This window comes from Paenibacillus sp. 01T424, assembly GCF_056398745.1.
On the sequence record NZ_JBFTPZ010000046.1, the window covers coordinates 1 to 57,671 of the forward strand.

Below are 57,671 nucleotides of genomic sequence, written 5' to 3' on the forward strand. Positions count from 1 at the left end.
GGTGGAAGCACAGCAATGTGTGTAGCTGACGAATACTAATCGGTCGAGGGCTTATCCTAAACACGTTTACTGTGACCCATACATCCAGTAGACAGCAGCATAAAGGCTTCAGCAAGCCTAATCTTTCGTATCCAGTTTTCAGGGCGTAATGTTCTGACTTTGCAAGCGTCCCCGAACGCTGCAATCGACAACTATTCGGGGGACAAGCGTGGCGGTGTAGCTCAGCTGGCTAGAGCGTACGGTTCATACCCGTGAGGTCGGGGGTTCGATCCCCTTCGCCGCTACCATTACCTTTTTTATCGTAACATCTGGAGGATTAGCTCAGCTGGGAGAGCATCTGCCTTACAAGCAGAGGGTCGGCGGTTCGATCCCGTCATCCTCCACCATATGTACTTATTCGGTTTTATGACCGGATCCACTTGGAGCTGTGGTGTAGTGGCCCAACATGCCTGCCTGTCACGCAGGAGACCGCGGGTTCGAATCCCGTCAGCTCCGCCATTTTTCTTTAAAGTAAGGCTCGGTAGCTCAGTCGGTAGAGCAGAGGACTGAAAATCCTCGTGTCGGCGGTTCGATTCCGTCCCGAGCCACCACTTTATTTTTCGTTACGACGAGAAATAAGTAATAGTATGGAGGATTAGTGAAGTGGCTAAACACGGCAGACTGTAAATCTGCTCTCTCTGAGTTCGGTGGTTCGAATCCATCATCCTCCACCATTTCTTTTACAGCAAGAGCCATTAGCTCAGTTGGTAGAGCACCTGACTTTTAATCAGGGTGTCGTAGGTTCGAATCCTACATGGCTCACCATTTTTTTTCTAAACAAACCTATACAACCGTAGATCTTAGGATCTGCGGTTTTTTTGTTTGATTATAATCGAAATAAAAAAGAGTTTGCCCATCAGTAAAGTGGACAAACTCTTTTTTTGCATAGTTAAAACCAGATAATGAATGAATCTTAGTTTTTACTCCGTAGATTCAATTCATAAGCAAGCTCGTTTACCGTTTCGTTTAGACGAAGTTTAAGTTCATCATTTAATTCAAATACTGGAGCTTCATTTGGCTCTTGTGAACGCTCGATTTGGGAATCAACGGCATACACTCCGCTAACATATAATTTCGCGCCCATGGATGCGAGTACCGGCTTGAGGGAATAGTCAATAGAGAGTAGATGAGCGATGGTGCCGCCGATAAACAGAGGAGCAATGATTTTACCATCAAGTCCTTTCTGCGGCAGTAGATCTAGAAACGTTTTTAGAACGCCTGTATAAGATGCTTTGTAAACTGGGCTTGCAATAATAACAGCATCTGCATTCTCGACAAGCTGATTGGCTTCTATAATAGCAGGGCTGCCAAAACGAGCGTGAATTAGATCTTCGGCTGGCAAAGAAACCACGGTTATGGTATCAACCGAAAGATGTTTTGTTATCAATTGTTGCTCTACGTACTGTGTTATGCCATTTAAACGAGATAAAGCATTTGGACTGCCTGAAATAATTACAATCTTGGACATGGGTGCACTCCTCTTTTTCAAATAAATAGTAGAAAATAAAATTACATTAATCCGATAAGTAAACTTTGAATAGATAGTACCATGGCAGATGTTATTTGGTCAAACAGGTTTGATTTGTTTCTTGTATTTTATCGATATAAGGGAACAATGTATACATATAGGAATGAAATAGAAAAAGGGGTAGTTGCAATGGTATACGGATTAGCGGTTTTAATTAGCTTCGCGATCGTATTTGCAAGCGTACCACCGCTTCGTGTATTTGCGCTGCGACTTGGTTTTGTCGATCGTCCTAATCAGAGAAAAATACATAACAAGCCGATCCCTCTCATGGGTGGCGCGGCTATTTTTGTTGGCTGCATCGTTACGATGTTTATTTTTATCGGGTTCACTCCGCTCACTTGGACCATAGTTACGGGTGGAACCGTGCTCGTAATTATTGGACTTCTTGATGATGCGTCAAAGGCAAAAGGGAAAGACTTTCCGATATGGCCGCGTGTCATCCTCTATATGGGTGCTGCGTCAATCCCAAGCTTATTTCATATCAAAATTGCGGGTATTACCAATCCGTTTACACATTTGTTTATTTCATTTCCCGATTGGGTATCGTGGCTGACAACGATGCTATGGGTTTTCGCGTTAATCAATATGATCAACTTTATTGATGGCGTAGATGGGCTGGCTTCAGGGGTATGTACGCTGTCAGCACTAACGCTATTGACGGTGGCGCTCGTCAAAGGTCAGCCAAGCACCGCTATTCTTGCCATTATTGTAGCCGGAGCATGCTTTGGTTTTTTGGTTCATAATTTTTATCCAGCCAGAATTTTTATGGGTGACGCAGGAGCAACCTTCCTAGGCTTTACGCTTGCTGTAATTGCTGTTGATGGAGCGTTTAAGAAAGCAACATTCATTACCTTGCTAGTTCCATTACTGGCGCTTGGATTGCCTATATTTGACACGGCTTATGTCATGCTGCGCAGGCTTATAAGCGGTAAAGGCTTGCATCATGCGGACAAGCTGCATACGCATCATCTTTTGATGAAATGGGGACTGAGCCAGGTTCAAACGGTTTCGTTTCTATATTTAATTGCTGCGTTATTCGCACTCTTGTCAATCATTCTTTTACTGGTAATAGGCTGAATTAAGCAAGCTCTTGTGGTACAATGACGGGAAAAAGCGTTATTCCACAAAAAGGTGCGAATAAACTTTTTTTACTTATTAATCCGCTTATATGGAGCTGCTAATCGCAATAGGTGTCCTCCCATAGGAGGAAGCACGCAGCCGCAAATGCTTGTGGAGATTGGAGATAGAGAAATGAGCACGACAGACTGGTTGAAGCCGCTGAAGCACATTTTGAACTGTCCGGTACATGCTGTTTCGAAATCTATAGCGGAGTGGAACGATTTAATTAGCAATGCTGATGTGGTGTGGTTAGGCGATCATATAGGATCTTCTCCTATAGAGGGCCAACGCGTAGAAAAAAACGAAAAAACGTGGATTGTCATTTCATCTGCGGAATATGAAGTGGATTTATTAGAAATCGATTGTCCATCGCTTCAGGCAACAGAGAAGGAACTGATAAGCTGGACATTGCAGCTTAACCGCGGACATTTAATGGAGAAAAAAAATGCGGCGCTCTCTGAATCAGAGAGACAAGCGCTTAAGCTTGGAGATTGGATTCAGAAGCAGTTGGAATCGGATGAGCCCGCATATTCCTTACCTGATCATTTAACCGTTGGCAGTCGCTTATTTAATGAAATGATACCTTTCTTACTCGTTACAGAGCAGTCTGGCACGAAGCATGCAACCTATTCTGAATTAGAAAAACTTCTGCGTTCATTTATGTCCGACGATGTCTTGCTTATTCCGCTCAAGAGCCAGGAATGGCTGATATGGGGTTCGATGTCCTTGCTGAGAGATGAGGATTCCGATGCTTTCGATGAGCAGGAGGAAGAGACGATTGAGGATAGTCTAGCTTCGATTGGGCTTGGATTGCATGAGATGCTTGCCAGTGAGTGGATTGGTGAATGCCACATCGCAGTTGCTCATCCATCATCACCAGCAAAAGGTATGATTGAGACGACAATGCTGCTGCGGGAGACGATTAATCTTGGCCGAAAATTCCATGTAGGAACGAATATTTATTTGCCGTGGATGCTTCAGTTGGAACGTTTGTTGAATGCAATTCCTGAAGTCCATCGTGCGAGATATTTGGAGCAGTCGTTAAAAAGAGCGGATCTATTCGTTGAATCAGAAATGCTGAGTACATTGGAAACATTTTTTACGCTTGATTGCAACGTTAGTGAGACAGCGAAGAAATTATACATTCATAGAAATACATTATTATATCGTTTAGACAAGCTTAAACAAGAGACTGGTTTAGATGTTCGTCAGTTTAGGGATGCCGTACTAGTCAAAATTATATTACTATTGTACAAAGTTACGAAAAGAAATTAGTTTTTTTGTAAAGTATGTGCATAGTCACAAGCTCCCCAGTGGGATAAGATATAGGCATAACGAAATTTCTTTCTAGGGGGAAAATTATCATGGCAGGCGTACGTTTAGAAGGCATTTACAAAAAATACCCGGGTACTGACAAAGCATCGGTTACTGACGTTAACTTAGATATTAAAGACAAAGAGTTTCTCGTATTGGTCGGACCATCTGGTTGCGGTAAATCGACAACTCTTCGTATGATTGCAGGCCTTGAAGAAATTTCCGAAGGCAAATTGTTCATCGGCGACCGCCTTGTGAACGATGTAGCTCCTAAAGACCGCGACATCGCGATGGTATTCCAATCCTACGCGTTGTACCCGCACATGAACGTTTACCAAAACATGGCTTTCGGCCTTAAACTTCGTAAATTCAAAAAAGCAGACATCGACAAACGTGTTCGTGAAGCTGCTAAAATTCTAGATATCGAGCATTTGCTTGACCGTAAACCAAAAGCACTTTCCGGTGGTCAACGTCAACGTGTCGCTCTAGGACGCGCAATCGTTCGTGAGCCACAAGTATTCTTGATGGATGAGCCGCTTTCCAACTTGGACGCGAAACTTCGTGGACAAATGCGCGCTGAAATCAGCAAGCTTACAAAACGTCTTGAAACAACAACTATCTATGTAACGCATGACCAAATCGAGGCAATGACAATGGGTGACCGTATCGTTGTTATGAAAGACGGTTTCATTCAACAAACAGCTTCACCAGAAGAACTGTATAACCACCCGGTTAACATCTTCGTAGCTGGCTTTATCGGCGCTCCATCGATGAACTTTATCAGTGGTTCGCTTACAGAGCAAGGCGGAGCGCTTCGCTTCAAAGCAAGCGGCGTTGATGTAGTTGTTCCAGAAGGCAAAGCAGCATCGCTTCGCTCGAAAGGTTACATCGGCAAAGAAGTGATTCTTGGCATTCGTCCAGAGGATCTTCACGAAGAGCCAGTATTCTTGGAAGCATCCCCACAAACAATCGTGAACGCAAATGTTGAGGTTGCTGAGAACCTTGGTCACGAGATGTACTTGTACCTGAACGGTATCGGCACTGACACAGTTATCGCTCGTGTTGACGGCCGCTCTGGTCTACGTGATGGCACAACTGTTAAGCTTGCGCTTGACATGAACAAAGTACACTTGTTCGACAAAACGACAGAACTTAACATTTTCGAAGCTTAATAAATAGTATGGAAGAAGAACGGTCGGATTATCCGATCGTTCTTTTTTTATTTTAACTAGAGGTCGTTTTTGTCGAAATGGCTGTTGCGATTAAATAAATAGGAGTCAAACAAAACCGTTTCCATGCTTCGGCTGTCTAATACAAAACAGGAATAATAATGTAGAAGAAATGAGAGGGAGCCTGGGCAGGAGGGAAGAGGCATGAATAAGGATGAGTGGGCTGAAGCGGCTATACGGGGCGATGAAACGGCGCTGCTGCAGCGTATTGATCTAGATAAGCTTCAAATGTATGGGATTGCTTATTCATATATGCGAAATGAGTCGGATGCATTGGAGGCTATACAAGAAACGGTTTGCCGGATATGGACGAAAAAGCATACATTAAGGGAGCCGAAATTTTTTACAACGTGGGCCATTCGTATTTTGATCCGTGTGTGTATGGATGCTAAGAAGAAGCAAACAAGGGAGCGTCCTACCGATTCGATAGCCGAGCAATATGATTTGAGGGAAAAGACAGTTGAGTACGATGAGACAGCAGCACGCCTTGATATGGCTGCGCAGATTCAACTGCTTCCGGTTAACTATCGTATGGTGATAACACTCAAATATTATCGTGATATGACGATTACGGAAATTGCTGAGCTATTGGAGAAGCCTGATGGGACCATTCGAACGTGGCTGAACAAAGCATTAAAAGGACTAAGAGCAGATATGGCTCATATGAAGGAGGAGATACGAAATGAGCGAGGCCAAGGAGACGCCGTTCAGGCAAGCCAATCAGGCGCTGCGAAGTGACATTGACCATGTGAATCAGGAGCTTGTTGTGATGCCGGAGCTGGCGCTGGAGGCAGCAATACGAAGTGGAATTGAGCAGGGGCGGAAGCGATCCATACGTAGAAACAGAAAAAGATGGAGTGTGAGCATGATTGCTGCAGGGCTAAGTGTAATCCTGCTTCTAACCGCGTTCGTTCGCGTATCTCCTGTGTTTGCTTCTATTGTGAAGGAAATTCCGGGTTTCAGCGGGTTTGTTGAGTTGATTCAGGGAGATAAGTCCTTGATTACAGCAATGGAAAATGATTTCATACAGCCTATAAAGCTCTCGGACGAGAAAAACGGTTACATTTTTATGGTTGATGGTATTATAGCCGATGATCAGCGTATGGCTATTCTGTATACGGTAGAGGGACCAGGAATTAACGGCAATACAGGATTTCTGGAGTATAAATTAAAAACGAGTGATGGTAAGGATTTGGTCGCTTCCATTGGTTCATCGCATTATCCGAATGATGATGCCGAGGGTTCAAGCGTTCCTGTCCATCAATATTTAGATATACTAATGGGCGAAGGTTCTAAAATGCCGGAGAGCTTGCAATTCAGCCTATTGCTTGGCGGTCAGTGGCTAAAGGTTGATTTTCCAATTGAGCATAAAAGATTCGAGGGGATGCGTGAAGAAATCTCGATCGAGCATAAGGTTGAGGTCGGAGGACAACGTTTTACGGTGAAAAATGCTGTTATCACACCGCTTCAAATAGCAGTGACAATCGAAGCAGATGCAACTAATGACAAACACGCAAATGGTTTTATAAATATAGCGCTTGTCGATGAGAAAGGCAGGCGATATGAGTCGAATTCTGCATTTGGCGATTCTAATACATCAATTACCCTTCACTTTAAGAGCAGCTATTTCGTTAAGCCCAAAAAGTTAACTTTAATTGCGGACGGTTTGTATTTGTCGGAAAACAATTTAAGCATCACGGTGGATACGGATAAAATAGAAACTTTATCATCACCGAATAATAGGCTTCTATTAGCCAGCAAAGAGCTGCTAAATGGTGAGTATGAAGTGAAGTTTGATTTGCTAAGCCAGGATGAGATCGACAAGAAGCCAGGCTATACATTATTTCCGCACGGCGGCACCTTCAAGGACGGTGCTGGTTTATCCTACCCTATTTCAGATAATCGGGGGGTGCAGTGGAATTCAAATGAAGATAAAGTGACCTATGTTTATCGAATTCCAGCAGCAGATTACAAGCAGCCGTTAACATTCAGTATTGAGCAGTACCCTGGTTATGTATTAAAACCGATAAGTATACCGATAAAATAAGTCGAAGGCGCTGAGCAGCGGAGGAAACGTTGCGTTCAGCGCCTTTTTCCTTTACGATGAAGACATTGGAAAATATCATACATATACACAATAGCAGTTGTCATATGAGGGAGGCCCTACGATGCCGAAAAAAGTGAAAGTATCTGAGCTCGTTAAACAATTTCAGCTTGAGATTATTGCGGGCGAGGATGGAATGAAGCGTGCCATTACAGTAGATGATTTGTATCGGCCTGGACTCGAAATGGCTGGATATTTCCACTACCATCCAAGTGAGCGCGTACAGCTGCTTGGAAGAACGGAAATCTCGTTCCTAAATATGCTGGACGGTGAAGAGCGCAAGGATCGTATGGTTCGTTTATGCAACGAGGATACACCTTGCATTATTTTGACAAGAGGGCTGGAAGCGCCTCAAGAGCTTGTAGATCAATGTAATGAGAAACAAATTCCGCTGCTCAGAAGCAATGTGGCTACAACCATTTTGTCCAGCAGAATTACGGACTTTTTGGAGAGAAAGCTAGCTCCGACAGCAACGATTCATGGCGTTCTTGTTGACGTATACGGCGTTGGAATGCTTATTACTGGAGGTAGCGGCATCGGTAAAAGCGAGACGGCGCTAGAGCTTGTCAAACGCGGACACCGGCTTGTCGCTGATGATGCAGTAGAAATTATGCAAACCTCCGATGCGCAGCTGCACGGCAGTGCGCCAGAGCTTATTCGTCACCTGCTCGAGATTAGAGGGCTGGGTATTATTAATGTAATGACACTTTTTGGCGCAGGGGCAGTTCGGACGCAGAAGCGTATCGGCCTTGTCATTAAGCTGGAAAACTGGCAGCAGGACAAGCAGTATGATCGCCTTGGCTTGGATGAAGAAACGACCCGTATTATCGAGACGGACATTCCGCTCGTAACTGTGCCAGTAAGACCCGGTCGTAACTTAGCGGTCATCATCGAGGTGGCAGCAATGAATTTCCGCTTGAAACGAATGGGTTACAATGCGGCGCTGCAGTTTACGAATAAGCTTACGGAAACGATCGCTGATGATATGGACGAATACGATTGAACCTAAAGGGGATATAACTAAATGAAGACATTGATATTAAACCCAATTGCCTTCACATTAGGCTCTATTGAAGTGCATTGGTATGGCATTATTTTGGGAACAGCGGCATTAGTGGGGCTGCTTCTCGCGGTGCAAGAAGGTAAACGATTCGGAATTAAGCCGGATTTTTTCATGGATTTGTTGCTGCTCGGCGTCCCTTCCGCCATTATTGGAGCGCGAATTTATTATGTAGCGTTCAAATGGGAAGATTATAAAGGCAACTTTGTAGATGTGTTCAAAATATGGAATGGCGGTATCGCGATATATGGTGCGATAATCGGAGCTTTTATTTGCGGGTTCTTCTATTTCCGCTATAAAGGCTATAACTTCTGGCGTTTGGTAGACATTTGTGTACCTGGACTGCTTGCAGGTCAAATGATTGGTCGTTGGGGAAATTTCATGAACCAAGAGGCGTATGGCGGCGTGGTTAGCGAGTCTTTCCTTCGCAATACACTTCATTTACCATCGTTTATCGTGGATCAAATGCTTATTCAAGGTGAATACCGTCACCCGGCTTTCTTGTATGAATCCGTATGGAGCTTGGTCGGTATTGCTATATTGTTCATCCTTCGCCGCCAAAAGTTTTTGCGCGCAGGCGAGCTGATGGCCAGCTACTTTATCTGGTATTCAATCGGCCGTTTCTTTATAGAAGCGCTTCGTACGGACAGTCTTGCATTTAGAGGACCATCGTGGCTGGCATCGTTTATTAATGGCCTCTGGACTCCAATGGAGGTATTGTTCAAACAAGGTTACTTGGATCCTGCGTACGGCAACATAAGGATTTCACAAGTACTGGCGCTGCTTTTAATCGTTGGTGCGGTTGTACTTATTATCGTGCGACGTAAGACGGGACTTGCATCCGCTCATTACCTTGATCCAATTACGACTAGCAAGCCAGAGCGTAACGTGGGATCGGATTCTGAGAAAAAGGGCAAAGACCAACCTGTTGGCACTAAAAAAGATGATGAGGCTGGCAAGCGTTAAATGTAATTTAGGGAGGTTTATCGATGACGGGCAATATCAAAACGATGCTGTTCGATTTGGACGGCACGATTATCGACACCAATGAGCTTATCATCCGCTCGTTCATAGAGTCTTTACAAGGCGTAGCACCAGAAGGATTCGGAAGAGAGCATATTATTCCAAGCATGGGACAGCCGCTTACGGATCAAATGAAGCTATTCTCGGGATTGGATGAAGTAACACATCTTGTGGCAGCGTATCGCGAAGTTAATCTGCGTTTGCATGATGAATATGTAAAACCATTTGATTACGTCATAGAAGTTATTGAGCGGATGCATAAGCAAGGTATCCAAATTGGCGTCGTTACGACAAAAATGCGTCTGACAACGGAACGCGGCTTGAAATACGTTGGGCTGTTCGACTTCGTGGATACCATTGTAACGATTGATGATGTTGTTCATGCTAAGCCGCATCCAGAACCAGTGAGCAAAGCAATCGGTCTGCTCGGCGCAGATCCGGCAACGACCATTATGGTTGGAGACAGCACAGTGGATATCGAGTCGGCGATTGCAGCAGGTGCGATAGCAGTTGGTGTCGCTTGGTCGCTAAAAGGCGAGCAAATCCTTAAGGATGCCGGAGCCCATCATGTCATTCACGACATGCGCGATCTCTATTCCTTTGTCGGAATGGAGCGGGAAACATTTGCGTAAAGTTGAACGATATCCGGTGGAAGGGCCAAACGCGCTGTGGCAAGTATATTCAACGGTCAGCCGATTCAAATCGGTTCGTAATTTCATTTGCATCCAGCTAGCGCGCTATTGTCCGATTCTTCCGTTAAAAAATTGGATTTACCGCCGTTTGCTCGGCATGAAGGTCGGAGAACATACCGCTTTTGCACTTATGGTCATGGTCGATGTCTTTTTTCCCGAGCGTATAACGGTAGGCAATAATACAATTATCGGATATAATACAACCATTCTAACTCATGAATATTTGATCAAGGAGTATCGTCTCGGCGACGTCGTGATAGGCTCTCATGTCATGATAGGAGCAAATACGACGATATTGCCAGGTGTAACAATCGGCGATCATGCCATTGTAGCTGCTGGATCAGTTGTCCATAAGGATGTGCCTGCTTATGCATTTGTAGGAGGCAATCCGATGCGGGAAATTAGACGAAGCGAAATGGTCGTGCCAAGCGAATTTGATGAGAATGTGCGCAACATTTTAAACTAATGGGCTATGGAAAGCTTCGTCCGTGCGAGTTCGTCTCGCAGCCGGTCGAGGCTTTCTTTTTTGACGTAAAACGGATCGATTTCAACTTGACGAAAATAAGCTTTTCATGCTAATATTACGACTAAACTCTTTAATTTGTTAGCATGGTAACATGGTATCGCTTTAAACCACTAAAGTAAACGAAGGTGATATTGGATGTCTAAACCAAAAGTATTTGAGAAGCCGATAGGCGTTAAAGATTATTTGCCAAGTGCAGTGGCTAAGCTGCGTCATATTGAACGTCAGGTTCTTGCCTGCATGCAGGGCTGGGGCTACGAACAAATTATAACTCCAACAATGGAATATTACGATACAGTGGGTGTAGCCAGCTCTACATCCGATCAGAAGTTATTCAAGCTGCTTAACAATCGTGGAACAACGCTGGTGCTGCGCTCTGATATGACGTCGCCAATCGCTCGTGTAGTGTCGTCCTTATTGAAGCAAGCGGACTTTCCGCAGCGTCTGTCGTATCACTCTAATGTGTTTCGGGCGATAGAGGAAGAGGCGGGCCGCGAGGCAGAATTTTTCCAAACGGGCGTAGAGCTAGTTGGTGATTCTTCAGCAGAAGCGGATGCAGAGGTTGTTGCTCTTGCAATCGCGTCGCTTAAAGCTGCCGGTGTTGAACGCTTCAAGATCGCGATTGGGCATGTTGGGTTCCTAAACGGCTTGCTGGAGCAATCCTTGCCAGGCCGTGCAGAAGCGCAGGAGCAGTTGAAGAGCTGCTTGTTAGGCCGTGATTTTGTAGGTTACCGCGAGCAGCTTCGTGGATTATCCGTGGATGAATCCGTTCAGCAAGAGCTGGAAGGTGTTTTGCGTCTACGCGGCGGGCAAGAGATTTGTGATCAAGCGCTGCAGCTGAATGTGGATGATAAAGCGCGGGCGTCCATTCAACATTTGTGCCAAATATGGGATGTGCTGAAGGCGTATGGGGTTTGTGAGCATGTGCTTATCGATCTGACGATGATTGGTGACTTCTCCTATTACACAGGGATGACTTTCGAGGGTTATGCAGCTGATCTAGGCTTCCCGGTTGTAAGTGGAGGCCGTTATGACAACCTGCTGGCCCAGTTCGGCAGACCGGCTCCTGCAACGGGATTTGCGCTCAAGACGACGCGTATTCTGGAGCTGCTTGGCGATGGCGCTGAGAGTGAAACGGAACGCACACTGGTTATCTATGATACAGCTGGACGCAATGAGGCGCTTGTTAAAGCACAGGAACTGCGCGGGCAGGGTGCGAGCGTTGTAACAGAGCGGGTAGATGCGAATAACGCACTTCTTGATGAGCTTAAAAATAAGGCACAGCAGCAATCGTTTACTTATAAAGGCGTAGCCTACACAGCATTGCTGACATTTGACGGAAGCGGAATTAAAGGAGGCAGCGCCACATGAGCGGAGCGACAAAAGATATATTGAAAGTGGCGATGCCGAAGGGCCGCATTTATAAGGTAGCTTCCAAGCTGTTCCGTGAAGCGGGGCTTCCGATTCCTAGCGACTTTGATGATACGCGCAAGTTGATCATTGAGCTTCCAGAGGTAGGGATGGAGTTTATTATGGCAAAGCCTGTTGACGTACCGACTTATGTGGAATACGGCGTAGCGGACATTGGAATCGTGGGCAAAGACGTGCTCATGGAGGAAAATAAAGATGTTTATGAGCTGCTTGATCTTGGCATTGCCAAATGCCGGATGTCTGTTATTGGCATGCCGGATTGGAAGCCGACTATGAATCCGCGTGTAGCGACCAAATACCCGAATGTGGCTTCGGCGTATTTCCGTGAGCTCGGGCAGCAGGTGGAGGTCATTAAGCTAAATGGCTCCATCGAGCTTGCGCCAATGATCGGGTTAGCTGACCGTATCGTCGATATGGTGGAAACCGGCCAAACTCTTCGTGAGAATGGGCTTGTGGAGATGGAATCGATCTTCGGTATTACGAGCCGCTTAATCGCGAATCGAGTAAGTTACCGGATGAAGAATGAAGCTATTCAAGGACTGTGTGATCGCTTGCAGGAAGCGCTGGCTAAGCGGGGTTAGGAAGAGAGCGGAAAGTAAGAAGAAAGCATGATTGGATAAAGCGAGCCTAGCAAGAGCGGGAGATGCTTGGCGAGTGTCACTGAAGCACGAGCAAACGCAGAGCAGGGCTTGCAGCATTTCATGTATAGACGAGGCATGACAAGTGAAGCGCATGCTGGACTGGACGGATAATTAGCCTTGTGAGTATTGGAAGGAGTGGATGATATGCGTATTATGCGAGCGGAGCAATTTGGTTTGAAGCGTGAGGTGGAGTATGGGACACCTGAGCAAAATGAGTCTGCTTTGAAGATCGTCGCAGATGTAAAGTCTGAGGGGGATGCAGCTCTGCTGAGGTATACGGAGCAGCATGACCGCGTTAAGCTGGACGCTGCGTCGCTGCGTGTGACGCAGGAGGAAATACAGGCGGCGTATGAGCATGTTGACGCCGACTTTCTCACGGCTATTCGCGAAGCAGCCGTGAACATTCGGGTATTCCACGAGAAGCAAATGCGTACCTCGTGGATGGATTTGCAGCAGGACGGAACGCTGCTCGGGCAAATTATGCGACCGCTCAAGCGGGTCGGCGTATACGTGCCCGGAGGCAAGGCGGCTTATCCGTCGTCTGTGCTGATGAATGTTATACCGGCGCAGGTAGCTGGCGTGCCGGAAATTGTTATGGTGACGCCGCCGGCAACTGGCGGCACGGAAGGCATCGACCCGTATATTCTCGTTGCCGCCGCGGAATCGGGCGTCAAGGAGATGTACCGGGTCGGCGGCGCACAGGCCATAGCCGCGCTTGCGTACGGCACGGCCACGATTGCTCCGGTCGATAAAATATGCGGACCGGGCAATATTTATGTGGCGCTAGCAAAGCGCGCCGTATTCGGTGCCGTCGATATCGACAGTATCGCCGGGCCAAGTGAAATCGTCGTGCTTGCTGACGATTCAGCTGATCCCGCGTATGTAGCCGCGGATCTGCTGTCGCAGGCGGAGCACGATGAGATGTCATCGGCGATCCTTGTAACGCCATCGCAGCAGCTTGCGGAAGCTGTAGCAGCGGAGGTGGAGCGTCAGCTGTCCACCCTGCCGCGCCAAGACATTGCACGCAGCTCCATCGACAACTATGGCGCTGTACTGCTGGTCGACTCGCTCGAAGCGGGTATCGACGTTATTAATCAGATCGCGCCTGAGCACTTAGAGGTGCTGACGGTTGATCCGATGCGTTTGCTCGGCTACATTCAGAACGCAGGCGCTATTTTCCTTGGGCCATACAGCTCGGAGCCGGTCGGGGATTATTTTGCTGGACCTAACCACATCATTCCAACAAACGGCACAGCACGGTTCTCATCGCCGGTTAACGTTGATGATTTCTTGAAGAAATCGAGCTTGATTTACTACAGTAAAGAAGCGTTGATGGCTAATGGCGATAAAATCATGACGCTGGCTCGTCATGAAGGACTTGAAGGGCACGCTCGTGCAATTGAGGTTCGTCTTGAGAAGGAACGCGGGTAAACATTTTAACGTAAAAAGATAAATTTGTTAGGCAAACAATTAAGTATAGGAGAGTTATTACCTAGGTAATAACTCTTATGCTCTTTAGCGGCATGTGCTGGAATTCCCTTATGCGGCAGGGCATTTGAGATGATGAAAACAAACATAATCATATAGGAAGAAGGAATGAAAGTGTCGGAAAATCGCGTACGTGAAGCATCGGTGGCACGCAAGACGAATGAAACGGATATTAAACTTACTTTTGCAGTAGATGGAACAGGTGAAGCAAAGATTGATACAGATGTCCCTTTCTTTAACCATATGCTGGATCTATTTATTAAGCACGGCCAGTTTAATCTGGAATTAGAAGCACGCGGCGACATCGACATCGATGATCACCATACGGTAGAGGATATCGGAATTTGCATCGGTCAAACGCTTCGTGAAGCGCTAGGTGATAAACGCGGCATCAAGCGTTACGCTAGCGTATTTGTACCAATGGATGAGGCGCTGGCTCAGGTTATTATTGATGTGAGCAACCGCCCACACTTTGAATATCGTGCCGAATACCCATCCACACAAGTAGGCAGCTTCTCGACAGAGCTTGTTCATGAGTTTTTGTGGAAGCTTGCACTTGAATCACGCATCACGCTTCACGTAATCGTACATTACGGCAAAAACACGCACCACATGATTGAAGCGGTGTTCAAAGCGCTTGGACGAGCGCTTGATGAAGCAACAAGCATTGATCCTCGCGTACAAGGAGTGCCTTCAACGAAAGGAGTGCTCTAGGATGATCGCGATTATTGATTATGGGATGGGCAACCTCCACAGCGTAAGCAAAGCGGTTGAGCGTCTTGGATACGAGGCGGTTATAACAGACGATCCCGAGAAGATTGCAGCTTCAGACGGAGCGATTCTTCCTGGCGTTGGTGCGTTTGGCGATGCTATGCAAAACCTGCGGGAAACGAAGATGGATGAAGTGACTAAAGCGTATGCAGCTTCTGGTAAGCCGCTGCTCGGCATTTGCCTTGGCATGCAGCTTCTCTTCACCGAAAGTGACGAATATGGAACGAATGAGGGATTAAATCTTCTTCCCGGCAAAGTTAGCCGTTTTACAGGTGATTACAAGATTCCGCATATGGGTTGGAACAAGCTGAATTTCCTTCAAGAGCAATCGCCTCTATTTAATGGGTTGACCGAAGGGCATGTTTATTTCGTACACTCGTTCCATGCGAAGCCGGAGGTAAGTTCCGACCTGCTCGCAACAACAGACTATTATCAGCAGGTAACAGCAATTGTTGGTCGCGGAAACGTATATGGCATGCAATTTCACCCCGAAAAAAGCGGAGAGCTTGGCATGCAGCTGCTGGGCAACTTTCTTGCACTAACTAAAATTAACGAAGCATAACAAGCTTCAATAGATATTCAAGCAAGTTAACTACTTAAACAAATTAAATCGTTTAAGACTTAAAGCTTAAGCTTGCCCCACAGGCTATTGCGATGATAAGCCTGTGTGAGAATTGCATAGTGCCTGTATACTGTTTACCTGTTTGCATGTGTGTGTGAGCAGTACTTGTGTGCTTGGATAATGATCGATCAAGCCAAGCACAGGCTGCTCAATCTTGCCAACATTGCTGAATGAATGCATTCCATTTAATAATGACCGTGCTATTTCTTCCATACTTACAAATGAGTCTACGCTGCTTGGTAAGGATGCTTCTTCCTTAATCCAAGCAGTTTTATCAAAGTGATTCCAAGTAATCCTAAGTAATGCCGAGTGTTACCGGATAGACAATTAAGCTCGACTACGGGCATAAAGGAGAGTGCAATATGCTGGCGAAACGTATCATTCCTTGTCTTGACGTGAAGGATGGCCGCGTTGTGAAGGGTGTTAATTTTGTGAACCTGCGCGATGCGGGCGACCCAGTCGAGCTGGCGGCCACTTATGACCAAGAGGGCGCAGATGAGCTTGTATTTCTAGATATATCGGCTTCCGTTGAAGGGCGTGCGACGATGATTGAAGTGGTCAAGCGGACCGCTGGGGAAATTACGATTCCGTTTACGGTAGGCGGCGGCATATCTCATGTCGATGATATGAAGCGGCTGCTGCGCGCCGGCGCGGACAAAATCGGCATAAATACAGCTGCGGTTTTAAACAAGGCACTCATTCAAGAGGGGTCACGCAAGTTTGGATCACAGTGCATCGTGGTGGCGATTGATGCGAAGTTTAATGCTGAGTGGGGCGAATGGGAAGTTTACACGCACGGCGGACGCAAAACGACTGGCATTAAGGCGCTCGAATGGGCACGTGAAGTGGAGAAGCTAGGCGCGGGTGAAATTTTGCTGACCAGCATGGATGCCGATGGCACCAAAGACGGCTTCGACATCAAGCTCACGCAGGCGGTGTCAGATTCGCTAGGCATTCCCGTCATTGCTTCGGGCGGAGCGGGTAGAGTTGAGCATTTTAACGATGTATTCCAAATGGCACATGCGGATGCGGCTCTAGCTGCGACGATTTTTCACTATAAAGAAATGACGATTCGTGAAGTGAAGGACGATTTGCGCTTGAAGGGAGTAGAGGTACGATGACGGAAAACAATCATAATGAACTTATCTCAAAAATCAAATGGGACGATGCGGGGCTAGTACCAGCTATTGTTCAAGATGTGCAAAGCAAAGAAGTGCTTATGATGGCTTATATGAATAAGGAATCACTTCAGCTATCCGTTGAATCCGGCGTGACTTGGTATTGGAGCCGATCGCGTAATGAGCTTTGGAACAAAGGAGCGACAAGCGGCAATACGCAGCGCATCGTTTCTTTGGCTTATGATTGCGACGGTGATACATTGCTCGTTAAGGTGGAGCAAAAAGGTCCAGCTTGCCACACAGGGCGCTATAGCTGCTTCTTTAATTCGGTTGAAGTAGCTGGGAACACAGATGCTTCTTCAGAGGCTGGACAATCCGCTGCAGACCGCTTCGCTACGCTTGGACAACTAGAGAGCGTGATTGCCGAGCGTTACGCAGAGCGCCCTGAAGGCTCTTACACCTCATACCTGTTCGATAAAGGTGTAGATAAGATTTTGAAAAAAGTAGGCGAAGAAGCATCCGAGGTGATCATAGCAGCGAAGAATAAAGATAACGACGAGCTTCGCAGCGAGGTTGGCGATCTTATTTTTCACCTGATGGTATTGCTTCGTGAACGTGGATTGCCGCTAGATGATGTAATCAGTGAAATTAACAATCGTCACGGCAAGCCAACAACAAATAAAATGAGATAATGGAAGCTGAATGATAAATGACAGCAGAAAGGCCGGTACGCACATGTTTATCGATTACCATACGCATCATGCTCGCTGTGGTCATGCCGTCGGAGAGCTAGAGGAATATGTAAAGAAGGGCATAGAGATCGGACTCGTGCAGCTCGGCCTTTCCGATCATATGCCTCTGCTCCATGTTGACCCTGCTACTTATTATCCGGAAATGGCTATGCCGATGGATGAGCTTCCGCGTTATGTGGAGGAATGCCTTGCGCTTAAGGAAAAATATAAGGGACAAATCGACATACGTGTTGGGCTTGAAGGCGATTATATCGAGGGCTGCGAGGAGCAGATCGCTGCGATCGTGAACGCGTACCCTTGGGACTATGTGATTGGCTCTGTTCATTTTCTTGGGGAGTGGGACATCACCGATTTCCGGCAAACGGGAGGCTGGGAAGGCCGCAATCGTATGGCTGTATACGAACAGTACTACGCAGCCGTGGGCAAAGCAGCCGCAAGCGGGCTCTATGACTACATTGGACATATTGATGTCATCAAGCGTTTTGGCTTTCTGCCGGAGGAAAATGTTACCCATTTGGAGAACGCTGCACTAGAGGCAGTCAAGAAGCATGGACTTGCGATTGAGCTCAACGCATCGGGCCTTCGCACACCTGCAGCAGAGATGTTTCCGAGCCGTAGAATGCTGGAATATGCACTGGAACTAGGCATTCCGCTGACGGTTGGTTCGGATGCTCACCAGCCTGAAAGACTAGGCCAATATTTGGATCAAGCCTACGATTTGCTCAAAGAAGTTGGCTTTAAGCAGCTTGCGACATTTAATTGTCGAAAATTAGTGATGATTGATTTTTGAAATATCGTAAATTCCATGTATAATATAGATGATCAAATAAGCTTTGTCGAATGATCCGGCAAAGACGAGTACTTGTTCCGTCAAATTAATTGGTTTTAACGCTCAGGAGGGTATCATGTTAAGCGACAAGGTGCGTATTTTTTCGGGTTCGTCTAATCCGGTATTGGCTCAGAAAATTAGTGCAGAGCTTGGTCTGACGCTAGGTGCGATCAAGATGTCCCGTTTTAAAAGCGGAGAGATTTACGTGCATTACGAGGAAACGATTCGGAATTGCGATGTATTTCTCGTACAATCATTCTCACATCCAATCAACGAGCATTTTGTCGAATTGCTTGTTATGATTGATGCGGCGAAGCGTGCTTCCGCAAGAACGGTCAACATCATCATGCCTTATTACGGTTATGCGCGTCAGGAGCGCAAAGCAGCACCTCGGGAGCCGATTTCAGCGAAAATGCTGGCGGATGTGCTCACGACAGTAGGAGCGAACCGAGTGATTACAATCGACCTACATGCTCCAGCTATTCAAGGCTTCTTCAACATTCCAGTCGATCATATGACTGCGCTAGATTTAATCAGCGATTATTTGAAGTCGAAAAACATCAAGAACCCGGTTGTTGTATCGCCGGATGCAGGACGTGCTTCAACTGCTGAGAAGCTAGCGAACTACTTGGATACATCGTTTGCGATTATGATCAAGAAACGCCCTGCGCATAATGAATCAGTTATCACACATGTTATCGGTGATGTCGAAGGTCAAACTCCGATTATTATCGAGGATCTCATCGATACGGGATCTACGATTGTTAACGTTGTGGAAAGCTTGAAGGAGCGCGGCGCTGAGGATGTATTTGTATGCGCAACGCATCCGTTATTCTCCGGCTCTGCCATTGAGCGTTTGGATCATCCCAATATTAGAGAAGTCATCGTAACAGACTCAATCAGCTTGCCGGAATCGACTCCTGAACGCTTCAAGGTGCTTTCCGTTGCGCCGTTGCTTGCAGAAGCAACACGCATTATTTTGGAGGGCGGCTCCATTAGCACATTGTTCAAAAGCAATGGTGTCTAAACGTTCAAATGGAATGCAGAACTAACGAAATGAATAGTAATGCCGCGGGAAATCGCGGGTGGTGTATTTGCCATCCGCGATTTTCCCACATATTCTTTCATGTTCTCAGGGGTATTGCTATGGTATAATCGTATAAAATCGGAAGTAACGGGAGGTGCCTTGCGGGTGAAAGAAAAGAAACGAGTTGCCGTAGATCAACAGACGAAAGTCATACCGGTTCAATGGGACGCTACGTTTTTTTTCGAACGTGCGGTTCGATCGCTTGATCGGCTCCATTATGACAAGGCACTTAAATATTTTCGTCGCGCCGTCGAATACGAGCCGGAGAATCCGGTAAACCATTGTAATATGGCCGGCATTCTTTCTGAAATGGGCAACTATGAGGAATCGAATAAAATCCTCGGTTGGATTGTAGATGAGCTTGATCCGACGATGACGGAGTGCCATTTCTATATGGCGAACAATTTTGCTAATTTAGAACAATATGAAGCAGCCGAGGGCTCGCTTATTCGATATTTGGAAGAGGACTCCGAAGGACAGTTTCTGGATGAAGCGGAAGATATGATGGATCTACTGCATTTTGAACTGGAGCGTCCTACTCGTCTAACCAACATTAAGTCTCGTGAAGGCATGGTCGAGCATGATTTGGCGCGCACGCTGCTGGAGGAAGGTAAATTCACTGAGGCTGTGCGCATTTTGGAGAAAATTATCGAAGGACAGCCAGATTTTTTAGCTGCTCGAAATAATTTGGCATTGGCCTACTACTATATGGGCATGTTCGATAAAGCGATGGATACGATACATGAAGTGCTTGATCTTGAAGCGGGCAACCTGCATGCGCTGTGCAACCTTGCTATTTTTTATCAGCACAAGAACGATGAAAAAAGCTTGAAGCCGCTTGTTGAGCTGCTTGCGAAGACGGTACCGTTCCATCAAGAGCATGTGTTTAAACTGGCAACAACAATGGGCATCTTAGGAGAGCATGGTGCTGCTTATAAGCATTTCACCAGACTTCTCAAAGATTCAGAGCTCACTCAGGATCCAAGCCTGTATCATTACGCGGCTGTTGCAGCTTGCAATATCGGACGTTTGCAGGAAGCAGAGCGCCTATGGAAGCAGACAATCAAGCTTGATCCAAAATCAAGCATTCCTCTTTATTATATGGAGCAGCTTGAGCTAGTACGAAGCGGGCAGCAGACGGCTGCCATCAGCTATCACTATCATTTGCCGTTCGAAGAGCAGTTTAAGCTATGGGAGAAATCCTCCGATGGCATTCCCGATCATCTTAAGCGCGATCCGCTAGTACGCTCGTCGTTCTTCTGGGCGCTGCGTCATGGTGATCAGGACACGAAGCTACAGGTTATTCAGGCTCTAGGGATGATCGCTGACAGCGAAGTGAAGGATGTTCTTCAGACGTTTTTGCTCGAGAAGGAAGAGGATGATTATTTAAAACGGATTGCCATCTTTGTACTCAGAACGATGGGCGTACAAGAGCCTTTACATGTGGTGCTGGAAGGCAAAGAAACGGTCATTGAGCCGAACCGGGTCCCTTCAAGTCTGCCTGTATGGGAAGATAAATGGCAGGCTGTTGCAGATATCGCTCTTGATCGCATGAGCAAGCAGTATGATTTGGTTCAGCAGCATGATTTGATGACCTTATGGGTGGAATTTTTGACGCGAGTATATCCAGATGCTCCGAAGCTTACGAAGCCGGAGAGCTGGGCGGCCGCATTAGAATATTTGACTGCAAAAATGCATCGTCGTGCTATCTCCTATCACGAGGTTTCCACCAGATACGGTACATCTATTGCGACAGTCAGCAAGAACGTCAAGATTATTGATGAAGTTTGCGGCATCAAAGAAAAGATGAAGTCGATGAGTTCCGTCTTCTTTACGCAAGAATTACAGGACGAATAAACTTTTACGAGGTGAAGCTTATGTACAAATCAATTATTATCGGTACTGGTCCTGCGGGGCTTACAGCAGCTATTTATTTGGCTCGCGCTAACATGAGCCCACTCATTATTGAAGGTCCAGAACCGGGCGGTCAATTGACGACAACAACAGAGGTTGAGAATTTCCCTGGTTTCCCGGAAGGGATTATGGGTCCTGAACTTATGGAAAACATGCGTAAGCAAGCGGAGCGCTTTGGCGCTAAGTTTATTACGGGTTGGGTTAATAGCGTGGATATGTCAGAGCGTCCATTCAAGCTTCAAGTGGAAGGCCACGGCGAGCTTGTTGGGGAGAGCATCATTATTTCTACTGGTGCATCGGCCAGATACCTCGGCATTCCAGGCGAGAAAGAAAACGTTGGCCGCGGCGTAAGCACATGTGCAACTTGCGATGGCTTCTTCTTCCGCGGTAAAAAAATTATCGTAGTGGGCGGCGGCGACTCTGCGATGGAGGAAGCAAACTTCCTTACTCGTTTTGCTTCAAACGTAGAGCTTGTTAACCGTCGTGATGAGCTTCGCGCATCCAAAATCATGCAGGATCGCGCTCGTGAGAACGAGAAAATCAGCTGGAGCTTAAACCGCACACCGGTTGAGGTTGTAGCAACTGGCATGGGTGTTACTGGACTTAAAGTTCGTGACAACGAGACAGGTGAAGAGGATGTTATTGAGACAGACGGAATCTTTATCGCTATCGGCCATACGCCAAACACGAAATTCCTAGCAGGTCAAATCGATACAGACGATCATGGTTACATTGTTGTAAAACCAGGTACATCTGAAACGAATGTACCGGGCGTGTTCGCTTGTGGAGATGTTCAAGACAGCAAATATCGTCAAGCAATTACAGCAGCAGGCAGCGGTTGTATGGCTGCACTGGATTGTGAAAGATATTTGGAGGGTGCAATTACGCATGACTGGAGCAAATCGCTTTAATACTTGACGAGTTGCAACATAAGATAAAGAAGGGGCTATACCAGCAGAGCGACATGCTTGAAGGTATAGCTTTTTCATTAAATGCTGAAGGCGTTTTTTCCAAGCCCAGAATGGTTGATTTGCCAGTATTCCTCTATCTTGACCAGAGGATGAAGGTCGCTTATAGTGTTACAAGAGAAGATTAACATATTGATGAGGTGGACTAGTGATGTCTGAGAAGATTTACGTTGGAGTCGATGTCGGCGGAACTGCTATTAAAGTAGGTATTTGTAATTCGGATGGGCAATTGCTCCAGACGTACGAGGGGCCGACGGAGGCGAGTAAAGGAACGGACACTATCCTTCAAAATATTGCGAAATATGCACAACAAATCGTAGTGGAATCGGACTATGATTGGGAGCAAGTTGACGGGGTAGGCGTTGGTATTGCTGGTTTCTTAGATATTCCAAACGGAATTGTGAAATTTGCACCAAACTTAAAAATCGAGAACGTCAATCTTAAGGCTTATTTGGAGCAAGAGCTGAATAAGACAGTTAAAGTTAATAATGATGCGAATGTTGCTGCACTAGGCGAAGCTTGGGGCGGAGCGGGCAAAGGCATCGCGCACTGCGTATGCTACACACTCGGCACAGGCGTAGGCGGCGGCATAATTATAGATGGTAAAATCGTTGAAGGTTCTATGGGTATGGCTGGCGAGCTTGGTCATATGGCTATCGTGCCTGATCTTGAAGCTATTGTATGCGGCTGCGGCAAAATTGGCTGCTTGGAAACGGTATCCTCTGCAACAGGTATTATCCGTATGGCAAAGGATGCGGTGGAACGCGGCGATCGTACATCGCTTTCACTTGTTGAGGATATTATGGCGAAGGATGTTCTTGATGCGGCTAAAGCAGGAGACGAAGTAGCAACTCGCATCGTAAACCGTGCTGCTTATTATTTGGGTAAATCAATGGCGATGATCGCTATTGTATTGAATCCGCAATATTTCATCATTGGCGGCGGCGTTTCGAAGGCTGGAGAATTTTTATTCGAGCAAATTCGTGAAGTATTCGACAAGTATACACAGGATCAAGCGAAAGAAAATGTGCAAATCGTAGCGGCAACACTAGGCAACAACGCTGGCGTTGTAGGCGCAGCCGGCCTTATTCTAAGAGGTTAATTTCATAGTTGTAAATGACGAAGAGACTTTGCATCTGCAAAGTCTTAGCCTATTCTTACGAAGTAGGTTTGCGTTCGCAAACCTTAAGCGTATTCTTACGAAGTAGGTTTGCCCTAGCAAACCTTAAGCATATCCTTACGAAGTGACTTTGCATTCGCAAAGTCTAAGTGTATCCTTACGAAGTGACTTTGCATTCGCAAAGTCTAAGCGTATCCTTACGAAGTGACTTTGCATTCGCAAAGTCTAAGCGTATCCTTACGAAGTGACTTTGCATTCGCAAAGTCTTTAGGAGGTTTATTCATGGAAACGACAGCAGCAGTAGCAAAGCTTGTCATAATAACCGGGATGTCTGGCGCGGGCAAGACCATTGCTGTCCAAAGCCTGGAGGATCTCGGTTTCTTCTGCGTAGATAATCTGCCGCCCGTTCTTATTCCTAAATTTGCAGAGTTGATCGATCAGTCGAACGGTAAAATCGGCAACGTTGCGCTTGTTATCGATTTGCGCGGGCGTGAATTTTTCACGGCGCTTTCGGAGTCGTTGGCCTATATCAAGGAGCATTATACGATTAGCTGTGAAATCTTATTTTTGGATGCAACTGATTCTGTCTTGGTTCAGCGCTATAAGGAAAGCCGACGTCGTCATCCGCTGGCGCCTGAGGGCATGCCGCTTGAGGGCATTCGCAACGAACGTCGCCTGCTTGAGGATTTAAAGGGCTGGGCATCACAGGTTATTGATACGAGTATTTTGAAACCAGCACAATTGAAGGAACGTATTATTTCTCATTTTACACACCTAGAGCAAAACAGCTTGTCGATAAATGTAACTTCCTTTGGCTTTAAATATGGCATTCCTATCGATGCGGATTTGATCTATGATGTTCGTTTCTTGCCTAATCCGCATTATGTCGAGCATCTGCGCCCAAATACTGGTCAAAATCCCGATGTATATGAATACGTTATGAAATGGCCTGAAACTCAGCAATTTCTAACGAAGCTGCTGGATATGTTGCAATTCCTTATTCCGCTTTATCGTAAGGAAGGGAAAAGTCAGGTTGTTATCGGTATTGGCTGTACTGGCGGTAAGCATCGTTCCGTTGCTATAGCAGAATATTTGGGACGCATGCTCGGCAGCAGTGATACGGAACGTGTGCGTGTCAGCCATCGCGATGCCGAACGTGACAAGCATTGACGAGGTGAGAAAATGCAAAGTAGACACAAGATAATGAGACGGCCTAAAATCGTCGTAATTGGCGGCGGTACAGGTCTCTCTGTTATGCTGCGAGGTCTTAAGGAGAAGCCGCTCGATATTACCGCGATCGTTACGGTTGCCGATGATGGCGGGAGCTCGGGCATTTTACGCAATGAGCTGCAAATTCCGCCTCCGGGTGACATTCGGAACGTACTTATGGCATTAGCGGATGCTGAGCCGCTGCTGACTGAGGTTCTTCAGTATCGTTTCAAAACGGTACCGGGACTTGCAGGCCACAGCCTTGGCAATCTTATGCTGGCAGCAATGACCGATATATCCGGCGACTTTGTAACGGGGATTCGTGAGCTGAGCCGTGTGTTAGCGGTTCGAGGACGGGTTCTGCCCGCAGCGAATCAGGCTATCGTACTTAAAGCGGAAATGGCTGATGGCAGCATTGTCACAGGGGAATCCATGATTCCTAAAGCTGGCAAGGTCATTAAACGAGTATTTTTGGAACCAGCCGATGTCGAACCGCTGCGAGAGGCGGTCGAGGCCATCGAACAGGCCGATGCTATTTTGATTGGACCGGGCAGCTTATATACAAGTATTATTCCAAACTTGCTAGTTCCTAAACTGGCAACTGCGATCGTGGAATCAGAAGCCGTAAAATTATTTGTATGTAATGTAATGACGCAGCCTGGGGAAACTGATAACTATTCGGTAGGCGATCACCTTGATGCCATTCATGCTCATATCGGTCAACATCTATTCGATTATGTCATTGTAAATGACGGCGAAATTCCGCCGCAAATCGAAAGCAGATATGCTGAGCTTGGTGCAAAGGCCGTCCATTTGGATTTAGATGCAGTTACGCAAAAGGGTTATGAAGTCATTGCGGATCGGTTAGTATTGTTTCGCACTTTTCTTCGGCATGATGCCGAACGCTTAAGCCATCATATTTATAAGCTGGTAGAGAACTGGATGTTACGAAAGAGGTGATACACAATGTCATTTGCGGCCCAAACAAAGAAAGAGCTGACATTAATTGAAGCGGACAGCTGCTGTGAGATAGCGGAGCTATCTGCACTCATACGGATGAATGGTTCGGTTAGCGTATCTAGCCGCAAAGTCGTTTTGGACATCTCAACGGAAAATGCCGCGATTGCCAGAAGGATTTATTCCCTGCTCAAAAAACATTATGATGTGCATGTAGAACTGCTTGTCCGTAAAAAGATGAGATTGAAAAAAAACAACGTGTATATTGTCCGTATACCGGCTAGAGTTCAGGAAATATTAAGCGAGCTCAAAATTGTATCGGAAGGTTTTATGTTCAATTTAGGCATCGATAAGGAAATCATTCGCAAGCCTTGCTGCAAACGCTCCTATCTACGGGGTGCGTTTCTTGCTGGCGGATCGGTTAACAATCCAGAAGGTTCATCTTATCATTTGGAAATCTCTTCGATGTACCAAGAGCATTGTGAGTCGTTAGTTGACCTTGCGAACAAATTTGATCTTAACGCGAGATGCATTGAGCGGAAAAAGGGATTTATCTTCTACATCAAAGAGGGCGAGAAAATAATCGAGCTCCTCAATATTATTGGTGCGCACCAAGCTCTGTTCAAGTTTGAAGATGTTCGAATCATGCGCGACATGCGCAATTCAGTAAACCGGATCGTAAACTGCGAAACGGCCAATCTAAATAAAACGATCGGTGCAGCTGTTCGTCAGATCGAGAACATTAAGCTGCTTCAACGTGAAGTAGGACTGGATAGCTTGCCTGATAAGCTGAAGGAAGTAGCTGAGATAAGGCTTCAGCATCCGGATATGAATTTGACAGAGGTCGGCGAAATGCTCGGAGGAAAGGTCAGTAAGTCAGGCGTAAACCATCGTTTGCGCAAAATCGACGCACTTGCGGAAAAAATCCGTGGTGTCTGAACTTTTATCCTAGTGCATCAGCTGGTATAATGATATAATAATTTAAAATGACGCAATTTTTAAAGATAAGAATAAGCAGCATTGATACTTACACATCTTATCTTTGTCCGGAAACGAGCTTTTGCAGCCAGAAGACGGCAAACAGAGCCGTATAAGCTTTTGCCGCATGCTAATGATTGAGAAAAATATAGGGGGTATGGTTTCCATGACAAGGCTTCCGGTTGTTGTTCGTCTTAAGACTGGACTACATGCAAGACCAGCAGCATTATTCGTACAAGAAGCGAACAAATTTTCCTCCGAAGTATTTGTAGAGAAAGACGACAAAAAAGTAAACGCTAAATCCATAATGGGTATTATGAGTTTGGCTATCAGTTCTGGCACTGAAGTATCCATTAGTGCCGAGGGTTCGGACGCAGAACAGGCTGTAAACGCTTTAGTCGCTTTGGTAAGCAAAGAAGAGCTGGAGAACCAATAATGAAGAAGGAGAGAAGTCACGCAGGTTCATTATGAGCTTGCGGCGGCAGCTCTTTTTTTATATGGAATGTACAATAATCTTACGAATGTGTTTGCACTAAAAAAAAGAGCAGGCTCGGATGAATCCGAACTTGCTCTTTTTTGCGTTCAAACCTATTACCTAGCGGAATCGGAATGAATTATGCGAGTTTCTCAATTACTTTATCAACCAAGCCATATTCTTTGGCTTCTGCTGCACTCATGAAGTAATCGCGGTCTGTATCTTTCTCGATACGTTCAAGCGATTGTCCACTGCGCTCTGCCAAAATACCGTTCAGCTTGTCGCGCATGCCGATAATGCGTTTCGCACGAATGGCGATATCGCTTGCTTGGCCTTCTGCACCGCCAAGTGGCTGATGGATCATGACTTCGCTGTTCGGAAGCGCGTAACGTTTGCCAATTGCACCTGCAGTAAGCAAGAAAGCACCCATAGAAGCAGCCATACCTACACAAATCGTAGATACATCAGGTTTAATATATTGCATCGTATCGTAAATAGCCATGCCTGCCGTAATTGAGCCGCCCGGGCTGTTAATATAAAGAGAAATGTCCTTCTCAGGGTCGTCTGCCGCCAGGAATAACAATTGAGCGATGATGGAGTTGGCCACCACGTCATTTACACCTGATCCTAGAAAAATAATGCGATCTTTCAGTAGGCGAGAGTAAATGTCATACGCACGCTCACCCCGATTGTTTTGCTCAATAACCATAGGAACGAAATTCATATCCAACGTAAGCCCCCTCCTAAAAAAACAATGAATGGTTAAATCGTATTCTCATAATAACGGATGAAAAGTCAAAAGTCAAAGATAGTCAAACAGGTCTGCATTTCCCTTGCTGCGTATACGAAAAAAATGGGATTGAAGTGGATTGGATGAAATAAACAAGCGCAATTTGGAGTGTTTTCAATGAGGCATAGGTTGGATGTTGTAGCGGGAGATTAATCACTTGGCCGTTGCTTAAAATAAAAAAAACGTTCCAGCGTATAGGAACGGTTCGTGTGTATCAATATAGAGTTTGAACTTGCGATAATGAAAAGTAATGGCGCGCCCGCAAGGAATCGAACCTAGATCTCAGCCTTCGGAGGGCTGCGTCATATCCATTGGACCACGGGCGCATAAGAAAAAGTTGCTGTTGCTGCTATCTGCTTTTGTAAGAAAATAGTCGCAAAAATGATTATATGATATTAAAGATTTTAAAGCAAGCGATGTTCAAAAATTAAATTTGTTAAAAATGCGTCGGAAACCGTTTCCAATTGATAATCGGCTATTGCTACAATCGGTTATTTCCGATAAACTAAAGGTGGGACTTGAAATGATACCGCGGGACATATTGAGTCCAACGTATTTTGAACCGAATACGCTATAGGCCGATGGAGTGAAGGATGAGAAATGCGTCAGATCATTGAACTGCAGCAGCAGCTTGTGCCTGATCTGCTAGAGGTCATGAAGAAACGATATTCGATTTTGCATCAAGTAATGGTATCGGATTTAATCGGACGTCGAACGTTGGCTTCTGTATTATCGATGACGGAGCGTATGCTTCGGGCAGAGACCGATTTCCTAAAGACGCAGGGGCTGCTCGAGATTCATTCGGGAGGCATGCGGATTAGCGATTCAGGCAAGCTTCTATTAGAGCAGCTTGAGCCATTCTACAAGACAATGTTCGGACTATCCGAACTGGAGGAAACGATTCGCAGTCACTACGGCCTATCGCAGGTCATTATAGTTGCTGGCGATTCGGAAGTCTCTGCCCAAACAAAGCGAGAGCTTGGACGTGCGGGATGTCAGGTGCTTATTAAGGTAATGCAGCCTAACGACGTTGTAGCTGTAACAGGCGGAACGACGATTGCACAGCTGTCGAATCAACTGATTAGTTCTTCTCAGCTGAATACGAACTTGTTCGTACCGGCTAGAGGCGGTCTAGGGGAGAGCTTGGATTACCAAGCGAATACGATTGCTTCCATGATGGCTAAGCGTACAGGAGCGCAGTACAGACTTCTGCATGTACCGGATCATCTGGGAGAGGAAGCTTTTGCATCTATTATGCAGGAGCCGAACATTCGAGAAATTGTGGATGTCATCCGCAGTGCTCGCATCGTTGTACATGGTATCGGAGATGCTATGGTTATGGCAAGACGCAGGCGGCTAGAGCGTGAAGTTATTGATGCTATGGAAGCTGAGGGTGCTTTGGCGGAGTCATTCGGGTTTTATTTTGACCGAAAAGGCGCTGTCGTGCACAAAATGCAAACGGTGGGGTTACGGCTCGAGGATATTGTTAAAACTGAAGTTGTTATAGGTGTAGCCGGCGGCAAGAGCAAAGGCGAGGCTATAGCGGCAGTGATGCGCTTTGGACACAATGATGTACTCGTAACGGATGAAGCAGCGGCACTCGAAATCGTAGCTTTGATCGATCAAGAGAAGCATAGTCAAGAAGAAGGCAATAAGGAATCATGACGCTTTGCAAATTGCTGTTAAGGCATACCTGCAAAATGTCTTGAAATATATTCATAAATCTTTTAAAAACGCTTAGGAGGAAACAAAAATGGTTAAAGTTGGTATTAATGGTTTTGGTCGCATCGGCCGTAACGTATTCCGCGCAGCACTGAACAACCCTGATGTTCAAATCGTGGCAGTAAATGATCTTACGGATACTGCAACACTGGCACATCTTCTGAAATACGATACAACACACGGTCAACTTGACGGTACTGTAGAAGCTAAAGAAGGCGCGCTTATCGTAAATGGCCGCGAAATCAAAGTATTCGCAGAGCGCAACCCTGCAGACCTTCCTTGGAGTTCGGTAGGCGTTGAAATCGTAGTTGAATCAACTGGTATTTTCACAGCGAAAGAAAAAGCTGAGCTTCACTTGCAAGGCGGCGCTAAAAAAGTTATCATCTCCGCACCTGCAACGAACGAAGATATTACAGTAGTTATCGGCGTTAACGAAGATAAATACGACGCTGCGGCACACACCATTATTTCCAACGCTTCTTGCACAACGAACTGCCTTGCTCCTTTCGCAAAAGTATTGAACGACAAATTCGGAATCGTTAAAGGTATGATGACTACAATTCACTCATACACAAATGACCAATCCGTTCTTGACGTTCCTCACAAAGACTTGCGTCGTGCTCGCGCAGCTGCTGAGAACATCATTCCTTCTTCAACTGGCGCAGCGAAAGCTGTTTCACTAGTTCTTCCAGAGCTTAAAGGTAAATTGAACGGTATGGCTATGCGTGTTCCTACGCCTAACGTTTCCGTAACTGACCTTGTTGCTGAGCTTAAAGTTAATGTAACTGTTGAAGAAGTTAACGCTGCATTCAAAGAAGCTTCAGAAGGCGCTCTTAAAGGCATCATGAACTACAACGAATTGCCGCTTGTATCTAGCGACTACAACACTGATCCTGCTTCTTCTACAATTGATGGTCTTTCGACTATGGTTGTTGAAGGCAACATGGTTAAAGTCATTTCATGGTACGACAACGAGTGGGGCTACTCGAACCGCGTAGTTGATCTTGCTGCTTACATTGCTAGCAAAGGTCTGTAAGCAAAGAAGACGGACTAAAGACCGCAGCATTCCGCGCATGCGGAGCTAAGGTTTTTGATTTGCGGCTTCTAGAGTCGTAATTCATGGGGGCGTTTCTTCTTTGAAGGAACGCCCTTCTTTTTTTTGTATTCTACCGCTATACCTTTCCATAACACATTTTCGGGAGGCTTCATAGATGAATAAGAAAAGTGTACGTGATGTTGCAGAACTAGCTGGTAAACGAGTATTTGTTCGCGTTGATTTTAACGTGCCGCTTGAAGATGGAAAAATTACGGATGACAAACGTATTCGTGAAACGCTTCCTACAATCAACTTTTTGATCGAAAAAGGCGCAAAAGTTATTCTTGCAAGTCATCTTGGACGTCCAAACGGTCAAGTAGTAGAAGAGCTTCGCCACACAGCTTCCGCAGTACGTCTATCTGAGCTGCTAGGCAAGCAAGTAACAAAAGCGAACGAAGCTATCGGTGAAGCTGTCGAAGCGCAAGTTGCTGCACTAAACAACGGTGATGTGCTATTGCTTGAAAACGTACGTTTCTATGAAGGCGAAGAGAAAAACGATACAGAACTAGCGAAAGCTTTTGCAAAACTTGCTGACCTGTTCGTAAACGATGCATTTGGCGCTGCTCACCGCGCTCACGCTTCGACAGAAGGCATTGCACACATTTTGCCAGCTGTATCAGGCCTTCTTATGGAGAGAGAGCTTGAAGTACTAGGCAAAGCGCTTAACAACCCAGAGCGTCCTTTCACAGCAATCGTTGGCGGTTCGAAAGTTAAAGACAAAATCGCTGTAATCGATAAAATGCTTGAAATTGCTGACAATGTCATCATTGGCGGCGGCTTGTCTTATACATTCTTCAAAGCACAAGGTCATGAAATCGGCAAATCGCTTGTAGACAACAGCAAGCTTGATTTGGCTCTTGAGTTCATGGAAAAAGCGAAAAAACTAGGCAAAAACTTCTTGATCCCAGTTGATATCGTTGTAACTGACGATTTCAGCGCTAACGCTAACACGCAAATCGTTGACGTTGACAGCATCCCTGCTGATTGGGAAGGTATCGACATCGGTCCTAAAACACGTGAACTTTATGCTGATGTGATCAAAAACTCCAAGCTGGTTGTATGGAACGGACCTATGGGCGTATTCGAAATCGAGCCATTCTCCCATGGTACACAAGCCGTTGCTCGCGCTTGCGCAGAAACAGCTGGCTATACTGTAATTGGCGGCGGCGATTCCGCAGCAGCAGCTGAGAAATTCCACCTAGCTGACAAAATGGACTTCATCTCGACAGGCGGCGGCGCTTCCCTAGAGTTCATGGAAGGCAAAGTGCTTCCAGGCGTAGTTGCTCTTAACGATAAATAATACATTTACCCAACTATATAGATTTGAGGAGGATTACRCATGAGCAACAGAACACCGATTATTGCAGGTAACTGGAAAATGTTTAAAACGGTATCCGAGGCTGTAACATTTTTCTCCGAAATTAAAGGTAAAGCTGAAGTTGCAGGTGTAGAGAGCGTGATCTGCGCGCCATACACAACACTTCCGGCACTTGTTGAAGCTGCAAAAGGTACGTCGATTGCTATTGGAGCACAAAACGTACATTTTGAAGACAACGGTGCATTCACAGGTGAAATCAGCGGCGTTATGCTGAAGGATCTTGGTGTGAAATACGTAATTATCGGTCACTCCGAGCGCCGCGCTTATTTCGCGGAATCAGATGAGATCGTAAACAAGAAGGTTCATGCTTCCTTCAAAAATGGCTTGCTTCCTATCGTTTGTGTAGGCGAGAAGCTGGAAGAGCGCGAAGCTGGACAAACAAAAGAAGTATGCAAAGTGCAAACGGAAGCGGCTTTTGTTGGCATATCTGCAGCACAAGCAGCTGAAGTTGTTATCGCTTATGAGCCAATCTGGGCTATCGGTACTGGCAAATCTTCTACTTCCGAGGATGCACAAGATGTTATCGGTTATATCCGCAGCGTTGTTGCTGGTCTTTACGATCAAGCGACTGCTGATGCGGTTCGCATTCAATACGGCGGCAGCGTGAAGCCTAATAACGTAGCTGAGTACATGGGTCAAGCTGATATTGACGGTGCACTTGTTGGGGGCGCGAGCTTGGAGCCTGCATCCTACATTGCACTGGTCGAGGGGGCCAAGTAATATGGCTGCTCCGAAACCTGTAGCGCTTATTATTCTCGACGGCTTCGGTTTGCGCGATGATGTAACGGGCAACGCGGTTGCCCAAGCAAACAAACCAAACTATGACCGTTATTGGTCAACTTATCCGCATACGACATTGACAGCATGCGGCGAAGCGGTTGGACTTCCTGAAGGTCAAATGGGCAACTCTGAGGTTGGCCACTTGAACATCGGTGCAGGCCGCATCGTTTATCAGGATTTAACTCGTATTAGTAAATCGATCCGCGATGGTGAATTTTACGACAATGAGACGATCCTTGGTGCTGTTCGCCATGTAAAAACAAATAGCAAAAAGCTTCATCTATACGGCTTGCTGTCGGATGGAGGCGTTCATAGCCACATTGAGCATTTGTTCGCATTGCTCGATCTAGCGAAGAAGGAAGAGCTTGAAGAAGTGTACATTCATGCTTTTCTTGATGGCCGCGACGTGTCCCCGGACAGTGCAAAGGGCTATCTAGAGCGTCTTCAAGCCAAAATCGAAGAGGTTGGCGTAGGCCGCATTGCGACGGTTCAAGGCCGTTACTATGCAATGGACCGCGACAAGCGCTGGGAGCGTACGGAGAAATCCTACCGCGCTATGGTATATGGCGAGGGCCCTCAATATTTCGATCCGATTCAAGCGGTAGTTGAATCCTACGAGAAATCGGTTTATGATGAATTCGTTATGCCAACGGTTATTGTAGACGGTGAAAACAAGCCAGTTGGCCTTGTTGAATCCGAGGACGCAGTGATTTTCTTCAACTTCCGTCCTGACCGTGCGATTCAATTGTCGCAAGTATTCACGAACGAGGACTTCCGCGGCTTTGACCGTGGCGAGAAGCGCCCTGTTAATCTGTATTTCGTCTGCTTGACGCTATTCAGTGAAACCGTTGGCGGATTCGTTGCGTATTCACCAAAGAACCTTGATAATACGCTTGGCGAAGTGCTCGTGCAAAACAACAAGACTCAATTACGTACTGCAGAAACAGAAAAATATCCGCACGTTACATTTTTCTTCAGCGGCGGACGCGATCATGAGCTTCCTGGCGAAACTCGTGTGCTTATTAACTCCCCTAAGGTCGCAACGTACGATCTCAAGCCGGAAATGAGCGCATATGAGCTAGCTGAGTCCACGGTACGCGAGATTGAATCTGACAAGCATGACGCAATCATTCTGAATTTCGCCAACCCTGATATGGTAGGCCACTCCGGCATGCTGGAGCCTACGATCAAAGCGGTTGAAGCGACGGATGAATGCCTTGGCAAAGTAGTGGAAGCTGTACTAGCCAAAGGCGGCGTCTGCATCATCACGGCTGACCATGGTAATGCTGACATGGTGTTCGACGAGAATGGCCGTCCGTTTACGGCACATACAACGAACCCGGTTCCGCTTATCGTAACGAAAGCAGGCGAAACTCTTCGTGACGGCGGTATTCTTGCAGATATCGCACCAACGGTTCTTGATCTGCTTGAGCTTGCTAAACCAGCTGAAATGACGGGCATTACATTAATCAACAAAAAATAAAACTTTAAAAGGAGTGTTTTCTCTCATGTCAATTATCGTTGATGTATACGCACGCGAAGTGCTTGATTCCCGCGGGAATCCAACTGTAGAAGTAGAGGTTTCTCTTGAGTCTGGCGGCAAAGGCCGTGCAATCGTTCCATCCGGCGCTTCCACTGGCGCATACGAAGCTGTTGAGCTTCGTGACGGCGACAAATCCCGTTACCTTGGTAAAGGCGTTTTGAAAGCTGTTGAAAATGTTAACACTGAAATCGCTCCTGAAATCATTGGCCTTGACGCTCTTGATCAAGTAGCTATCGACCGCAAAATGATCGAGCTTGATGGTACTCCAAACAAAGCTAAGCTAGGCGCTAACGCGATTCTAGCTGTATCGATGGCAGTAGCTCGCGCAGCTGCTGACGCTCTTGATGTACCTCTTTACACTTACCTTGGCGGATTCAACGCTAAGACGCTTCCAGTTCCGATGATGAACATCATCAACGGCGGCGAGCACGCTGACAACAACATCGACGTTCAAGAATTTATGGTTCTTCCTGTTGGTGCTGAAAGCTTCAAAGAAGCGCTTCGTATCGGCGCAGAAATTTTCCACAACCTAAAAGCAGTATTGCATGATAAAGGCCTTAACACAGCTGTTGGCGACGAAGGCGGCTTTGCTCCTAACCTTGGTTCAAACGAAGAAGCAATTACAACAATTATCTCGGCTATCGAGCGTGCAGGCTACAAGCCAGGCGTTGACGTATTCCTAGGTATGGACGTTGCTTCCACTGAGTTCTTCAAAGACGGCAAATACGTGCTTGCAGGCGAAGGCAAATCGTTCACACCTGCTGAGTTCGTTGACCTACTTGCTTCATGGGCTGACAAATACCCAATCCTTACAATCGAAGACGGCTGTTCTGAAGACGATTGGGATGGTTGGAAATTGCTTACTGAGAAGCTTGGCAAAAAAGTTCAACTCGTTGGTGACGATCTGTTCGTTACGAACACTGAGCGTCTATCCGATGGTATCGACAAAGGCGTAGGTAACTCTATCCTTGTAAAAGTTAACCAAATCGGTACGCTTACTGAAACTTTTGATGCAATCGAAATGGCTAAACGCGCTGGTTACACAGCAGTTATCTCTCACCGTTCAGGCGAGAGCGAAGACAGCACAATTGCTGACATCGCTGTAGCTACAAACGCTGGCCAAATCAAAACAGGCGCTCCTTCCCGTACGGACCGCGTTGCGAAATACAACCAATTGCTTCGCATTGAGGACCAACTTGGTTCGACAGCTCAATATGCTGGCAAATCAGCTTTCTACAACTTGAAACACGTAAAATAAGACGCATTTAGCGGCTTATATAGAAGGGTATGCCTCATCAGGCATATCCTTCTTTTTTTTTCGCTCATACAGGACATAATAAGAGGGTAAAGCATCAACGATTAGGCGGTGTGTTTGATTGGCGAAACCTGTTATAGGCATTCAAATGTATTCTCTTCGTGATCAAACGGAGATCGATTTTTTGTCCACCCTGGAGAAGGTAGCCAAAATCGGCTATAAAGCGGTAGAATTCACAGGGTATTTCAAAATGCCGGCCAAAGAGTTGAAAAGCAAGATGGATGGACTCGGATTAATTGCCCCCTCCGTTCATGTACCTTTGAATTTTAGCGATACCAAGCAATTGGAGTCTGATTTTGAAGGACAAATTGAATATGCCATGGAGCTTGATGTGACTTATATTATTACGCCTTGGTCGCCGCTTCCTGAACTTCCGACAAAGGATAATGTGCAGTATTTAGTTGATGTTTTCACAAAATGCGCAAAACAGGTGAAGGCAACAGGTATGCAATACGGCTACCATAATCATGATTTTGAATTTAAGCTGGTGGAGAAGAAGCCTATTATCGATCAAATATTGTCGGATGTTCCAGAGGAGCTCTTGCAGATGGAGTTTGATTTGGGCTGGATTTATATCGCTGGTTATAAACCAGCTGATTATTTGAAGAAATATAAGGGACGGGTTCCTTGCGTGCATTTGAAAGACTTTTTGAAAGGGCGGAAGGATGCAGAAATCGGCAAAGGCGAGGTAGGTTATGATGAGCTGTTAAAAGAGCTTGAGCCTGCAGGCGTTAAGTATATGTTTGTGGAGCAGGAGCAATTTAGCTCAAGCTCCCTTGATAGCGCAGCAAATAATTTTAACTATTTGAAAGAGCATGGCTTTGCGTGAACAGCGAGAATAAGGCCTGTCCTATTGTAATTTGTGCCCATCTATGGTACACTCGATTTATGTGTTTCTACGGAGCTCCTATGCTGGAGGTGGAATGAATGGATATCATATTGAAAATCGTGCTTGTTATATTTTCTGTCGGCCTTATTGCTGTCGTATTGTTGCAAAAAGGTAAGAGTGCAGGCTTGTCCGGAGCGATTACGGGTGGCGCTGAGCACCTTTTCGGAAAACAGAAAGCGCGCGGTTTGGATTTGTTCTTGCAACGTTTGACAGTTGCTCTTGCAGCTGGTTTCTTCATATTGGCGCTTGTTGTATCTTACTTCGTAAAACAATAACGAACACACACGCAGAAAGCGAGGATATTCCTCGCTTTTTTTGTATTTTCATCATATTCACGGATGCTGGGCTTCCATTTCGTGTATACTACAAGTTATATGATAATCTATCAACCTGCTGCAAATGGCGCTAGAGCAATACGGCAGGTTTATGAGGAGAAAAACTAATAATGATTAATTACGAGCAGGAACTGCTTGATTTTATGAGAGAGACGGCGTATAAGCCGATGACGTACCAAGAGCTTGAGAAACATTTTGGTATCGTAGATGCAGTGGAGTTTAAGGAGTTCCTTAAGCTGCTGAACAAATTAGAGGATGAAGGCAAAATCATTCGTACGCCAAATGATCATTACGGCGTGCCGGAACGAATGAACTTATTGCGCGGCAAGCTGCAATCGCATGCCAAGGGCTTCGGTTTTCTAATCCCGGATGAGAAGGATCATGGAGATGTGTATTTGCACGCCAATGATTTGAAGAGCGCAATGAATGGAGACATCATTCTGGTTCGTGTCACTTCGAGAAGTGAGCATGGAGGCCGGATGGAGGGCGAGGTCGTCCGTATTGTAGAACGTGCCGTTACGCAAATCGTAGGAACGTTCGAGGATCACGAGGTTTATGCTTTTGTCGTGCCGGATGATAAACGGATCAATCGGGATATCTTTATTCCAAAAGGCGGCTATCAAGGTGCTGTCTCCGGACAGAAGGTTGTCGTTAAAATCGTTTCCTATCCAGAAGGGCGTTCTGCTGCTGAAGGGGAAATTGTCGAAATTTTGGGACATAAAAATGATCCCGGTGTCGACATCCTGTCGATTATTCGCAAGCATCAGCTGCCAGAGGGCTTTCCTGATGAAGTAATGAGAGAAGCTGAAGCGGCACCTGATTCCATTACAGACGATGAGATTGTGCAGCAAGGCAGACGAGATTTGCGCGATGAGGTCATCGTGACGATAGATGGCGAGGACGCAAAGGATCTAGATGATGCGGTGCATGTGAAGCGTCTGGAGAACGGCAATTATTTGTTAGGTGTACATATTGCCGATGTCGGCTATTACGTAAAAGAAAATTCAGAGCTCGATCAAGAAGCATACCTTAGAGGCTGCAGCGTATATTTGGTGGATCGCGTTATTCCGATGCTGCCGCATCGTTTGTCGAATGGCATATGCTCGCTCAACCCGCAGGTTGATCGTCTGACGCTTTCATGTGAAATGGAATTTGATGCGGCGACGCTTAAGCGTGTACGTCATGATGTGTTTACGAGTGTGATTCGCACGAAAGAGCGTATGRCCTATACGAATGTGAAAAAAATATTGACTGCAACGGAAGAAGAGCCGCAAACCGAGTTGAAAGAACGATACGCCGGCTTGCTTGATATGTTTGGCTTGATGGAGGATCTAGCGATGCGTCTTCGTTCAAAACGAATGAAGCGCGGAGCGATTGACTTCGATTTTCAAGAGTCTAAGGTTATCGTGGATGAGAACGGCAAAGCGGTTGATATTGTGAAGCGCGAGCGTTCGGTAGCGGAGCAAATCATCGAGGAATTTATGCTCGTGGCGAATGAAACGGTGGCCGAGCATTTTCACTGGCTTCGTGTGCCGTTCCTGTACCGGATCCATGAAGATCCGACACAGGAGAAATTGCTTAACTTCGTTCAGTTTGCAGCAAACTTCGGTTATGTTGTGAAGGGTAAAGGCAATTCCATTCATCCAAAAGCATTGCAAACGCTGCTTGAGGACATTCGCGGCACGAAGGAAGCGACCGTTATTTCCACGGTGATGCTTCGTTCAATGAAGCAAGCGAAATACGATGCGGAGAGCTTGGGGCATTTTGGCCTTGCAGCTGAGTTTTATTCACACTTTACATCCCCAATTCGCCGCTATCCTGACTTGGTCATTCACCGTATCATTCGCGAGGTGCTTGATGGCAAAGGCCAGTTGACAGAAGCGAGACATGAGTCGCTAACGGCAAGGATGCCGGAAATTGCGCAGCATTCCTCGGAACGTGAGCGTGTAGCGGTTGATGCAGAGCGTGACACAGAGCAGTTGAAAAAATGTGAATTCATGCTCGATAAAGTGGGCGAAGAGTTCGAAGGCATTATTAGCAGCGTAACGAGCTTCGGCATGTTTATCGAATTGGACAATTCGGTCGAAGGATTAATTCGTTTGAGCGACATGTCTGATGATTACTATAACTTCCATGAGCAGCATATGATATTGGTCGGCGAGCGTACGTCCAAAGTGTACCGAATTGGCGATGAAGTTAAAATTCGCGTTACTCGGGTGAGTATGACGGAGCACACGATTGATTTCGAGCTTGTAGATATGAAGCCGCGCAGCGGCTATAAAGGCATACCAAGCAGTGGTTTTGGCGGCGGCGAACGCGGCGGCAAAAAACGCGGTGGTTTCGGTGATCGCAATCGCGGCGGCAGAGGCGAGCGCACAGGAAGTGCGGGCGGCAAAGGTCAAGGCGGTGCAGGTGAGGGCAACCGCGGAAGAGGCGAGCGCGGAGCGAGCGGTGCTGGTAAGGGCCAAGGTGGCGCAAGCGAAGTTTACCGTGGCAAAAACGAGCGCGGAGCAAGCGCGGCTGGCAAAGGCCAAGGCGGTGCAGCCGAAGGTTATCGTGGTAAAACGGATCGCGGTGCAAACGCGGGAGGTAAAGGTCAAGGCGGTGCAGCCGAGGGCGGCCGCGGCAAAGGTCGCGGAGGCAAAGGCGGACGCGGCGGATTTGGCGGCGGCGTCGATCGCAGCGTGGTTGGCATTGTCGAACAGGCCAATCCATGGCGCATCGATGCACCTGATAGCGGGCGCGGCGGCAAGCGGCGCGGACGTGGAGGCGAAGGCGCAGCCGGAGCTGGCGTGAACGACGGTGGAAATCCGGCGGAGCGTGGGCCGGGGCAAGAGGCGGATTTGTCGCCGGGCAACGGTAGAGATTCATCGCGCGGGAACAATGCGCGTACGGATATGTGGGGCCTGCCCATCCGCAATAGCGGCGGGCCAGGCGGAAATGGTCGTGGAGCCGGGCAGCGGCGGAGCGATGGAAGTGGCGGCGGCGCGAAGCGGCGGCATACGCCGCAGGGCGGCGTGGTCGGTAGCGAGCGAGGCGCGGAATTGCCGAGCGTGGAAGGCAGCGGCGGCGATGCGGTGAAGAGCAAGCGGAAGAAAAAAAGCGGAGGCGGCGGTAACGCCACAGCTGCTTTTGTCCGGAAAAATCGCAAATAAATAAGGGCGGCGACTTCCGTTCTATGGCATAATTGGAAGTCGCCGCGATCTGGGCAATTTGGGAAAATATATTTAAGCTCGTCACTTGCATTTTAATTCTGGGTATAGTACACTCAAATCAATCGATAATATGAACCTGAATTCACATATTGAAAAGGGTATCATTATAGTCATGAAACCCTTTCCAATGTGTGAATTTTTTGTTTAAAGACAAACCAGGCGCATATTAATATTATTTTTTTGGAGGTTTTTACACATGCAACAAGGTACAGTTAAATGGTTTAACGCAGAAAAAGGTTTCGGCTTTATCGAAGTTGAAGGCGGCAACGATGTATTCGTACATTTCTCCGCAATCACTGGCGAAGGCTTCAAAACTCTTGAAGAAGGACAACGCGTAGAATTTAACGTTGTTCAAGGCAACCGTGGACCACAAGCAGAAAACGTTGTAAAGCTGTAATAGCTTACGAACGTTGATAAAACCGCCTTTGACCTTTTAGGTTGAGGGCGGTTTTTTTGTGCATAAAAGGAGCTTCTGTTTTGTTTCTTTATAGGAATTCGTTAAGTAATTGACGGGCATGACGAACGAGCATTCCATCGATAGGAGAATCTGTTCCACCGGTTCTAACACCAGTTCCGAGATGAACGGCTTGTGCTCCGGTAGATTTTATAAAGGCAGGCAATGAAGGAACCGATAGACCGCTTCCAGGGAGTATGGTAACAGTATGTCCAATACTTTGTTTAACCAACCTATTAATTTGATCTGTTGCTTCAAGAACGCTCGGTTTACCGCCTGAGGTAAGTATCCATTTGATTTGAGGGTATTTTAGGAGTGTGGCTAACGCCTCTTCTTGGTCAGGTACCTCATCAAATGCTCGGTGGAAGGTAACAGGACGATCACCGGCAGCTTCCAATAAACTTTCTAAAGCATCTGTATTAATAGTCCCATCAAGCTGAAGCGTGCCTAAGACGAACGCATGAACGCCTAATGTACGCATTCTGATCATTTGAGCAGTCATTTCACTAAGATCTGCCTTATCGTAAACAAAGGACTTGCTATGAGGCCTAACCATCGCATGTACGGGATATACTTTAGTTATAGGTGTGTGATTAGCTTGCTCGAGCCGTTTTAACGCCTCAAGCACCGAAACCGTAATGTCCTCTTGTGGAGTTAGTCCACCTTCTTCAAAGGCGGATATAAGCTCTACACGGTCCGCACCGTGCACTACAGCTGTAACCGCTTCATCTGCAGTAGTAGCAATGATTTCAAGCAGCATGGGAAATCTCCTTTTTGGGCAGGGCGACAGAGCGGGATGCTCCGTAGCCGCCTTGATTTTCGTTGTTAAAGTTGTTACAATGAACACCAGTATACGTGCAACCATTATTTTAGCTTAATTAAGTCGAGGTGACTAGCATGGGTAAGAAGAGTGACGGCAAGCAGCTCGCCCAGAATAAGAAAGCTTCCCATGACTATTTCATTGAGGAAACGTTCGAAGCTGGCATGGTGCTTTTGGGTACAGAAATTAAATCGCTGCGAACAGGTCGTGCAAATATTAGTGATGCATTTGCTACCATTCGTAACGGCGAAATTTTCATACACAATATGCACATTAGTCCGTTCGAGCAAGGAAATATTCACAACCCTACCGATCCAACGCGTGCTCGCAAGCTGTTGATGCACAAGATGCAAATTCATAAGCTTCTAGGCTTATCCAAGCAAGAAGGTTATGCTATTGTACCCTTGAAGATTTATGTGCGCAATGGTTACGCGAAGTTATTGATTGGTCTCGGTAAAGGTAAGAAGCAATACGACAAGCGCGATAGTGCAGCTAAACGTGATGCTCAGCGTGATATCCAGCGCGTGCTGCGTGAGAAACAGAAGGTTTCTAACTAAGGTGTAGATTTCCATGGCAGCAAGCGACCATGATTGCCAATAACAATTGTGCACGGAAGCAGCTGATTCGTGGTATACTAAGACAGTAGCAACGGCAAGACAATCAATAAATGCAAGTGCATTCGTGCTAGACAATCGGAACAGCCTGCTTGGTCAGATGCTGATCCTTAATCCTAAAGCTTCAATTGAGCTAAACGTTAGTGTGGATCTACTCTTTGGAGTAGTGTTAATCTGCAGCTAACCGTTTATGCAAAATTGGGGGCGTTTATGGATTCGACGGGGATTGTACGAGCGCGGGTTGCGGGTAGCGGGGAGTCGTCCGCTTCATCAACGCTAAAGCCTATTAAACGGCAAACAACAAACAAACTACGCTTTCGCAGCCTAAGAAACTGTGTGCGTGCTTCTACCCAGCATCGTCCATGTGACTGGATTAGGGGCTAACAAGTAGTGGAATACGCTGTCTCATCTCCGCCTGCGGTGAGCTGAAGAAGACAATCAGGCTGACCTTAGCGAAAGCCGGTTACGGGGCGTTTGCTTGGGTGACATCAAAACTGTGACTACACCCGTAGAAGCCTGAGTGGCGTGATCTTCGGACAGGGGTTCAAATCCCCTCGCCTCCACCATGAAAACCCCGACCGTGTTAGGTCGGGGTTTTGTTATACCTACCATTTGTAGACCAGTCGTAGACAATGTGAAAATACAAGTAAGGTTTGTTACTAAGGTTGTAGACGAGATGTCTACATAACTGAGCAGAGATCGTACATATTAAAATGATCAATCGCTTCTAAATACCGTCAAACTAATTTATGGAAATTAAGGTTCGATGTCTGTATAATAAACAGTAGTTGTACCAATACTGTTTTTACTCGGAGGATAGAAATGAACTGGGAAAACATAAATAAGTTTCTTGAGATGTATACTCAGCATAAGCATTATCATATCCTATTTGATAAGTATAAAATCAAAAAAATAGCATCTAACCGCGCAATGGCAAAAATACTCTTCAATGCTGTAAATGATAAAGGAGTACTGTTTTCAGCAATCTCGCATGAAGCATTTGATGATTGGTTTACCCATCATCAAATTGACGGAAATAATTATACTTTTGTTTATAATCTAAAAGATAAGCCAAGGGCAGATTTATTGAAAAATAATTATGATAATCGACAATCGTTAATTAAGCTTAATTTAACGGATATTAATCCCGATAATGAATCTGAGGATTTGGATTCAGTTATGCCAAACTTAACGGAGATTACTTTGATTGGTATTCACAAGGATGAGGTTAATAATAAATATACTTTTTCTTTTATATCTCCGTGTGTTGTTAACGGAAAACGTCCTGATGGTAGTGCGAGATTTTTTAAAAAAATATTCTTTACTCATTGCGTAGTTTCAAGTGATACTTATGATTGTAAAATAATATTCAATCCAACAGCAAACCTTGAACATGTTAATGGGATGGCGAAAGCTAAACGTTCGGATTGGACTTCTATCGCTGGTATGTTTTTTCAAATTTTAAAGACTTATATTGGCGACATAAAAATAACAGCACCATTGTGGATACCGAAAGGGCTAAGTCGTTTTGTTGAAGAAGCAACACGCCATAATAATCCAATTATTACGGAGCACTCGTTTAACCTTCAAGAAAAAATTGTTAATTTTGCTTCAGATCTATTAGCAGAAGCAGGTCTTGATCCAGTTAAAGATAATGCGATGCAAATGAAATTAGTTCAGGATATTCAAGTTTCATTTGAAGCTCAACTAGTGGAAAAGTATGGTGTAGTTCAAGAAGAGTCGGAGAACTTTGAGATATACCGACAGCGTTCGGATGGTTTGACTCATACGATTGATGTAGAATCAAGAGAACATGGCTTACTAGGGTCAGCTGCTCAAGCGGCTAAAAGATCCAGAGGTGATGGTGATATTGATTTGCTTGGAATTAATTTTAGAAGAGATGACCGTTCTTATAAGTTCTTGGTTGAGCAAGGATCAGACGCGTACTTAATTAGAGGTACTAATACTTTTATTGAGGAAGAGGTGGTGGACATTGTCATCCGTAGACTTAACCAATATCGCGATGAAATTCAAACTGCCGAATTCTGTATTATCGGAGGTGACGAAAGAGCTTCTCTCGCTTCGTCCGAGTGATGTTATTACAAAAACAAAACTGGCTACTGGAAGCCAATTAGACGTTAAGTCTGCAGAGCAGGTTTTGATTGAGCTGGTCAATGAGGGTATTCTTCAAATGATCTTTGCTGTTAATTGCTCCAATGAAGATGAGCAACATGTCTTACTTTTTGAGAACGTGGAAAGTCTGTATCAATCTCAAAACAAACATTGTCCTTACTGTGAGTCACTTATGGACTTTAAAAACGTTAGAGTTGGCTTCAAGAGGAAACAATGATGAACATAAAGGATTTTTCTGAGCTTCAGGAAGTACTAAAAGGGCTAGATGATAATTTTTTTTGGAAGCTCTTAGAACCAGAGGATTGCGATAGAGTTTCGTTCATGATTGATAGAATTGAAGAATCCAAGACTTGGGTCAATAGAAATCAAGAAAAGGGTGCTATTCTAGAGGATTTTGTAGTTTTCCTCTTTGAGAGATTCCAAGGAGCTACTGTTAAGAAAAATCTCCGAATTGCAGATAATGAGACTGATGTTGAAGTAACGCTTTCTGATTTAGCTCTCAGCGAGTTCATGAAGCGATATATGTTCCCAAAAATAATATGTGAGTGTAAAAATAAAGCTAGTAGTAGCGTAGATGTTGGTATGGTAGCTAAACTAGCTGAGCTATTACCACTGCGGGAATCGAACTTAGGTATTTTTTTCTCGATAAAAGGAATAGGTGGAACTGGATGGCGCTTTGGAGAGGGGAAAAGGAAAAAGATATTTAATAGGTTTAGAATTCCTATTCTTTCTTTCCGAGTTGAAGAACTACGGCAATTACTAGCTGGTAGAAACCTCTTAACGATGATTAAAGAAAAATTGAATAATTTAATTGATGAAGTAGATGAAGATTCACCAGATGTACCTGATTTAAGTCATATGGAATATAGTAAAAGAATGAAGTACATCATAACTCATCTGGAGCAGTGTTCCTTGTTGAATAATGTGGAGGCTGAATCAATTCGAAGTAGAATTGATTTCCGATATGGAAACACCGATTTAGAATAACTTTATAATTTCAAATATGTATGGTTCTATGGTTGGGAAAAAGATTTAAAAATACAAAATTATTTCAAACCACCAGTATCAGTTCTGGTGGTTTTTATCGTGCGGTTTTAATCAATTCATTGCCGTTAATGTCTAACAGTTCGAATGCCTTTTCGACCATCACCTTATCTTGATCATAAAGGTGGCTTGCTTTTTCAAGAATGCCGCTTTGATGGGCAACATGATTCAATTGTTGAACCATGAATTCAGAGTTACAGAGAGCGACCACTTTCTTGCTGTAGATAGTTAACTCTTGCTGAAACAGAATTGCTCGTTCTGAAACTTCGGGAGAGTAAACGACCGCTTCTCCATCCGAAGCCCTCATATCACGATGATCTACTAAGACACTCAATTCGTCTTTTCCGTAAGCAGAACAAATTCCAAGCAACGTTCTAGACATGGAATCTACATTAATTCCAGTCAGTAACCCATGCACCTGAAAACTCAAAACCTTTTTCTCGTTATCAAGATGATATTTGAATCGTTCCAAGAAGGGAACGGTAAAGTCTTTTTGTAAATATGCTGGATTTGTTGAAAAGCGTTCGCTAGAGAATAAATACTCAATGGTCACATTTAGTGCGGCAGCGATCCTTTCAATATTAATAATGCTTACATTGCGATCTCCTCGCTCAACCGAACTGATATAAGTCCGATCCAATTGAGCTCGCTGAGCAAGTACTTCTTGCGACATGCCCGAGCGCCCTCTGAGCTCTTTAACACGACTCCCGAACTCTAATCTTATATCCACAAACAAAATCCCCCCCAATCATAACCATTTCTATATATATTCATTATCGGAAAGATAGGTCTTAAGGTGTAGATTATTTTCAGTTTTCAGTATATGTGACTCATAGTCCGTAGAAATAGGAAAAGACTACTATTACTATTAATCTAAATATAAAAATAAGAGCGGAGTCGATAAGGGAAATCCTCATCGCTCCGCTCTGCATTAGTTTCATTATTGTTCATCTTTAAGGTTCTTATATTCAGCTTCAACTAGTCGAAAGAAGTCAGAAGGCTTTATCTTTAGCCCATCACAAAGTTCAAAGATTTTGCTAACGGATGGTTCGTTCCTGCCGACCTCGATCATCGAGATATAAGAACGATCCACTTCACAAAGATCAGCGAGATCTTCTTGGCTTAATCCTTGCTTCTTTCTTATACCTGCAATGTGTTTACCGATGATTTTTTTTATAACAATGTTTTGATCACTCAAAGGGAGAAACTCCTTTTAAGACCATTATCAATCTGGTATAATGACCAACAACAGATAAAGTATTCAACAAATAGTAAATTATTTACATAAACAATAAGATTACATTTAGAATGTCCGTCAATATGGTTATGTAGAACATCCGTTCTATGTAAATGGTGCTTTTCTGTTCCTTAATGGCTTTGCTAGTTATTTTCTGGAATATAAGCGACATCGAACGATTCAACACATTGGGGTAGATATAAAACATAGAGAAGCCAGAGTATGCGAAAAATCAAACTGAGTAGTACGGAGAAAATGTTGAGCGGAAGTTGAACTGAAACGCTTTCCTCCTTCTTTCTGTCCACTCCACTCGACTTGTAGTATTCGCACCGCCACAGTAACCATAAATTTATCGGAGGTAATTAGTCATGGTGAAAGTAAGAAAGCTCTCGTTAGTAATCAGTGCAGCTCTTATAGCTTCCACAATAGCGACAGGCGGTACAGTTTCCGCCAAAGGCAACGGGGATGCGGTAAGCTTCCTCTCCGCAACACAGTCGTACAAGGATGTTAACGTCACGATAGATGGCAAGCTACAACAGTTTGACCAGTCTGCAATCATCAAAAACGGTAGCACTCTTGTTCCTTTAAGGGGTGTGTTTGAAGCATTAAAGGCTGAGGTTGCATGGGATCAAGCAACTAAAACAGTAACGGCAACAAAAGGTTCAACCGTCATTGTACTGACAATCGGTAAATCAACAGCCACTGTTGACGGTAAGCAAGTAGCTCTTTCAGCTAAAGCTGAGGTGATCAATGGTTCAACTATGATTCCCTTACGATTCGTAGCCGAAGCCCTTGGAGCGAAGGTTGGTTGGGATGCATCTACCAATACTGCAGTAATCACGAGCAAGGGTGCGACTACTGAGTTACAAACAGTCAATGGCATCAAGGTACTCTACGGTAAGCACACATATGGTTCCAAGAACCAGAAAGAGTACGACATGGTAATGGAGATTGTTAATAAGAAAGTAGCGACTATTGACTCTGTTCCGCTTGATGTAAGTGGACGCTATGAGCAAGAATTCAACGACTATCTGTATAAGGGTGACCGAGCAGAAAATTATCCTGAAGGATCATACGAGTATAGGGGACTAAAACTTGCAAACGTGAAATTCGGACCACTTCTAGCTGCTGGGTTAACTGTTGATGAAGTTGTCCAAGCGTATAAAACTTCATTAATGGCAGCTTCTTTCATGGGCGATGTCACAAATCCGAGAAATGGTTCACCTAAGTCAGCATATGATAACTTAGTTAATAAGATAAGCGACTGCGATAGTGATGCCTATGTTTACTCTGCGGTATTTGACGCTATGGGGTATAATTCAGCAGTCATAGCGAGTACTAATCATGCCGAAGTAATAGTTAAACTTGGTGATACTTGGTACGGAACTATGGGTGGCGATTTCGGTAAAATAAGTGTAGCTAAGGCTTTAAAGGATGGGGCGCACATGTTGTCTCAACCAACTTACGGTTCAGAGCTTAAAAAGTAGTGTTAACTGTTTCAAACTATCATTCTATGTAATTCTATTCATCATAAATTCGGAGGTAACAGTCATGGGTAATAGCAGCAGTCGTAGGGCAAGCAGGCTCTCTGTTTTAGTCAGTGCAGCAATGGTCGGTGCTGTTTTAGTAGCAGGTGGTACAGTCTCGGCAAAGAGTTCAGGGCATAAGTTGACCATTCTCTCTGCCACTCAAGAAGGGAAGTTGGTCAACGTCACCATAGACGGAGCACTTCAAAGGTTGGACCAGTCTGCAATCGTCAAGAATGGTAGCACTCTTGTTCCGCTTCGTGGGGTATTCGAGGCTTTGAAGGCTGACGTTAAGTGGGATCAGAAGACCCAAACGGTAACCGCAACAAAAGGTTCTTCTATAATCGTACTTACAATCGGTAAGTCAACAGCCACAGTTAATGGCAAGATCGTGACTTTATCTGCTAAAGCTGAGATCATCAATGGATCAACGATGGTGCCATTGCGCTTTATTGCAGAGGCATTGGGTGCAAAAGTTGAATGGGATGCAGGAACTTATACTGCTTTAATCTCCAGTAGTGGGGGTAGCAATGTAGTAACGCCACCTACGAAGCCAGTTGAAGAGAGTGCAGTAGTGAATGGTATTAAGGTTCTCTACGGCAAGCATACATACGGCTCTAAGAACCAGAACGAGTATGACTATGTAATGAAAGTCGTCAATGAGAAGATCGCAACCATTGATACTGTTAAGCTTGATCCAGGTGGAAAGTACGAAGATCTATATGAAGCTTACCTTTATAAAGGAGAAACAGCTGACAAATACTCTTATGGTTCTAGGGAGCATAGAGGTTTAACCTTAGCACATGGATTATTCTCCCCTTTATTAGAGGGAGGCTTGGCAGTAGATGAGGCTGTTCACGCCTACAAAACATCGTTAATGGCATCTTCTTTCATGGGAGATGTAACAAACCCGAGAAATGGTTCTCCCAAATCAGCGTTCGACAATTTGTACAACAAGATAAGCGACTGTGACTCAGATGCACAGGTTTACTCCAGTGTGTTCGATGCAATGGGGTATAACTCAGCTATTGTTGCAGGTACAAATCATGCTGATGTGGTTGTTAAGATAGGGGATTTCTGGTATGGGACTATGAGTGGAGAGTTCCATGAAACTAACATCAAGGAACTACTGAAAGATGGTAAGACTATGTTGGTTCAACCTACGTATGGTGCAAATTTCAAGAAGTAGAAATTTCTCAAACTGAGACAGTGTCCTTAAACAGGCACTGTCTTTTTATTTTGCCACAATATTAGTGATTTCTTAAATGACAAAGATGGGAACTATAAGATATAAGTTACTGACCTAGATTATGCTCTCCTAGCTGAAAGTGATCAGTTTCTATATGATCTAAAGTATGTCGGTATGCTTCTCCCAATAAAAAGGTGAGTTAATTTTTCTGGTATGTATATTTAATTGGCTTGGTTCACTACGAGAGCGGAAATAGTCGTTATTATAGCAATTCAGCTGATTTTCATGGTGTTGGCTCGGTGCACCGTTTTCACTATCCCCCGAGTTCTGCTTCCTATAAGGGGTAGATTTTAGTGCAAACTAATCGGCTTATTCTTGACTGTATAAGGCTAGACGCACTTGGCGTGAAGGCGACTCGAAGGTAGGGGCGTGTTTTTTGTTTATTAAACCATGTTGTATCTGCAGAAAAATATGGATTCCCAGATGTATTGTACTTTGATAGAATGGTATCAGAACATGTATATTATGTAGCTTCCTGTCCAATCAGGGGATAATAAGTCATCTTGAGAGGGGTTTATATATGTTAACAGTAGTTAAGGAGCGCCGTAGCGCTAACGTTCAGCCCAAGGAAATGATAAATCCAGTTGAGAATCTATGGTCGGTCGAGTTGTTGTATGGCAAGCACCATGCCTATACCGAACTTACATATGCGGTTAATTTCACCACCAAGCTCGAAGGTGGTGCATCGAAATGCTTTTTAGTAATAGACCTACTGGAAAAGTTCGAGGAGTATCTGAGAGATCTTAATGTCTTCGGTGCGCTTGAAAGATCTGAGTTCCATGCGGTCATCGATTACATAAAGTATTTGAAGGTTAACGGTATCTTTAAGCGTGTGCCAAATCTGCTCAGCGAGCTGGAGGGTTCGTCTGGTAAAGAAGAGAGTCTAGAGTTATTCGAGGCGCTCGAGGATGGTATCTTGTCCGATCTGGATGCATTCCCATCAATCAGCAGCGATGCCTATCAGCATGGCGTTAGCGCTGGGGTAGTCCTGGACACCGAACAGTACATCGAAAAATACGGTATGAATGTGGTTGGTGTAACAGCTGAATTTTTGTATGAAGCTTTATCGTTGGATGGTAGCACCAAGAATGTTCGCCTTCAAGAGATCGTTAGGGGTTGGAAGTCTGAGGGTCAGTTGTTGGTAAAAAATAAGCAGGCACGCTTGCAGGAGCCTATAAAGCCTAATCTTAGCTCGAAAGAGGTCAAGCGCTTCTATATCTTCAAGATTGATGGTCTTGGTCTTGTGTAGTCTCGTGGAGGGGTACAATGGCAGTATCTAATAAATCGTGGAGTTTAAGGTACGGCATCGAACATCCAACTTCATTAATTAGTTATATAGGCGGTAAATCTGCCCTAATTCCAAACATAATTCCTATCATCCAATTCTGCCAAGTTGCGTATGGCCTACAGAGTTTCTACGAACTATGCGGTGGGGGTGCGAGGATGCTCTTAAATCTCCCGCCTAATCTATTTCCACATCGAGTATACAATGATATGGACAGGGGCTTATGTAACTTGTTTGCTTGTCTTGGTGATAGACAATATTTATATGATCTTATGGCATTGCTAGAGGACTTGGGGGTTGGCGAGGATGTTTTTCTTCGTGCCAAATCTGCTAGAGAGTTTGAGTCTCGTATGTTGGCGCAGGGACGCACTGAATGCGAGTTAGACATGGTGACCTCAGCGGCATACATGTTCATCGTTGCAATGCAGTCAAGGGCAGCTGATTGCTCGACATTTGATTCCAGCAGGGTATCAATTCGAAGTAGGCTCAGTGCTTACTTTAAACGAGTTCGTCAACTCCATCAGTTCTATTCCACTTTATGTGATGTAGAGGTGACTCATGGTAGCTGTCTTGAATGGCTGGATGTACTCAGGGGGCGAGATGATGTATTTATATACCTCGATCCGCCATATGCACCCGAATCTATGAAGTTGACTGATCATTATGGGGATCGTTCTTGGTCTAGTATCGATCATGACCTCCTAGTTAATAAGTTATTAGCATCGAATGCGAAAGTGGCTCTCTCAGGATATGACAATGAGTACTACGCTCGGCTTGTTGAAGCTGGCTGGCGGAAACTGTTTTTAAAGACGGTATTCGTTTCCTCGAGCGCCAAGATTGGGCGCTATAATAATGAGTATCTATGGGTAAATTTTGAAGTCTCCGAATCTCTACTAAGTCAGGTTTGTGAAATTGATTATAGTATTTCTTAGTCCTTGAACTGGTTTTAGAACTGCTGAGAATAGTTACATAGACTGGAGTTGCTGGCTCTAGAGCCAGTATAGGTGGCTCCAGTGCCACCTAAAACCTTCAATACCACCAGAACCACTAAGTTGTGCTTTTTGCGATGTCATATGCGGGGGGCACATTTTTCATTTTCTTCTGCAGTTAGGTTGAACTTACGCATATTACGGATGATACATAATATAGTCTCAAGGCAAGGATTACTCGATTCGGAAGTATTAAATTACGACAACATAATCTTGTAAGATCGGTTAGGTCACCTAAACTCGAGCAACTTGCTTTTCCCCCCACACTTATTCCACTTTCAATCCGCTCTCTTTAAGCTCCCATAAGTACAGTCCTACCGTAGCGCCTGCTATCAAATTCTAGATTTCGCTCGCCTAGCTTCATTGCAGGGAATAATTAAAGACACAGTTACTTCTCATGCACTCGCTATGGCAAGGCATTGGTAAATCCCAGAGTTAAGAAGCGTATTCTGATTGTTTAATGGTCTGCCTGAGATAGAAATGCAAAAAACAGTCGGTCAATGGGGCAGTCTGCACATCGTTTTCTGCTTGTATGCCTTGAGGGGTATCGCATAGAGTAGGACTTCATTTCTTCTGTTTGAGATTTTTATAATTTTGGATTTGATTACAGACCTCCTGTATAAGTGTGTGTCTAAGCACGTTTATTCGATATAGAGGAGGGTTTTTCAGTGCGTAAGATTAGAAGGGATTTCGACCGCAAGGTGTTAGTTCGGCAATTAGTAGCCACAGGGGTAGAGTTTCAATTGTGTGTTTTCCATGCGAAGGTTCGGGACAAGGGGCTTTTAATCTCTTGTTGTGGTTTAGTATTTTCGTATTTCTTAGAGTTCTACGAGGGCAAGTGGGATGCGGCTGGTAACTTCTATTTACGTTATCATGCTTCTGAGGATTGGGAGTTGGTTTATGATGGCTTTTGGTTCTATCCACACAACGGCTTGAGCAAGGAGAAGGGCAAGAACATTCGTTTCAAAGGAGAGTATCCTCCATTTGATCGTTCGCTGTCATTGGGTAGGCATGTGATCACGTTTGTTTGCTTCAATGAAGATGGTTTAGATGTTCTGCATACGCTGGGTAGAGATCGCACAGCCATGCTCCGTTGTTTAGACGAGAATCGAGGAAATTTCGCTTATGATAATTTCGAGGTGCAATGGTATAGAACTAAACCGGAAGCCCTCGCTCTTCGTTTAGAGTATCTCGCTCGGAAAAAGCACCGTCTTCGCCGCCGTTGATATCGATTCTAAATAATTTGAACGAGACAGTATGATTGCAGTTGAGGCAGTTCTGCACCCAGACTTTCTTTTTGTTATGAGGGGTATTGCATTACATGGAAACTTTTTATCGGCATGAGTTTTTACTACAGACGATTTTACTCTGAGTATAACTGCGGAAATTCTTTCAGGGTTTTAATTTCACGAGTTTCCTGCAGGGTGGAATGGCTGGTGGACACTGGCTTCTCCGCAAAATAAAAAAATATGAAGATAAAAGAGGGTGATTTATTCAGGGTTTTCTCGGTTTTTGGGTTTGGGTTTTTCAGGGTTTTCAGGGTTAGGTCGCATCATGGAGTGAGTTAGATCGTAGTGTTGTTTCTTCGGGTCTTTGATGTTCTTGGGGTAACAAAAGGGTTTGCTTTCTTGAAGGGGGTTTTGGCGATGTTGCTTAGTAAGGAATTGGTTGAGGAGGTCAAGGAGACCTCGGAACGGTTAGCAGCATTAGGATTGAATTCGGAAGATCTTGATAAGGAAAGGATCGATTTGCTAATCAGAATGGTCGACTACATGAAGAGCCTAGTCTGGTTGTCGAGAAGCAGCTCGAGAAAGAAGTGGGTAGACTTTCTTTCAAGCGGTTATTCCTACCGCAATACTGCTGAAATACATGGAGTTACCATCAAATCGCTGTATGATTCTATCGGGTACGCTGATAAACTACTAAAAAAACGAATCGGTAATGCCTTTGTACTGTTGCAGTCGGGTGACATCTCTGGTGCAGAACGTGAATTCGCTATCGGTACTGGTAGCTGCCCATCGGCAATCTTCGTTCGTGAAGTAGAGGATCGGTTTAAACCAGTCTTTAATGCTGGGGTAGACTTGAGCAATTGCGAGAAGGAACTGCGATTCCTGTCTCGCTTTACACGAAGACACTTCACAATGGTAATGGACTCGTTGGATAGGCAGAAGCTAGAGCATTTGCTGTACATCCTTCTAGAAAATGACCGTTGCTATATGACGGAACGTGGTTATTTCTTCCGTTGTCTAGAAGGTGAGTTAGAGCCTGCTGAGGCTTTAGTTCATTTGCATGATAATTACGTTTATGCCGCACCGAAACTGTCTGTTGATTAGCAGCAGTTGTAAATATACCAATGTTGAGGAGTGATCGTATGGTCGTCAAATTAAATTCACATCCATCTAGCTTCGCTTATAAAGGCGCAGAAGTGTTCATGCCTGGGGTATGCGTTGGTAATCAACTCCATGGTTATTTAATGGGTAAGGGGGTTGAACTTGATCGTATTTTCAAGTTTAACTGCCCACATCTGTATCCGCTGATTGCTTCTGAGGCTGTCAGTAGTTTGGGGTTGAATGGGTATCCTATTGATAGCTGGATCGCTAAATGGCAAGCAGTTTTCTTAGCGAAGGAGGGTATCCATTTGCCTGCTGGTTTTGTAAATGATCTTCGTGAATCTCTTGTTAGCTCTTATTTGTTATCATCCATTCTTTGTGTTGCAGAGGTGAAGTCGGGTGGGCAGTGGGAGTATCTTCTAGTTACCAAGAGTCCTGAGATTCTAATGGCACATGAGTCTAGGTTGACTCCTGCGACTCGGAGTAAGGGGTTTGATCGATTTACCCAACAGCTTTCGACTTCTTACAAGGAGTTGAGTAGCGGTTCTTATGCCACAGTTCGAATGTTTGCGGATGTGGATGGTATCGTTCTTAGCAAGAGGACTTTAGGGACAAGCAGTTCGAGGCACTTGTTTCCCTATTATGCGGTGAACCGCTTTGCTTTACGATTCAAAGACATTCTAAGCCGTCAAAAAGTGCGCTTAACCTATCGTGATGCAGAGGGTTTATGTCCTCCATTAGTAACGACTCTCAACACTACGGTTGTAGCTGCTTGGTTAGGTACGTCACCCTCGGAAGCTGAGTTAGCAAAATGGGCGGATTGGAGCAGCAGTGCTTCTATGGGGTATATGTCGCTTCCTGACCTTTCACAACGTGGTCAGTTTGTATCTGTGCCGATCCTTCACATTGAGAAGATTGAGCGTTGCTAGTGTTTTGTAAACATTGGTTTATGGGACTTATCTATCACATGCCCTTGTTGGGAGTCTGGGACTCCCGATAAGGGTGTTTTGCTGCAATGGGGACGTATAGGGGATTCCGCAAAACTATTGTTACAGGGAAGACTCCAAAGCCTTTCAAACTTGGACTTTTCGGCGGTATTTTCCTTCCCGATAATATGCCCAATTGCTGAGTCCCAATTCCCTGTCGTTGGGAATTCCATATAACCTGCACATTTCTCTATATCGGGGTATTGGGGAAGCATCTATTTTTATATTTATAGACTTCTTAATCGGGTCTATAAAATGGGGATGGAGTGTGGTTGGGATGAGTTCGAGAGTATGGGGATATGTTCGAATAAGTAAGGTAGACCAGAAGGTAGACCGCCAGATTGATCTTTTAATAAATGAGTATCGTATTCCGAAGGAGGACATTTTTGTAGATACAATCAGTGGCACAAAATTCGAGCGTCCTGCGTTGGATGAACTTCAAAAAGTATTGCGTGAAGGTGATACTGTCGTGGTGGAGTCGCTGAGTAGAGTCTCCAGATCATCGCAGGATTTACTGACTATCCTCGCTGAATGGGACAAATCGAATATAACCTTCATCTCCATTAAGGAGAATTTAGATTTTTCATCAACGACAGGAAAATTGATACTGGCGGTCATGGCAGCTCTCTCACAATTCGAAAGGGACACTCTGCGTGATCGTGTACGTGAAGGGATTGCTTCAGCCAGAGCTAGAGGCAAGATCGGAGGAAAGCCCCGCACGGATAGCAAGACTGTTGCGAAAGCGATTAAGTTATACGATTCGGGTACGCACTCAATCAAGGAAATTTGCGAAATCGCTTCCGTTTCAAAGTCAGTTTTATACAGGGAATTGAAGCTACGGCGTGAACGGTCACTGGTTAAGGGTGAAGATGCTCCCAAAAATGAGAGTTAACTTTCACGTCACTATCATTAATCCTGCGTCGATGACCTTATAAGCAATTTTGGAAGCTTTGTAAAATGGTCTATGCCTTGTTGCGTGTGCAAAGGTTTGTTTAACAGGTGGTATAGATTTTTTGTGAGGACAGATATGGAGAAGACGCTCATTCGTAGCGTTATAGCTCTTATCTGTCCTTTTTATTATGGTATCGACTCCATAGGTATGCATATCTGGCTGGGGTCGGTGAAGCAATAAACATTTGGCAGTCGGCTATGCAGCTGGTTTATAGCTATATCGGTTCTTCGTTAGCGGTTCCGCTAAATACTAATTGAGATGAGGTTATTTGTATGAAGGCTGCTTTGTACGTTTGTGTTTCGCCCAAACAAGATGATTGGAAAGAGTTGCTCGACCACCAGAAATTGCGATTGCGTGAGTATGCTTGTGAAACAGGTTCTGAGGTAGTGGAGGTCTACTATGATTTGTTGGGTGGCAAGGAGGGTCTAGAGGTGCTGGTTGAAGATGCTAAGATGGGCAAGTTTGCTGTTGTAGTGGCGATGAGTTTGGAACAATTGCTTAGGGGTACAGCATTTGCTCAAGAACTTCGCTTGGAACTAATGCTGGGCGACCTTCATCTCGTGACATTGGATGGTTTGGTCGACACTTTTAAAGGTGCCGAGTACTTAATTGGAATGTATGACTGGATATATGCACAGAACGACTGGCGTAACGTCTTTGAAGGATTGTATTAGAATTACAAGTTCGATGGACTATATATAGTTAATTATTTAATAACAAACACAACATATAGACGAATATAAACGAAATGATGAAAAAATTGACTCCCCTCGGAATCCATGTTAATACAACATTAAAAGGAATCTAAGTATATAATTACCAAAAAAGAGAGTGAGGATATAACATGACACAAAATAGCTTGCTTGCTATGAATAATGATCGTAAATGCTACACCGTTTCTGAACTTGCTGAGATCCTTCCTCTTGGTAGAAACTCGCTGTACAAGCTAGTAGGAAGAAGTGATTTTCCAAAGATCACAATCGGTCGCAAAATTCTAATTCCTGCTACAGAATTGGATAAATATATTCAAGACCATTTATACGCTGTAATTGACTAGCGGATAAGTAAAGGGGGCATGCATTTAATTGTGCCCCTATAAAAACACAATTAATGAGGAGAGAAGAATATGCCTGCAAGTATACAAGCGATTAAGGATAAGTTTAGGGTAACATTTGAGCATGGGAAGGATCACAATGGTAAACGTATTCGTACTTATGAAACGGTGGCAACAAAGCAAGAAGCAGATAAGCTGAAGACGGAATTTGAGTACAAGGAACAACGATATTTATTGTCCAGCTTTACTAAAATGAAGCTCTGCGAGCTTCTTGAACACTGGATGGATAATCATGTGAAGTATAACTGTGAAGTCACGACTGCATATGGATATCGGAATGTAATTTCTAAGCACTTGGTACCTTCAATTGGGAATATTGAGGTTCAACAACTACAGCCGCCAAACATTCAAGCTTATTACAAAGCATTAATGGATGAAAAAGGGTTATCTCCTAATACAGTTCACAGGCATCATGCCTTATTGCGAAAAGTTCTGGACTATGCTTTAAAGCAGCAATATGTATCTAGAAATGTGGCAGATGCAGTAGCCCCACCTAAAAAGAAGAAATTCACAGGAAAAACCTACACACAAGTACAATTAAGGGACTTGCTTAGTAAAGCTAAGGGTACAAAGCTTGAAATTCCTGTCTTCCTCGCTGGTTATTTGGGTTTAAGAAGGGAGGAAATAACAGGATTAAGATGGAATTATGTTGATTTTGATAATCAGCTTATTCATATTGAGGAGGTTAGAACCAGTGCAGGTAATGAGACCGTCATTAAGGCTCCAAAAACAGAAAAAAGTAGAAGAACATTGCATATGGTGGATGAATTACGTGATCTTCTAATTGCACATCGAGATAGTCAAAATGAGCGGAAGGATTTGCTGGGAGACCATTATAATTTATCGGGGTATGTTGTCGTTCGAAATAATGGAAATGCTGCACG

Annotated in this window: 54 protein-coding genes, 7 tRNA genes and 1 other RNA gene (1 of these 62 running past the window's edge); 56 read left to right on the forward strand and 6 right to left on the reverse strand. The window is 45.0% G+C overall.

Features of this window, described 5'->3' with window-relative positions:
- The first annotated feature begins 210 nt into the window (after positions 1-210).
- From AC1DPK_RS27175 to AC1DPK_RS27200, 6 genes are all read left to right on the forward strand, one after another.
- Positions 211-287: transfer RNA gene (locus tag AC1DPK_RS27175), tRNA-Met, on the forward strand.
- A gap of 23 nt (positions 288-310) precedes the next feature.
- A tRNA-Val gene (locus AC1DPK_RS27180) sits at positions 311-386 on the forward strand.
- Positions 387-421: 35 nt separating this feature from the next.
- Positions 422-498: transfer RNA gene (locus AC1DPK_RS27185), tRNA-Asp, on the forward strand.
- A gap of 16 nt (positions 499-514) precedes the next feature.
- Positions 515-590 (forward strand) — tRNA-Phe (locus AC1DPK_RS27190).
- Between the two features lie 38 nt (positions 591-628).
- Positions 629-713 (forward strand) — tRNA-Tyr (locus AC1DPK_RS27195).
- A gap of 15 nt (positions 714-728) precedes the next feature.
- A tRNA-Lys gene (locus tag AC1DPK_RS27200) sits at positions 729-804 on the forward strand.
- A gap of 148 nt (positions 805-952) precedes the next feature.
- On the opposite strand, the gene ssuE is transcribed toward AC1DPK_RS27200, so the two are convergent.
- Positions 953-1,507, reverse strand: a complete 555-nt coding sequence (gene ssuE / locus AC1DPK_RS27205; protein ID WP_477512233.1) for an NADPH-dependent FMN reductase — start codon at positions 1,505-1,507, stop codon at positions 953-955.
- 189 nt (positions 1,508-1,696) lie between these two features.
- On the opposite strand from ssuE, the gene AC1DPK_RS27210 reads away from it, so the two are divergent.
- The 25 genes from AC1DPK_RS27210 (at position 1,697) to AC1DPK_RS27330 (ending at position 26,952) form a co-directional block, all read left to right on the forward strand.
- Entirely contained in the window at positions 1,697-2,644 is a 948-nt protein-coding gene (locus tag AC1DPK_RS27210) for a glycosyltransferase family 4 protein (protein ID WP_076270766.1), read from the forward strand.
- 174 nt (positions 2,645-2,818) lie between these two features.
- Positions 2,819-3,961 (forward strand): PucR family transcriptional regulator, encoded by a 1,143-nt coding sequence (locus AC1DPK_RS27215; RefSeq protein ID WP_441886363.1) that lies wholly within the window; start codon positions 2,819-2,821, stop codon positions 3,959-3,961.
- A gap of 89 nt (positions 3,962-4,050) precedes the next feature.
- Positions 4,051-5,172 (forward strand): ABC transporter ATP-binding protein, encoded by a 1,122-nt coding sequence (locus AC1DPK_RS27220; RefSeq protein ID WP_076270765.1) that lies wholly within the window; start codon positions 4,051-4,053, stop codon positions 5,170-5,172.
- A 201-nt stretch (positions 5,173-5,373) separates the two neighbouring features.
- On the forward strand, positions 5,374-5,967 hold the full coding sequence (locus AC1DPK_RS27225) for a sigma-70 family RNA polymerase sigma factor (RefSeq protein WP_477512234.1): 594 nt from the start codon (positions 5,374-5,376) through the stop codon (positions 5,965-5,967).
- Positions 5,912-7,276 carry a DUF4179 domain-containing protein gene (locus tag AC1DPK_RS27230; protein ID WP_477512235.1) on the forward strand — a complete coding sequence of 455 codons (1,365 nt, stop codon included), beginning with the start codon at positions 5,912-5,914 and terminating at the stop codon, positions 7,274-7,276. The genes AC1DPK_RS27225 and AC1DPK_RS27230 overlap by 56 nt, the downstream gene beginning before the upstream one ends.
- 121 nt (positions 7,277-7,397) lie before the next feature.
- Positions 7,398-8,336, forward strand: a complete 939-nt coding sequence (hprK, locus tag AC1DPK_RS27235) for an HPr(Ser) kinase/phosphatase (protein WP_076270762.1) — start codon at positions 7,398-7,400, stop codon at positions 8,334-8,336.
- 21 nt (positions 8,337-8,357) lie between these two features.
- Positions 8,358-9,359: a prolipoprotein diacylglyceryl transferase gene (lgt, locus tag AC1DPK_RS27240; protein WP_441886373.1), complete on the forward strand. Its 1,002-nt coding sequence runs from the start codon at positions 8,358-8,360 to the stop codon at positions 9,357-9,359.
- Positions 9,360-9,382: 23 nt separating this feature from the next.
- Positions 9,383-10,048, forward strand: coding sequence for a pyrophosphatase PpaX (gene ppaX / locus AC1DPK_RS27245; protein WP_076270761.1), 666 nt, complete (start codon positions 9,383-9,385; stop codon positions 10,046-10,048).
- Positions 10,041-10,574, forward strand: coding sequence for an acyltransferase (locus AC1DPK_RS27250; RefSeq protein ID WP_179089910.1), 534 nt, complete (start codon positions 10,041-10,043; stop codon positions 10,572-10,574). Before ppaX ends, AC1DPK_RS27250 begins: the two co-directional genes overlap by 8 nt.
- Before the next feature lie 195 nt (positions 10,575-10,769).
- On the forward strand, positions 10,770-12,002 hold the full coding sequence (locus tag AC1DPK_RS27255) for an ATP phosphoribosyltransferase regulatory subunit (RefSeq protein ID WP_477512236.1): 1,233 nt from the start codon (positions 10,770-10,772) through the stop codon (positions 12,000-12,002).
- Positions 11,999-12,643 (forward strand): ATP phosphoribosyltransferase, encoded by a 645-nt coding sequence (gene hisG, locus AC1DPK_RS27260; RefSeq protein ID WP_076270758.1) that lies wholly within the window; start codon positions 11,999-12,001, stop codon positions 12,641-12,643. The genes AC1DPK_RS27255 and hisG overlap by 4 nt, the downstream gene beginning before the upstream one ends.
- 204 nt (positions 12,644-12,847) lie before the next feature.
- Complete coding sequence (gene hisD, locus AC1DPK_RS27265; RefSeq protein ID WP_076270757.1) at positions 12,848-14,134, forward strand: histidinol dehydrogenase; 1,287 nt, start codon at positions 12,848-12,850, stop codon at positions 14,132-14,134.
- Positions 14,135-14,299: 165 nt separating this feature from the next.
- Complete coding sequence (hisB, locus tag AC1DPK_RS27270; RefSeq protein ID WP_076270756.1) at positions 14,300-14,905, forward strand: imidazoleglycerol-phosphate dehydratase HisB; 606 nt, start codon at positions 14,300-14,302, stop codon at positions 14,903-14,905.
- 1 nt (position 14,906) lies between these two features.
- Complete coding sequence (hisH, locus tag AC1DPK_RS27275) at positions 14,907-15,524, forward strand: imidazole glycerol phosphate synthase subunit HisH (RefSeq protein WP_441886387.1); 618 nt, start codon at positions 14,907-14,909, stop codon at positions 15,522-15,524.
- Positions 15,525-15,946: 422 nt separating this feature from the next.
- On the forward strand, positions 15,947-16,705 hold the full coding sequence (hisF, locus tag AC1DPK_RS27280; RefSeq protein WP_339206014.1) for an imidazole glycerol phosphate synthase subunit HisF: 759 nt from the start codon (positions 15,947-15,949) through the stop codon (positions 16,703-16,705).
- Positions 16,702-17,394 (forward strand): bifunctional phosphoribosyl-AMP cyclohydrolase/phosphoribosyl-ATP diphosphatase HisIE, encoded by a 693-nt coding sequence (hisIE, locus tag AC1DPK_RS27285; RefSeq protein WP_339206016.1) that lies wholly within the window; start codon positions 16,702-16,704, stop codon positions 17,392-17,394. The genes hisF and hisIE overlap by 4 nt, the downstream gene beginning before the upstream one ends.
- 43 nt (positions 17,395-17,437) lie before the next feature.
- The gene (gene hisJ / locus AC1DPK_RS27290) at positions 17,438-18,244 is read left to right on the forward strand and encodes a histidinol-phosphatase HisJ (RefSeq protein ID WP_477512237.1); all 807 of its coding nucleotides are present in this window, start codon (positions 17,438-17,440) and stop codon (positions 18,242-18,244) included.
- Positions 18,245-18,359: 115 nt separating this feature from the next.
- The gene (locus AC1DPK_RS27295) at positions 18,360-19,310 is read left to right on the forward strand and encodes a ribose-phosphate diphosphokinase (protein ID WP_076270752.1); all 951 of its coding nucleotides are present in this window, start codon (positions 18,360-18,362) and stop codon (positions 19,308-19,310) included.
- 165 nt (positions 19,311-19,475) lie between these two features.
- A complete protein-coding gene (locus AC1DPK_RS27300; protein ID WP_339206018.1) occupies positions 19,476-21,227 on the forward strand; it encodes a tetratricopeptide repeat protein in 1,752 nt (583 codons plus the stop codon).
- A gap of 20 nt (positions 21,228-21,247) precedes the next feature.
- Positions 21,248-22,195, forward strand: a complete 948-nt coding sequence (gene trxB, locus AC1DPK_RS27305; RefSeq protein ID WP_076270750.1) for a thioredoxin-disulfide reductase — start codon at positions 21,248-21,250, stop codon at positions 22,193-22,195.
- A 208-nt stretch (positions 22,196-22,403) separates the two neighbouring features.
- Positions 22,404-23,354, forward strand: a complete 951-nt coding sequence (locus tag AC1DPK_RS27310) for an ROK family glucokinase (RefSeq protein ID WP_339206020.1) — start codon at positions 22,404-22,406, stop codon at positions 23,352-23,354.
- A gap of 300 nt (positions 23,355-23,654) precedes the next feature.
- On the forward strand, positions 23,655-24,542 hold the full coding sequence (gene rapZ, locus AC1DPK_RS27315) for an RNase adapter RapZ (RefSeq protein WP_076270748.1): 888 nt from the start codon (positions 23,655-23,657) through the stop codon (positions 24,540-24,542).
- Positions 24,543-24,575: 33 nt separating this feature from the next.
- Positions 24,576-25,541 (forward strand): gluconeogenesis factor YvcK family protein, encoded by a 966-nt coding sequence (locus tag AC1DPK_RS27320; RefSeq protein WP_339206022.1) that lies wholly within the window; start codon positions 24,576-24,578, stop codon positions 25,539-25,541.
- A 6-nt stretch (positions 25,542-25,547) separates the two neighbouring features.
- Complete coding sequence (whiA, locus tag AC1DPK_RS27325) at positions 25,548-26,477, forward strand: DNA-binding protein WhiA (RefSeq protein ID WP_076270746.1); 930 nt, start codon at positions 25,548-25,550, stop codon at positions 26,475-26,477.
- Between the two features lie 205 nt (positions 26,478-26,682).
- Complete coding sequence (locus AC1DPK_RS27330; protein ID WP_028609180.1) at positions 26,683-26,952, forward strand: HPr family phosphocarrier protein; 270 nt, start codon at positions 26,683-26,685, stop codon at positions 26,950-26,952.
- Positions 26,953-27,130: 178 nt separating this feature from the next.
- Here the strand turns inward: AC1DPK_RS27330 and clpP are convergent, their stop codons facing one another.
- Together clpP and AC1DPK_RS27340 are read right to left on the reverse strand one after the other, a co-directional pair.
- Positions 27,131-27,715 carry an ATP-dependent Clp endopeptidase proteolytic subunit ClpP gene (gene clpP / locus AC1DPK_RS27335; RefSeq protein WP_169091151.1) on the reverse strand — a complete coding sequence of 195 codons (585 nt, stop codon included), beginning with the start codon at positions 27,713-27,715 and terminating at the stop codon, positions 27,131-27,133.
- 317 nt (positions 27,716-28,032) lie between these two features.
- Positions 28,033-28,107, reverse strand: a tRNA-Arg gene (locus tag AC1DPK_RS27340).
- 274 nt (positions 28,108-28,381) lie between these two features.
- Between AC1DPK_RS27340 and AC1DPK_RS27345 the strand changes: the two genes are divergently transcribed.
- From AC1DPK_RS27345 to AC1DPK_RS27390, 10 genes are all read left to right on the forward strand, one after another.
- A complete protein-coding gene (locus tag AC1DPK_RS27345; RefSeq protein ID WP_339206024.1) occupies positions 28,382-29,446 on the forward strand; it encodes a sugar-binding transcriptional regulator in 1,065 nt (354 codons plus the stop codon).
- An 88-nt stretch (positions 29,447-29,534) separates the two neighbouring features.
- Positions 29,535-30,539: a type I glyceraldehyde-3-phosphate dehydrogenase gene (gap, locus tag AC1DPK_RS27350; protein WP_054025940.1), complete on the forward strand. Its 1,005-nt coding sequence runs from the start codon at positions 29,535-29,537 to the stop codon at positions 30,537-30,539.
- 175 nt (positions 30,540-30,714) lie between these two features.
- A complete protein-coding gene (locus AC1DPK_RS27355) occupies positions 30,715-31,899 on the forward strand; it encodes a phosphoglycerate kinase (RefSeq protein WP_477512238.1) in 1,185 nt (394 codons plus the stop codon).
- 39 nt (positions 31,900-31,938) lie between these two features.
- Positions 31,939-32,697, forward strand: coding sequence for a triose-phosphate isomerase (gene tpiA / locus AC1DPK_RS27360; RefSeq protein WP_477512239.1), 759 nt, complete (start codon positions 31,939-31,941; stop codon positions 32,695-32,697).
- A 1-nt stretch (position 32,698) separates the two neighbouring features.
- Positions 32,699-34,240: a 2,3-bisphosphoglycerate-independent phosphoglycerate mutase gene (gpmI, locus tag AC1DPK_RS27365; RefSeq protein WP_076270741.1), complete on the forward strand. Its 1,542-nt coding sequence runs from the start codon at positions 32,699-32,701 to the stop codon at positions 34,238-34,240.
- Between the two features lie 25 nt (positions 34,241-34,265).
- On the forward strand, positions 34,266-35,558 hold the full coding sequence (gene eno, locus AC1DPK_RS27370; RefSeq protein ID WP_076270740.1) for a phosphopyruvate hydratase: 1,293 nt from the start codon (positions 34,266-34,268) through the stop codon (positions 35,556-35,558).
- Positions 35,559-35,676: 118 nt separating this feature from the next.
- Positions 35,677-36,444, forward strand: coding sequence for a sugar phosphate isomerase/epimerase family protein (locus AC1DPK_RS27375; protein ID WP_477512240.1), 768 nt, complete (start codon positions 35,677-35,679; stop codon positions 36,442-36,444).
- A gap of 98 nt (positions 36,445-36,542) precedes the next feature.
- Positions 36,543-36,779, forward strand: coding sequence for a preprotein translocase subunit SecG (gene secG / locus AC1DPK_RS27380; protein WP_054025946.1), 237 nt, complete (start codon positions 36,543-36,545; stop codon positions 36,777-36,779).
- 170 nt (positions 36,780-36,949) lie between these two features.
- Positions 36,950-39,994, forward strand: coding sequence for a ribonuclease R (gene rnr / locus AC1DPK_RS27385; RefSeq protein ID WP_477512241.1), 3,045 nt, complete (start codon positions 36,950-36,952; stop codon positions 39,992-39,994).
- A gap of 256 nt (positions 39,995-40,250) precedes the next feature.
- Positions 40,251-40,451 carry a cold-shock protein gene (locus AC1DPK_RS27390; protein WP_028609190.1) on the forward strand — a complete coding sequence of 67 codons (201 nt, stop codon included), beginning with the start codon at positions 40,251-40,253 and terminating at the stop codon, positions 40,449-40,451.
- Positions 40,452-40,539: 88 nt separating this feature from the next.
- Here the strand turns inward: AC1DPK_RS27390 and AC1DPK_RS27395 are convergent, their stop codons facing one another.
- Entirely contained in the window at positions 40,540-41,268 is a 729-nt protein-coding gene (locus AC1DPK_RS27395; protein ID WP_477512242.1) for a copper homeostasis protein CutC, read from the reverse strand.
- A gap of 137 nt (positions 41,269-41,405) precedes the next feature.
- Between AC1DPK_RS27395 and smpB the strand changes: the two genes are divergently transcribed.
- From smpB to AC1DPK_RS27415, 4 genes are all read left to right on the forward strand, one after another.
- Complete coding sequence (smpB, locus tag AC1DPK_RS27400; protein ID WP_076270736.1) at positions 41,406-41,885, forward strand: SsrA-binding protein SmpB; 480 nt, start codon at positions 41,406-41,408, stop codon at positions 41,883-41,885.
- A gap of 257 nt (positions 41,886-42,142) precedes the next feature.
- Positions 42,143-42,508, forward strand: a transfer-messenger RNA (tmRNA) gene (gene ssrA, locus AC1DPK_RS27405).
- 256 nt (positions 42,509-42,764) lie between these two features.
- Complete coding sequence (locus AC1DPK_RS27410) at positions 42,765-44,036, forward strand: hypothetical protein (RefSeq protein WP_477512243.1); 1,272 nt, start codon at positions 42,765-42,767, stop codon at positions 44,034-44,036.
- A 252-nt stretch (positions 44,037-44,288) separates the two neighbouring features.
- A complete protein-coding gene (locus AC1DPK_RS27415; RefSeq protein ID WP_477512244.1) occupies positions 44,289-45,062 on the forward strand; it encodes a hypothetical protein in 774 nt (257 codons plus the stop codon).
- Between the two features lie 94 nt (positions 45,063-45,156).
- On the opposite strand, the gene AC1DPK_RS27420 is transcribed toward AC1DPK_RS27415, so the two are convergent.
- Entirely contained in the window at positions 45,157-45,849 is a 693-nt protein-coding gene (locus AC1DPK_RS27420; RefSeq protein WP_477512245.1) for a helix-turn-helix domain-containing protein, read from the reverse strand.
- Positions 45,850-46,059: 210 nt separating this feature from the next.
- The gene (locus AC1DPK_RS27425; RefSeq protein WP_477512246.1) at positions 46,060-46,317 is read right to left on the reverse strand and encodes a helix-turn-helix domain-containing protein; all 258 of its coding nucleotides are present in this window, start codon (positions 46,315-46,317) and stop codon (positions 46,060-46,062) included.
- 407 nt (positions 46,318-46,724) lie between these two features.
- Here AC1DPK_RS27425 and AC1DPK_RS27430 point away from each other — a divergent pair, with 407 nt between their 5' ends.
- The 11 genes from AC1DPK_RS27430 to AC1DPK_RS27480 all read left to right on the forward strand — a co-directional run.
- Entirely contained in the window at positions 46,725-47,843 is a 1,119-nt protein-coding gene (locus AC1DPK_RS27430) for a stalk domain-containing protein (RefSeq protein ID WP_477512247.1), read from the forward strand.
- A gap of 64 nt (positions 47,844-47,907) precedes the next feature.
- Positions 47,908-49,071, forward strand: coding sequence for a stalk domain-containing protein (locus AC1DPK_RS27435; protein ID WP_477512248.1), 1,164 nt, complete (start codon positions 47,908-47,910; stop codon positions 49,069-49,071).
- A 580-nt stretch (positions 49,072-49,651) separates the two neighbouring features.
- A complete protein-coding gene (locus AC1DPK_RS27440; RefSeq protein WP_477512249.1) occupies positions 49,652-50,380 on the forward strand; it encodes a hypothetical protein in 729 nt (242 codons plus the stop codon).
- Positions 50,381-50,397: 17 nt separating this feature from the next.
- The gene (locus AC1DPK_RS27445) at positions 50,398-51,348 is read left to right on the forward strand and encodes a DNA adenine methylase (protein ID WP_477512250.1); all 951 of its coding nucleotides are present in this window, start codon (positions 50,398-50,400) and stop codon (positions 51,346-51,348) included.
- Between the two features lie 725 nt (positions 51,349-52,073).
- Positions 52,074-52,631: a hypothetical protein gene (locus AC1DPK_RS27450; protein WP_477512251.1), complete on the forward strand. Its 558-nt coding sequence runs from the start codon at positions 52,074-52,076 to the stop codon at positions 52,629-52,631.
- Positions 52,632-53,051: 420 nt separating this feature from the next.
- Complete coding sequence (locus tag AC1DPK_RS27455) at positions 53,052-53,738, forward strand: hypothetical protein (RefSeq protein ID WP_477512252.1); 687 nt, start codon at positions 53,052-53,054, stop codon at positions 53,736-53,738.
- A gap of 38 nt (positions 53,739-53,776) precedes the next feature.
- A complete protein-coding gene (locus tag AC1DPK_RS27460) occupies positions 53,777-54,664 on the forward strand; it encodes a hypothetical protein (RefSeq protein ID WP_477512253.1) in 888 nt (295 codons plus the stop codon).
- 334 nt (positions 54,665-54,998) lie between these two features.
- Positions 54,999-55,613: a recombinase family protein gene (locus AC1DPK_RS27465; protein WP_477512254.1), complete on the forward strand. Its 615-nt coding sequence runs from the start codon at positions 54,999-55,001 to the stop codon at positions 55,611-55,613.
- Positions 55,614-55,945: 332 nt separating this feature from the next.
- On the forward strand, positions 55,946-56,347 hold the full coding sequence (locus tag AC1DPK_RS27470) for a recombinase family protein (protein ID WP_477512255.1): 402 nt from the start codon (positions 55,946-55,948) through the stop codon (positions 56,345-56,347).
- Positions 56,348-56,517: 170 nt separating this feature from the next.
- Complete coding sequence (locus tag AC1DPK_RS27475; RefSeq protein WP_477512256.1) at positions 56,518-56,730, forward strand: helix-turn-helix domain-containing protein; 213 nt, start codon at positions 56,518-56,520, stop codon at positions 56,728-56,730.
- A gap of 69 nt (positions 56,731-56,799) precedes the next feature.
- On the forward strand, positions 56,800-57,671 hold the 5' portion of the coding sequence (locus AC1DPK_RS27480) for a site-specific integrase (protein ID WP_477512257.1). The gene runs 241 nt beyond the window's last position; only the first 872 of its 1,113 coding nucleotides appear in the window; it begins with the start codon at positions 56,800-56,802; the stop codon falls past the right edge of the window.

Coding starts and splice junctions, on each gene's coding strand:
- whiA (WP_076270746.1), top strand. CDS start 25,548: ATGTCATTTGCGGCCCAAACAAAGAAAGAGCTGACATTAATTGAAGCG.
- AC1DPK_RS27455 (WP_477512252.1), top strand. CDS start 53,052: ATGTTGCTTAGTAAGGAATTGGTTGAGGAGGTCAAGGAGACCTCGGAA.
- AC1DPK_RS27410 (WP_477512243.1), top strand. CDS start 42,765: ATGAACTGGGAAAACATAAATAAGTTTCTTGAGATGTATACTCAGCAT.
- hprK (WP_076270762.1), top strand. CDS start 7,398: ATGCCGAAAAAAGTGAAAGTATCTGAGCTCGTTAAACAATTTCAGCTT.
- AC1DPK_RS27220 (WP_076270765.1), top strand. CDS start 4,051: ATGGCAGGCGTACGTTTAGAAGGCATTTACAAAAAATACCCGGGTACT.
- hisD (WP_076270757.1), top strand. CDS start 12,848: ATGCGTATTATGCGAGCGGAGCAATTTGGTTTGAAGCGTGAGGTGGAG.
- AC1DPK_RS27310 (WP_339206020.1), top strand. CDS start 22,404: ATGTCTGAGAAGATTTACGTTGGAGTCGATGTCGGCGGAACTGCTATT.
- AC1DPK_RS27215 (WP_441886363.1), top strand. CDS start 2,819: ATGAGCACGACAGACTGGTTGAAGCCGCTGAAGCACATTTTGAACTGT.
- AC1DPK_RS27330 (WP_028609180.1), top strand. CDS start 26,683: ATGACAAGGCTTCCGGTTGTTGTTCGTCTTAAGACTGGACTACATGCA.
- AC1DPK_RS27295 (WP_076270752.1), top strand. CDS start 18,360: ATGTTAAGCGACAAGGTGCGTATTTTTTCGGGTTCGTCTAATCCGGTA.
- AC1DPK_RS27210 (WP_076270766.1), top strand. CDS start 1,697: ATGGTATACGGATTAGCGGTTTTAATTAGCTTCGCGATCGTATTTGCA.
- gap (WP_054025940.1), top strand. CDS start 29,535: ATGGTTAAAGTTGGTATTAATGGTTTTGGTCGCATCGGCCGTAACGTA.
- hisB (WP_076270756.1), top strand. CDS start 14,300: ATGAAAGTGTCGGAAAATCGCGTACGTGAAGCATCGGTGGCACGCAAG.
- AC1DPK_RS27345 (WP_339206024.1), top strand. CDS start 28,382: ATGCGTCAGATCATTGAACTGCAGCAGCAGCTTGTGCCTGATCTGCTA.
- AC1DPK_RS27440 (WP_477512249.1), top strand. CDS start 49,652: ATGTTAACAGTAGTTAAGGAGCGCCGTAGCGCTAACGTTCAGCCCAAG.
- rapZ (WP_076270748.1), top strand. CDS start 23,655: ATGGAAACGACAGCAGCAGTAGCAAAGCTTGTCATAATAACCGGGATG.
- AC1DPK_RS27320 (WP_339206022.1), top strand. CDS start 24,576: ATGAGACGGCCTAAAATCGTCGTAATTGGCGGCGGTACAGGTCTCTCT.
- AC1DPK_RS27390 (WP_028609190.1), top strand. CDS start 40,251: ATGCAACAAGGTACAGTTAAATGGTTTAACGCAGAAAAAGGTTTCGGC.
- tpiA (WP_477512239.1), top strand. CDS start 31,939: ATGAGCAACAGAACACCGATTATTGCAGGTAACTGGAAAATGTTTAAA.
- AC1DPK_RS27465 (WP_477512254.1), top strand. CDS start 54,999: ATGAGTTCGAGAGTATGGGGATATGTTCGAATAAGTAAGGTAGACCAG.
- hisF (WP_339206014.1), top strand. CDS start 15,947: ATGCTGGCGAAACGTATCATTCCTTGTCTTGACGTGAAGGATGGCCGC.
- hisIE (WP_339206016.1), top strand. CDS start 16,702: ATGACGGAAAACAATCATAATGAACTTATCTCAAAAATCAAATGGGAC.
- AC1DPK_RS27430 (WP_477512247.1), top strand. CDS start 46,725: ATGGTGAAAGTAAGAAAGCTCTCGTTAGTAATCAGTGCAGCTCTTATA.
- hisG (WP_076270758.1), top strand. CDS start 11,999: ATGAGCGGAGCGACAAAAGATATATTGAAAGTGGCGATGCCGAAGGGC.
- secG (WP_054025946.1), top strand. CDS start 36,543: ATGGATATCATATTGAAAATCGTGCTTGTTATATTTTCTGTCGGCCTT.
- AC1DPK_RS27395 (WP_477512242.1), bottom strand. CDS start 41,268: ATGCTGCTTGAAATCATTGCTACTACTGCAGATGAAGCGGTTACAGCT.
- eno (WP_076270740.1), top strand. CDS start 34,266: ATGTCAATTATCGTTGATGTATACGCACGCGAAGTGCTTGATTCCCGC.
- ppaX (WP_076270761.1), top strand. CDS start 9,383: ATGACGGGCAATATCAAAACGATGCTGTTCGATTTGGACGGCACGATT.
- AC1DPK_RS27460 (WP_477512253.1), top strand. CDS start 53,777: ATGGTCGTCAAATTAAATTCACATCCATCTAGCTTCGCTTATAAAGGC.
- lgt (WP_441886373.1), top strand. CDS start 8,358: ATGAAGACATTGATATTAAACCCAATTGCCTTCACATTAGGCTCTATT.
- trxB (WP_076270750.1), top strand. CDS start 21,248: ATGTACAAATCAATTATTATCGGTACTGGTCCTGCGGGGCTTACAGCA.
- AC1DPK_RS27475 (WP_477512256.1), top strand. CDS start 56,518: ATGACACAAAATAGCTTGCTTGCTATGAATAATGATCGTAAATGCTAC.
- AC1DPK_RS27415 (WP_477512244.1), top strand. CDS start 44,289: ATGATGAACATAAAGGATTTTTCTGAGCTTCAGGAAGTACTAAAAGGG.
- AC1DPK_RS27435 (WP_477512248.1), top strand. CDS start 47,908: ATGGGTAATAGCAGCAGTCGTAGGGCAAGCAGGCTCTCTGTTTTAGTC.
- AC1DPK_RS27470 (WP_477512255.1), top strand. CDS start 55,946: ATGAAGGCTGCTTTGTACGTTTGTGTTTCGCCCAAACAAGATGATTGG.
- ssuE (WP_477512233.1), bottom strand. CDS start 1,507: ATGTCCAAGATTGTAATTATTTCAGGCAGTCCAAATGCTTTATCTCGT.
- hisJ (WP_477512237.1), top strand. CDS start 17,438: ATGTTTATCGATTACCATACGCATCATGCTCGCTGTGGTCATGCCGTC.
- gpmI (WP_076270741.1), top strand. CDS start 32,699: ATGGCTGCTCCGAAACCTGTAGCGCTTATTATTCTCGACGGCTTCGGT.
- clpP (WP_169091151.1), bottom strand. CDS start 27,715: ATGAATTTCGTTCCTATGGTTATTGAGCAAAACAATCGGGGTGAGCGT.
- AC1DPK_RS27355 (WP_477512238.1), top strand. CDS start 30,715: ATGAATAAGAAAAGTGTACGTGATGTTGCAGAACTAGCTGGTAAACGA.
- smpB (WP_076270736.1), top strand. CDS start 41,406: ATGGGTAAGAAGAGTGACGGCAAGCAGCTCGCCCAGAATAAGAAAGCT.
- hisH (WP_441886387.1), top strand. CDS start 14,907: ATGATCGCGATTATTGATTATGGGATGGGCAACCTCCACAGCGTAAGC.
- AC1DPK_RS27230 (WP_477512235.1), top strand. CDS start 5,912: ATGAGCGAGGCCAAGGAGACGCCGTTCAGGCAAGCCAATCAGGCGCTG.
- AC1DPK_RS27255 (WP_477512236.1), top strand. CDS start 10,770: ATGTCTAAACCAAAAGTATTTGAGAAGCCGATAGGCGTTAAAGATTAT.
- AC1DPK_RS27445 (WP_477512250.1), top strand. CDS start 50,398: ATGGCAGTATCTAATAAATCGTGGAGTTTAAGGTACGGCATCGAACAT.
- AC1DPK_RS27225 (WP_477512234.1), top strand. CDS start 5,374: ATGAATAAGGATGAGTGGGCTGAAGCGGCTATACGGGGCGATGAAACG.